The organism is Patulibacter sp. (assembly GCF_030655195.1).
Lineage (GTDB): Bacteria > Actinomycetota > Thermoleophilia > Solirubrobacterales > Solirubrobacteraceae > Patulibacter.
In genome coordinates this window covers 1-50068 of the sequence record NZ_JAURWA010000092.1, presented here as the reverse complement: position 1 = coordinate 50068, position 50068 = coordinate 1, and the positions used below count along the sequence as shown (strand labels likewise).

Here is a 50068-nt window from a genome sequence, read left to right as displayed (position 1 = left end):
CCCCGGTCATCGCGGGGTCCCGGCCCTGGGTGCGCCGGAGCGCGAGCAGCCCGAGCGTCTCGTCGCGCAGGGCGTCGAGACCGACGGCGGCCGCCAGGCCCAGCGCGGCGGGGGCGTCCGCCGGAAGCGCGTCCGGCGGCCCCTCCGGGGCGACGCCGCCGCGTGCGCGGAGCGGGTCCTCCAGCCAGGCGGTCAGCGCCCGCTCGAACGCGAGGTGCCGGAGCTCCCGCGCGCGGCTCTCGTCCGCGACCTCGGCGTCGGGGTCCACGCCCGCCGCCAGCGCGTAGCGGCGCAGCAGCCGCTGGGCGATGCCGTGGAAGGTGCCGATCCAGGCGTCCTCCAGGCGCCAGCGCTCCGGCAGCTCGACGTCGCCGCCCACGAGCGCCTCGAGTCGCAGCCGCACCCGCTCGCGCATCTCGGCGGCGGCCTTGTCCGTGAAGGTGATCGCGAGGACGGCGCCGGTCGACAGCGTGTCGTCCGCCTCCAGCAGCCGCAGGTAGCGCTCGACGAGGACGCTCGTCTTCCCCGCCCCGGCCCCGGCGGACACGAGGGTCTCTCCCTGGCGCTCGATCGCGGCGGCCTGGCGGGCGGAGAAGACGGCGCCCCCGCCGTCGGGGCCGGGCAGCTCGCGACGCAGGCGGCCCTCCGCGTCGACGAGGCGGTCGACGGCGATCGGCGAGCTCCGCAGCACGTCGTCGGCCGCGCTCATCCGAGCAGCCTCGCGACGGCGGGGTGGTCGCAGACGCCCGCGTCGGCGTGGACGGAGGTCCCCGGGAGGGGCGCCACGACGCCGGAGCGCAGCGCCGCGACGGCCTCCGCGGCACGGAGCCGGGCCTCCTCGACCGCGGCCTCGACGGCCGCCTGCTCCTTCAGGCCGCTCCGCCCGCCCAGGACCCCGCGCAGCTCGGCGCCGGCGGGCGGCCGCGCGCCCGGGTCGAATCCGCCCGCCGGGGCGGTGGGCTGGTAGAGCGCGTAGGCGACGGACCGCGCGGCGGTGCGGACGGCAGAGGCGTAGAGCGCCGCCTGGAGGGTGGCCGTCGACGCCCACCGCGATGCCCCGACCGCCCCGCCGGTCCCGAGCTTGTAGTCGACGACGCCGACCCCCTCCCCGCCGTCGGGCAGCGGGACGGTGTCGACCCGGTCGATGCGGCCGACGGCGTGCGCGCCGTCCCCCAGGTCCACCGCCGGCACGGGGCCGCCGTCGCCCACGACGACCTCGGTGTCCTGCAGCGAGGCGGGCCCGTACCTGCCCGGCAGGGCGACGAGCACCGCGCGCACGCCGACCTCGACGCGCCGGAGCAGGACCTCGGCCCGGTGCCGGGGCAGGCCGGCGACGGCGGCGGGCCCCTCGGCCCGGAGCGCCCGGAGACCGGCGCCGACCAGCTCGTCGGGGTCCAGCTCGCCGTACGGTCGGCCCACGGCGGCCTCGGAGAGCGCCCGGTCCAGCACGCGGTGGACGAGGTTGCCGTGGACCTGGGCCTCGGAGTCCGGGGCGTCGTCGCCGGCGCCGGCGAGGTGCTCGACGACCCAGCAGACGGGGCAGCGGGCCAGGCGCTCGACCTCGCGGACCGCGAACCGCTCGCGGTCCAGCAGGGCCCGGCGGACCGCCTCGCGCCCGGCGGCGTCGAGGGCCGAGCCGAACGGGGCGGGGTCCGCCAGCGCGCGGCGGCGCCCGGGCCGCACCGCCGACGCCCCGCGCCGGACGACGGTGGGAGCGGCGGGCGCGAGGGCGGCGAGCACGTCGGCGAGGAACGGCGCGGGGGGCACGGGCTCCCCCGCGTCCGAGGCCGTGGGGCGCGACAGCACCAGTCGGCGGGTCGGGCGGGCGACGAGCTCGAGGAACAGCATCCGCTCGGCCGCCAGGCGCGAGACCGGCAGGCCGAGGGTGGTGCCCCCGGCGCGCGAGAGCACCTCGCGGGCGTCGCGGTCGATCAGCGGGTCGACGGGCTCGGGCGCCGGGAAGGCCTGCTCGCGCAGGTCGGCGAGCGCGAGCACCGCGACCTGCCGGCCGCGCAGGGCGGGCGGGGCCGCGATCTCCAGCCGGCCGGGACCGGGGGGATCGCCGACCGGGACGGGCAGCTCGGCGAGCTCCTCGGCCAGCTCGGCGGGACCGGGCAGGAGCCCCGCGTCGGCGCCCGCCAGGGTCGCCAGCGCCGTCAGGTGCTCGCCGATCCGCCGGCCGGCCGCCCGCTCCGGGTCGCGGTCCGGGGCGCCGACCGGGGCCGCGGTCAGCTCGACGAACGACGGCAGCGCCGTCAGGAGCCCCGCGAGCAGGTGCTCCGCCCCCGGGTCGCGCCGGTCGGCGGGCACCGCGTTCAGGACGTCGAGCCCCTCGAGCGTCGGGGAGAACACCTGAGCCCGGCGCTCGGCCTCCCCGGCGTCGAGGACGCCCGCCCGCCGCAGGGCCAGGGCGAAGCCGTCGATCGCCTCGAGGTTCTCCAGCGACGCGCCGGCGCGCAGGACGCCCACGACGTCGTCGGCCGAGCCCGCGCCGGTGCGGATCCGGGCGAGCGCGGCGATCGCGCCCCCGACGGCCGTCCGGCGGGCGGGCACGTCGCGCCGTCGGGCGACGGGCACCCCGCGCGAGACCAGCTCGCGCTCCAGCCGCGCGCCGGCCGCGCCGCCCGCCTCGCGCACCGCGACCGCGACGTCGTGCCACTCCAGCGCCAGCTCGTCGACCGCCGTGAGCAGCTGGTCGGCGAGCGCCTCGGCCTCGGCCCGGGCGCTGCCGCCCTCGACGAGGACGACGTCCTCCAGCCGCGTCGGCTCCGCCGTGCCCGGAACGGCCGGGTCCTCCGGGGTGCGCAGCTCGAAGAGTCGGCGCTCCAGCAGGCCGCGGCCGCCCTCGCCCCCGGCCGCCGCGAGGGCGACCTCGTGGCGGTCCACCCGGGCGACGGCGGCGGTCCGCAGCTCGGGCGAGGCCCCGGTGAGCGGCAGCGCCCCCGTCGCCCCGACGGCGCGCCCGACCCCCTCCGCGGCCACCGCCCGGAGCTCGTCGACGACGTCGCGGCGCGCGCTCGTGGCGACCCGCTCGTCCTCGAACGGCAGCGACACGACGACGTCCGCCGACCGCGACAGCGTGCGGACGAGCGCGAGCTGGCCGAAGGTCAGGTCGTCGAAGCCGTAGAAGGCGACGGGGCGCCCGGCCCACAGCGCGGGGTCGGCCGCGACGCGCAGCCGGACGTCGCGGGCCTGCGCCGCGGGCGACGGCAGCGGGTGACCCTGACCGTCGACGAGCCCCGAGGCCGCGGTCACGACGTCGTGGAGGACGGCGCGGAGGTCGTCGACCAGCTGGCCGTCGACCCCGTGCTCCAGGGGATCGAGACCCTCGAGGTCCGCGTGCAGCGCCTCGGGTCCGAAGCCCCGCTCCGCGAGCTCCTCCAGCAGGCCGTCGAGGCGGCGCCGCACGCCGGGGCGGTCCGCGGTGCGGCCGAGGGGGCGACCGGGCGGAACCCGGGCCAACGCCGTGGCCAGCAGCCGCTCGCGCGCGAGAGGCCCGAGCGTCGCGGCCGGGACCCCGGCCGCCCGGCGGACGAGCTCGGTCAGTCGTCCGAAGGTGCCGACGGTGACGCCGACCGCCACGCCGCCGGACACGCGCAGGAGCTCGCGGCGGTAGCGGTCCGCGTCGGGCCCGGTCGGCACGACGAGCACCGGGCTGCGGTTCTCCGCCCCCCAGCGGCGGACGAGGCCGAGCACGACCCCCGCCTTGCTGGCGTTCGTCGGCCCGGTGACGAGCTGGAGCGTCACCCCACGACCGTCTCAGGACGACCGGACGGCCTGCACGACGCGTCCCAGCGGGGATTCCGGGGCGTGAGCTGCGCGGACCGCACCCGGAGCGCCCGACCCGCGAGGGTCAGGCCGCCTTGTCGGAGCCGTCCGCGGCGGGCGCCTCGGCGGCGACGGCCGCGACGACCTCGCCGGTCGCGGCGGCCGTCGCGGCCTCGGCCGCGGCGATCTCCTCCGGCGTCGGGTTCTTCAGGCCGTCCTGGGCCCAGGGCTCGTCGAACTCGACGCGCCACTTGCCCTCGTCGGTCTGGTGGAGCGCCAGGCGGGCCCGGAAGCTGCGGCCCGCACGGCTCTTGAAGCCGGTGATCGGCTTGACCGTCCGGCCCGTCTTGATGAGCTCCTTGGCCACCACGGGCGCGAGCGTCTTGCCGGCCTTGTTCTTCCAGATCACGAAGCCGCAGCCCGGGTCGTCCTTCGACCAGCAGGAGAAGCCCTTGCGGTTCTCGCTGATGTCCCGGCCGCAGACGGGGCAGGGCCCCAGGTTGGCCCGCGGGATGCGGACGTCCTTCAGCTTGGCGTCGAGCTCCTCGACCGTGGACTTGGCGAAGCCCGCGATCGCGTCCATGAACGCCTTGCGGGTCTCCTCGCCCGACTCGATCTTCGCGAGGCGGTGCTCCCAGTCGCCGGTGAGCGACGGCGACGTAAGCTGGTGGCCGTCGAGCAGCCGGATGACGTTGAGCCCCTTCTCGGTGACCATCAGGGCACGGCCGTCGCGCTCGGTGTACCCGACGTCGATGAGCCGCTCGATGATCGCCGCACGGGTGGCCGGCGTCCCGATGCCGGCGTCCTTCATCGCCTCGCGGGCCTCGTCGTCGTCGACGAGCTGCCCGGCGGTCTCCATGGCGCCCAGGAGCGACGCGTCGCTGTAGCGCCGCGGGGGCTTGGTGACCTTCTCGTCCGAGGAGACCTTCGTGACCGCGGCGTCCTCGCCCTTCTCGAGCTTGGGCAGCGTCTGGTTGGCGCCCTCGTCCTCGTTCTCCGAGCCCTCCTCGAGCTCGCCGTACACCCCGCGCCAGCCCGGGACGAGCAGGACGCGGCCACGGGTGCGGAACACGTGGGGACCCTTCGCGATCTCGGGCGCGTCGGGGGTCTGCACCGTCGTCTCGATGCGGGTGTTCTCGAACTCGGCCTCGGGGTGGAAGACCGCGAGGAACCGGCGGACGACCATGTCGTAGATGCGGCGGTCGTCGTCGCCCATCTTGTCGAGGACGTGCTGCGCGTTGGTCGGGATGATCGCGTGGTGGTCGGCGACCTTCTCGTCGTTGACGACCCGGCCCAGGGGCAGGGAGTCGAGGCCCTGCACGTAGCGGGCGGCCTCCCGGTACTCCGGCCGGATGCCGACCTGACCGGCCGTCGGCTTGATCTCGGGGATCATGTCGGTCGTCAGGAAGCGCGAGCTCGTACGCGGATAGGTCAGCGCCTTGTGCTCCTCGTAGCAGCGCTGGGCGGCGCCGAGGGTGCGCCGGGCGGTGAAGCCGAAGCGGCTGCCGGCCTCGCGCTGCAGCGACGTGAGGTCGTAGAGCATCGGGGCGCGCTCCTTGCGGCGCACCTTGTCGAGCTTGGTGATCGTTCCGGTGCGTCCCTCGACCGCCGCGGCGATCGCGTCGGACTCCTCGGCGGTCTTCAGCCGCGGCTCGGTGCCCTGGTACAGGCGGCCGAGGTAGGTGCGGGCCTTCTTCGAGTCCGCGCCGGGGCCGGCGTCGAACCGGGCGTCGACGAGCCAGTACGGCTCGGGGACGAAGGCGCGGATCTCCTCCTCGCGGCGGGCCAGGATCGCCAGCGTCGGCGTCTGCACGCGGCCGAGGGACACGGCGCCGTCGAAGCTGGAGCGCAGGCGGATCGTCGCCGCGCGGGTGGCGTTCATGCCGACGAGCCAGTCGGCCTCGGACCGCGACTGGGCGGCCTCGCCGAGCAGGACCAGCTCGTCGGGCGACCGCAGCTCGCCCAGCGCCCGTCGCATGGCGGCCTCGGTCATCGAGGAGAGCCAGAGGCGCTGCACGGGCTGGGTGCCGCCGCCGGCGGTGAACACCCACTTGAAGATGAGCTCGCCCTCGCGGCCCGCGTCGCAGGCGTTGATGACGTCGGAGACGTCGTCGCGGTGCAGCAGGTTCTTGATGACCGCCATCTGCTTCTTCGAGCTGTCGTCGCGCTCGACGAGCTGGAACTCCTCCGGGACGATCGGGAGGTCCTCCATCTTCCAGCGCTTGAACCGCTTGTCGTACGCGTCGGGCTCGGCCAGCTGGACCAGGTGGCCGATCGCCCAGGTGATGACGTGGTCGGGGCCCTCCATCCAGCGCGCGCTGCGCTCGCCCGTCGGCTTGCCGATGGCGAACGATCCCGGGAGGACCTTGGCGAGGTCCCGTCCGACGGACGGCTTCTCGGCGATGACCAGCGTTTTGCCCACGCGCCGCAGCGTAGCGGGACGACTGCTGCGGCCCTGTCACCCCGTGCGCCGGATCACGGACGATCGTGCGCCGAGGTCCCGCGGCCCGCGGGCCGGGGATCAGTGGCTGCAGGGTCCCGTCGAGACGCGGACCGCCGGGTCCGCGGAGCGCAGCGCCCGGCGCACGACGTCGTTGGGGACGGCGAACCCGCGCCGCTGCCCGCCGCCCGAGGACGAGGCGAAGACCGTGCCGACGACGCGCCCCCGGCGGTCCACGAGCGGGCCACCGCTGTTGCCCTGCTGCACCAGACCGCGGAACGGCAGGACCCGTCGCCGGATCGGGCCCTGGCCGTACGAGTCCTCGCCCGTCACCGTCTGGGCCTCGCCGATGCGCCCGGCGCGGGCCCGGAACGGTCCCGCCAGCGGGTAGCCGAGGATCGCCGCCGAGGCGCCCGTCCGCGGGTCCCGCACCGTCTCGAGCGCGTCCGTCGTCAGACCGGGGGCGGCGAGGATCGCGATGTCCTGTGCGCGGTCCGCGTAGATCGCCTGCGCGTCGACCTGCTGGCCCCCGACCTCGGCGGTGACGCGGGTGTCGCCCTCCCCCGCGATCACGTGCTGGTTGGTCACGACGATCCCCGGGGCCGCGACCCAGCCCGTCCCGACGACGCCGACGCCGCAGGCCGAGCCCTCGACCCGGACGACGCCGCGGCGACCACGGGCGACGCCCGGGACCCGCGTGATCGCGGGGTCCGGCGCGTCCACGACGGCCCGCGGCCCGGCGAAGCCCGGCAGCGGATCGAACCGCGACAGGAGCGCCAGGGCGTCGTCGGCCGGCGGCAGGGTGCGGCGCAGCTCCTTGAGCACGGCCGACTCGCGGACCTGGGAGCGCCAGGAGGACGGGGCGCCCGGCGACTGCAGGACCATCGCCGAGACGAACCAGGCGGCCAGGACGACCAGCGCCGCGCTGAAGACCGCGCCCAGCGCGCCGTCGAGGGCCCGGCCGAAGCGGCGGGTCCCGCCCCCCTCCAGCCCGCGCCGCAGGCGGTCCCCCAGCCGCTGGAGCCCGACGCCGAGGACGATCCCGAGCAGCATCGCCCCGACGATCGCCGCGATCGGGCCGTCCGGACCGGACTCCCCGCCCGGCACCACCAGCGGCCCGACGCGGGCGCCGACCAGCGCGCCGCCCACGAACCCCGCGAAGCCGAGCGCCGAGGCCAGGAACCCCTGGGTCGTGCCGCCCGCCGCGGCGAGGAGGAGGACCGCCACCAATACCCAGTCGAGGCCCGTCACAGGCGATGGAGCGTACCCGGTCGGAGCGGCGGCCGAACCCGTACACGCCGGTAGTATGCGGGGTCGAATGCCCGCCCCCGGACGCCGACGTCCTCCCCAGCGACGGACCTCCGGCGGGTCCCTCGGCCCGCGCTCCCCCGTCACCCGCGCCGCTCCCCCGCGCGGCCGCTCCGGTCGGCCGGCCTCCCGCGGTGCCGGGCCACGGCGCCTCGCCCCCGTGATCGCCGTCGTCGTCCTGCTGGTGGCCGGCGTCGCGACCTACCTGCTGCTCGACGCCCGGTCCAGCCGCGCCGCCGAGCGCGACCTCGCGGCGTCGTACCTGAAGGCGTGGTCCTCGAAGGACTACTCGACGATGCACCGCGAGCTCGGCGACGACGTCGCCGGCCGCCTCGACGAGGCCCGCTTCACGGAGATCATGCGCGGCGCGCTCACCACGGCGACGGCGACGTCGCTGACCACGGGCGAGCTCCGGCGCACGGACGGCGGGTTCTCCGCGCCCGTCTCGGTCCGCACCCGGCTCTTCGGCACCCTGCGCGGGACCGTGGCGATCCCGCTCGACGGCTCCGGCGACCAGGCCGGGATCCGCTGGAGCCGTCGCATGGCGTTCCCGGGCCTGCGGGCGGGCGAGACGGTCTCGCGGACCACCGAGATGCCGGCCCGGGCGGACATCCTCGCGCGCGACGGCTCGACGGTCCTGGCCGGCGGGACCGACCGCACGTCCGACGTCCCCAACATCGCCGGTCAGGTCGTCGGCGCCCTGGGCACCGCCACCGACGCGGACAAGGCATCGCTGCGGGCGCTCGGCGTGCCCGACGGCGCGAAGGTCGGCGTCTCGGGCCTCGAGCGCATCCTCAACCCGCAGCTCGTCGGCACCCCCGGAGGCACCCTGAAGGCCGGGGACCGCGTGCTCGCCGAGGTCGCCCCGAAGAAGGCCCGCGCGGTCCGCAGCTCGATCTCGATCGCCGTGGTCAAGGCTGCGGCCGCCGCCCAGGCCAACGCGCCCGACGCCAGCGGCACGATGGTCATCGACTCCCGCACCGGTGAGGTCCTCGGGTTCCAGGGCTCCGCGTGGACGGCGCTGCAGCCGCCCGGCTCGACGATGAAGATCGTCACGGCCGCCGCCGCGCTCGAGGACGGCGTCGCGAAGACCACGACGACCTACCCGCGACAGACCGAGGCCGAGGGCTTCGGCATCCAGAACGCCGACGGGGAGTCCTGCGGCGGCACCCTGGTCGAGTCCTTCGCCCACTCGTGCAACTCGGTGTTCGTCCCGATGGGCGCGAAGCTCGGATCGAAGCGCCTCGTCGAGATGGCGGAGAAGTTCGGCTTCAACGAGAAGACGCCCGGCATCCCCGGGGCGGAGATCTCGACGATCGCGAAGGCCTCGACGATGGACGACCGCCAGGCCGCGGTCTCGGCCATCGGCCAGGGCACCGTCCAGGCCACGAGCCTGCAGATCGCCCTCATGACCGCGACGATCGCCAACGGCGGCCGGCAGCCCGAGCTGACGTTCCTGCGCACGAGCAGGACCGCGAAGACCAAGCGCGTCATCAGCGCCAAGACCGCCTCCGGGATGCGGCAGCTCATGGCCGCGGTGATCGCCGACGGCACCGGCGAGAGCGCCCGGGTCGCCCTGCCGGGGATCACCACCGCCGGCAAGACCGGCACCGCCGAGCTCGCGACGACCCAGGGCGCCCAGTGCGACGCCGAGGCCGCCGCCCGCGCCGAGCAGCAGGTGCCCGACAAGGTCACCGAGGCGCCCGAGCCCGTGTCGGCCTGCGGCAACGTGGACGGCAAGTCGACCACCGCCTGGATGTCGGCCTTCGCCCCCATCACCCGCCGCGGGGACGTCGACCCCGTCGCGATCGGCGTGCTGCGCGCCCGGAACTTCCAGGGCGGCGGCACGGCCGCCCCCGTCGCCCGTCAGGTCCTGACGGCCGCCCTCGGCGGCTGAGGGCCGGGACCGGCGGCGTCCGGCGGCCGACCGGCGGCGGCCCCGGGGGCGGGAGGCGGGACGCGACGTCGACGGGCCCCGTCGACGGCCCGGGCGGAGCATCCCGGTCCGCGCCGTCGCGGGCTGCGGTCGGACGGCGGCCCGCGGCGACGCAGGCGCTGCACGGGACGGACCCTCGCGCGGCACGGGAGGGGCCCTCGGGACCGGCGTCGACCCCTCGGGACCGGCGGCCACCCCTGGCCCCCGGAACGACGACGGGGCGCCGGTGGGCGCCCCGTCGGGGTCCTGCTGGGGTGCTGGCCCGCGGGGGCCGGCCGCGACGCTCAGACGTCGAGGTCGACCTCGGCCTCGCCGCCGGTCGGCCCCTTGATCTTGAGGACGAGCGGGCGGTTCTCCAGCTTGGACTGCGGGATCTTGAAGACGAGCAGCTCGGCCGCCGTGGTGCTCGAGCCGGCCGGGCTGTTGGGCAGGGGCTGGTAGCCGCTGCCGGTGCCCACGGCGCCCGGGACGATCGCCTGGCGGTAGAGGAACGGGTTGCCGGGGTTCTTCGGATCGAACGCGGCGATCGGCGTGAAGACGTGCTCCTCGGCGGTCGAGGAGCCCGCGACGAACTGCGAGTCCTCGATCTCGAAGCCCGACAGGGCGGCCGAGCGGAGCGGCTGCTTGTTGTCGTTGGCGACCTGGATGAAGACGCCGAAGTAGATCTCGTCGTCGATCGGCTTCTGTGGGTTCTTCGTCAGCTCGAGCTCGGACGACGGGATGCCGCGCAGGTACTCGGAGTCCTCCGGGTCGATCTTCTCCTGATCGCCGCGCGCGGTCAGGTTCTCGAAGTCGCCGGGGTTCAGCTGCCGGGAGACCTGCACCTGGTACTTCAGGTATGGGCCGTTCTCGGGGCCGACGGAGACGTAGACCGCCTCGGTCTCCGCGTGGGTCGGGTTGGCCTCCTTGGAGCCGCACGCCGTGAGGGTCGTGGACACCAAGGCGACCGCAAGCAGAGGGAGGAGCCGCTGACGCATGAGCGGGGAGTCTAGTCGAGCGCTCACGACGAGGCGTGCGCGCGCGACCCGTCGACGGGGTGGGCCTGGTCGGCGAGCTCCTGCGGGAGCCGGAACCCGGTCGCCGGCTTGCGTGCGCCGCCCGCGATCGTGACCGGCGCGGAGCCCTCGGCGCCGTCCTCCAGGATCGCCCGGAGCCGCTCGAGGCCCTTCTTCAGCCCGCGCCTGGCGAGCGTCTTCTGCAGGCCGACGGTCTCCATGATGCCGTCCGAGGGCATCGACGTCTCGGTCTCGATCGTCCACGCGACCGTCGACCCGTGCGGGCCGTCGTCGCGGATCGTGATCTCGCCCAGCACGAGCGTGCGGTCGTACTTGCCGCCCCGGCCGACCATCGCGATGCGGTACGGCGGCTCGACCTCCGTGAACGTGACGTCGAAGTACGAGAAGCGGTTCAGCGGCAGCTTCGCCTTGACGCGGACGCCGGCGCCCAAGCCGATCGAGTCCTCGCGGGTGAGGTGCCAGGACGTCAGGCGCCCGTCGAGGAACCGCCGGTGGTTCGCGATGTCCGAGAGGTACGCGAACACCTCCTCACGGGGGCGACTGATGCTGACCGTGCTCGTGACCGGATCCACGACTCGAAGTGTAGCCCCGGCCCCGTCCGTCCGACCCCATGGGCCGTCGGGGCGGGTCCTCGCCGACGGAGGACCGCCGGCGTGCGCCTCAGGCGGTGGGGTCGGCGACCGGCGGGGTCAGCCGCTGGGCGCGGATCTCCTCGCCGTGGCGGACCGGGATCGACGCGAGCGGCCGGTCGCGCCGGTACGGCACGCAGAGGGCGCAGATCGTGCGCTCCCGGGGGTAGCGGTAGACGACCTCGCCGACCAGCGGGGTGCGTCCGCAGCGGTGGCAGTTCAGCCGCTCGGCGTGCAGGGACGACACGGACCTCCGCAGCAGCTGGCGCTCGAGATCGGCTTCGGAGATCGGCTGGCGGCGCATGTCTCGAGGCTGTTCGCCGCCGCGGGGGCAGCTCCTCCCCCGGGCTCCGCGCCGCGACCGTCCATAGACTGCGCCCATGGCCCACCGGATCGCCGTGCTGTCCCAGAAGGGCGGCACCGGGAAGACGACCACCGTCCGCACGCTCGCCGACGCGTTCCGGCGCGGAGGGCTGCGGGTCCTGGCGATCGACCTGGACCCGCAGGGCAACCTCTCGGACTACTTCGACGTGCCGGCCGACGCCACGCCGACGATCGCCGAGGTCCTCACCGGCAGGGCCCAGGCCGGGGACGCCGTGCACGACGGGGTGATCCCGGCCAACCTGCAGCTCGCCGAGGCCGAGCTGGCCCTCGCGGGCCGGATGGGCCGCGAGCTGACGCTGCGCAAGGTGCTCCGGGGGGTCGACGACGACGTCGACGTGGTGCTCCTGGACTGCCCGCCGAACCTCGGCCTGCTGACCGTCAACGCGCTGGTCGCCGCGAGCCACGCACTGATCGCGTGCGAGGCCCAGTACTTCGCGCTGCAGGGCGTCGAGCAGGCGCTGCAGGTCATCGAGCTGGCCAAGGACGGGCTGAACCCCGACCTCGAGCTCCTCGGCGCCGTCGTCACGAAGGCGGACCTGCGGACGGTTCACTCCCGGGAGGCCGTCGTGGCCCTGCGGGAGGCCCATCCCGGCAAGATCCTCGACGCCGTCATCCGCTCGTCGATCGCCTACGCCGAGTCCGCGGAGCGCGGCGTGTCGATCCTCGACCACCGCCCGGAGCTGGGCGTGGACTACCTCGACCTCGCCCGCGAGCTGGCCGGCGCCCTCGGCGAGAGCGCGGCGAAGCGCAAGCTGACCGCGCTGGCCAAGGCCGCGCGGGCCTAGCGCTCCCGCCGGGCGCGGCCGGCCGGCGCTGCGCCGCCTCCGTCCCCCGGCGCCCTGCCGGCGGGCGGGTCCCGGATCAGTCGGGGACGACGACGGCGACGCGCGCGCCGTCGCCGACGAACGGCGCGTGCAGCACCGTCGCCCAGCTCCCGGCCCGCTCGCGGGCGGCCTCCAGGACCGCGGGCGCGGCGTCCGAGCTCGTCCAGAGCATCACGGTCGGTCCGGCACCGCTGACGGTCGCACCGATCGCGCCGAGGCTCGTCGCGTCGTCCACCAGCTCGGACGAGCGCGGGAAGAGGGCCGCGCGGTGGGGCTGGTGGAGGACGTCCTGCAGGCTGTGGGCGACGATGTCGAGGTCGCCGCGCTCCAGGCCGATCGCCAGGGACGCGCCCCAGGCGACGTTGGCGGTGGCGTCCTCGAGCGGCACGGTCTGCGGCAGCACGGCGCGGGCCGCCGCCGTGCGGACGGCCTCGTGGGGCACGACGAAGACGGCCTCGAGACCGTCGGGCGGGGCGATCCGCACGCACCAGCTGCCGTCGGTCAGGACGATGCCCCCGAACAGCGCGGCGCTGACGTTGTCGGGATGCCCCTCCAGGTCGACCGCGAGCGGCAGCAGCGCCTCGGGCTCCGTGCTGCCGCCGTCGAGCGCCGCCGCGGCGGCGAGGCCGGCGACGATCGCCGTCGCGCTCGAGCCGAGGCCCCCGGCCAGCGGGATGTCCGTCCGGACGCGGAACGTGACGCCGTCGGCGGACCGCAGGCGCTCGAACGCCTGGACGATCGCGTTGCCCCGGTCGGTGGGCAGCGGCAGGTCGTGCTCGACGGCGAACGTGCCGGTCTCCTCGACCTCGACGTGCAGCCAGAGCCCGAGGGCGGCGGCCATGCAGTCGAAGCCCGGCCCGAGGTTGGCGCTCGAGGCGGGGACGGAGACGGAGACGGTGCGACCCATGCGACGCCTACCGTACCCCACGGACCGTCCCGCGAACGCTCGCCCGGGAGCACCCGCGGGGCCGCCCGTCAGCCGACGAGGATCTTCTCCAGCGCCGACAGCGACGGCTCGCACGGGACGACCGGCGGCGACTCGTCCAGCGCGGTCTGCGGGTCCTTCAGGCCGTGGCCGGTGAGCACGCAGACGACCCGGCGGGCGTCGCCCACCCCGTGCTTGAGCAGGCCGGCGACCGACGTGGCCGACGACGGCTCGCAGAACACGCCCTCCTCGCGGGCGAGGAAGCGGTAGGCGTCGAGGATCTCCTCGTCCGTGCAGTCGGCGACGGTGCCGCCGGACCCGGTCATCGCGGCCATCGCCTCCTCCCAGCGCGCGGGCGCGCCGATGCGGATGGCCGAGGCGATCGTCTCGGGCTCGGGCACCATCTCGCCGCGGACGAGCGGGTTGGCGCCGCGGGCCTGGAAGCCGTGCATGGCGGGCAGGCTGACCGACGGGTCCTCGGCGTGCAGCTCCTGGAAGCCCTTCCAGTAGGCCGTGATGTTGCCCGCGTTGCCGACGGGGATGCAGAGCGCGTCGAGGCGACCGTCGAGGTCCTCCATGACCTCGAACGCCGCACACTTCTGCCCGGCGATGCGGTAGTCGTTGACCGAGTTGACCAGCGCGATGGGGTGGATCTGCGTGATCTCGCGGACGAGCCGCAGCGCCTCGTCGAAGTTGCCGCGCAGGGCGACGACCTGCGCCCCGTGCATCAGCGCCTGGGCGAGCTTGCCCGCGGCGATCTTGCCGTCCGGGACGAGCACGACGCCGCGGATGCCGGCCCGGGCGGCGTAGGCCGCCAGGGAGGCGGCGGTGTTGCCCGTCGACGCGCAGATGACCGCGTCGGCGCCGTCGCGGACGGCGGCGGAGACCGCGCACGTCATCCCGCGGTCCTTGAACGAGCCCGTGGGGTTCAGGCCCTCGTACTTCAGGAAGACCTCGGCGTCGACGCGCTCGGACAGGCGCGGGGCGAAGATCAACGGCGTCGAGCCCTCGTTGAGGGACACGATCGGGTCGCCGGCCTCGAACGGCAGCCGGTCGAGGTAGCGCTCGATCAGGCCCATCCGGCGGATCGAGTCGGGCCCCTGCAGGCGGTGCGCCACGCGGTCGCCGCGCGCGCCCCCGGGCGGGGTGATGAGGCCGTCGGTGCTCACGAGGCGAACTCCTCGTCGATCACGCGGATCGCGCGCGGGGGTGCGGTCACGAAGTCCTTGGAGGCGATGAGCTGCACCGCGCCGAAGAAGCGGGACTCCAGGACGGGGTGGACGACCAGGACGAGACGGGCGCCGGTGCCGGTGCCCTTCTGGACGACGCTCTTGACCGAGACGCCCTGCAGCCCGAGGACCTGGGCGATCTGGGCGAGCACGCCGGGCTTGTCGGCGACCTCGACGTGGAGGTAGAAGCTCGACGCGACGTCGTCGACGAAGCCGAGCTTGTTCTGCGTCGGCGGCGTCTGGGCGGGCGGGATCATCGCGGAGATCACGTCGCCGATGACCGCCGTGGCCGTCTGGGGGCCACCGGCGCCCGGACCCGAGAGCGTGATCTCCGTGATCGACGGCGACTCGATCGTCACGGCGTTGAACGGCCCGTCCACGGACGACAGCGGGTGCCCGGCGTAGAGGAACGCGGGGTGCACGCGGACGGCCAGCTCGTCGCCGATGCGCTCGGCGGTGCCGATCAGCCGCAGCGACAGGCCGAGCTCCCGGGCGTACTCGATGTCCTCCGTCGTCAGCTGCTCGATGCCCTCGTACGGGACGTCGGAGAGGTGCACCGGCGTGTCGAACGCCAAGCGGGCCAGGATCGCCATCTTCGCGGCGGCGTCCTTGCCCGAGACGTCGTCGGTCGGGTCGGACTCGGCGTACCCGAGCTCCTGCGCCTCCTCCAGCGCCTCGGCGTACGAGGCGCCCGTGGCGGCCATCCGGCTGAGGATGAAGTTCGTCGTGCCGTTGACGATCCCGTGCAGGCGGTCGATGTGCTGGCCGGTCAGCGACTCCTGCAGCACGCGGATGATCGGCACGACGCCGGCGACGGCGGCCTCGAACCGGAGCTGCACCCCGTGCTCGCGGGCCAGGCCCCAGAGCTCCTCGCCGTGCTCGGCCAGGAGCTGCTTGTTCGCCGTCACGACGTGCTTGCCCGCGCGGATGGCCCGGGTGACGTACTCGTGGGCGGGATCGATGCCCCCCATGACCTCGACGATCAGATCGGAGCCCGCGAGGATCTCCTCGAAGTCGCCGCGCGAGGTCGTGAGCACCCCCGAGACCTCCGGCCGCAGGCCGGTGACGTGGGCGATGGCGTCCGCGCGCTCGGGCAGCAGCAGGTCGACGGCCGAGCCGACGGTGCCGTGACCGAGCAGGCCGACGCGGAACGGGGCGGGAGCGTCCGGCATCGCGCCTGATCATCGCACGGGTTCCCGGGCGACCGGCCCGCGGTGGACCGTCCGTCCTCCGCGGCCGCGTGGGACCCTGTCGGCGATGCGCGCGATCCTCTCCGACCTCGACGGCACGCTCGTGGACTCCACCCCGGCGGTCCTCCGGGTCTGGCAGGGCTGGATGCGCGACCGGGACCTCCCGGTGCTCCCCGCCGAGAAGCATCCTCACGGCATCCCGGCGCGGTCGATCGTCGCGACCCTCGCCCCGCACCTCGACGCCGATGCGGAGGCCGACGAGCTCGAGCGCCGGGAGATCGCCGACCTCGAGGGCGTCCGTGCGCTGCCGGGCGCGGACGTGCTCCTGCGCGTCGCCGCGGCGGAGGACGCGGGGGCCGCCACCGCCGGATGGCCCCTCGTCGCGGTCGTCACGTCGTGCACCCGGCCGCTCGCCCTGGCCCGGATCCGCGCCGCCGGCCTCCCGGTCCCGGCCGTGCTGATCACCGCGGAGCGGACGGCCCGCGTCAAGCCGGATCCCGATCCCTACCTGCTGGGCGCGCGGGAGCTCGGCGTCGACCCGGCCGACTGCCTGGTGCTCGAGGACGCGCCGGCCGGCATCGCCGCCGGCCGGGCCGCGGGGATGCGCGTGGTGGCGGTGCGCTGCTCCCACGACGGCGACGCGCTGCGGGACGCGGACGAGGTCGTCGACGACGTCTCTGCGTTCCTCCGCGGGGCCGACCTGCCCTGAGCCGCCGCGCCGGGGATCAGCCGACGTCGCGGCCCCAGAGCTCGTCGACCCGCTCGCGCCGGACCACGACGCGCGACCGGCCGCCCGAGACGAAGACCACGGGCGGGCGCGGCACGCCGTTGTAGGTGTTCGACATCGCGAAGCCGTAGGCGCCCGTCACCGGGGTGACGAGGACGTCGCCCGGCCGGGGGTCGTCCAGCCGCGCGTCCCGGACGAGCACGTCGCTGGACTCGCAGTGCTTGCCGACCACGCGGCACGCGGTGGGTTCGTCGGCCCGCGCGTGCGACGTGCCGGCGAAGCGGTCGACGACCTGGACCTCGTACTGCGCGTCGTAGAGCATCGGCCGCAGGTTGTCCGCCATGCCGCCGTCGACCCCGACCCACGTCGAGACGTTCCGCTTGACCGTCTCGACGCGGTAGAGCGTGACGCCGCTGCGGCCGACGAGCGACCGTCCGGGCTCGTCGGCGATCCGGACGCGGTCGCCGATCAGCTCCCGCGCGGCGTCGACCTTCACCCGCACGTAGTCGTCGACCGAGGGCAGGAGGTCCGCCTGGTCGGCGGTGTAGGCCACACCGAGGCCACCGCCCAGGTTCACCTCCTCGACCGCGCCGGCCAGCGGGGCGATCGCGGCCACCGCGCGACGGAAGACGTCGAGCTCGAGGAGCTGCGAGCCGACGTGGAAGTGCAGGCCGTCGAGGCGCAGCGACCCCAGCGCGCCGATCCGATCGATCGTCTCGCGCGTCTCGTCGAGCCCGAGGCCGAACTTCGAGTCCGCCTGCCCGGTCGAGATCCCGTCGTGGGTGTCGCCGCGCACGTCGGGCGTCACGCGGATGGCGACGGCCTGGACCACGCCGCGCTCCCGCGCGATCCGGGCGAGCCGCTCGACGTCCCCCGCGTTGTCGATCACGACCTGCCGGACGCCGTGGTCGACGGCGGCCTGCAGCTCGGCCTCGGACTTGGCGTTGCCGTGCAGGTGGATCCGGTCGGGCGCGAAGCCGGCGTTCAGGGCCAGCGCCAGCTCGCCGCCGGAGGCCACGTCGCAGCCCAGCCCCTCCTCCTCGAACGCCCGCAGGACCGCGGTGCACGGGAACGCCTTGGACGCGAACGACACGTGGGCGCCGGGCGCGCGGCGCTCGAAGGCCTCGAGGTAGGCGCGCGCCTGGGCGCGCAGGTCGTCCTCGGCCACGACGTAGGCGGGCGTCCCGTGCTCGGCCGCGAGCTCGAGCGCGTCGCAGCCGCCGAGCTGCAGCCGGCCGCGGTCGTCGAGCGTGCTGCCCAGGGGGTAGACGGCGAGGGGGTCGGCGGTCATCGCCGCCGGATGATGCCAGCGCGGTGGCCGGGACCGCGGGGTGCGACGCGGCGCGGGCTAGTTGCCCAGCGCGGAGCCGAGGCCGTTGCCCAGGCCGCGCACCGTGTCGTCGACCGCGGTGCCGAGGCCGTCGACGAGGTAGCCGAGGACCGACCGCGCGCCGCCGACGGCGTCCGTGATGCCGTCCGTCAGGGACTTCGTGACGTCGGCCAGGTCGTCGGTGGTGTCGTCGAGGCCCTTGCCGACGGCGGGCAGCGCCCCGCGGACGGGAGCGGCGGCCGGGGTCGTCGGCGTGGTCGGCGTCGTGTCGGCCGGGGCGGCGACGGTCGGCGTCTCCTTCGACGGGGCCGTCGTCGCGGTGCCGCGGTCCAGCGGCTCCGGCTGCGCGGCCGTCGTCGTGACCGGTGCGGCGGCGCTCGAGGCGGTCGTCGTGGTCGCGGCGGTCGGGGCGGCCGCGGCAGTCGCGGTGGTCGGCGCCTCGGGGAGGGCCACGGCGGCGTCGCTGCTGGCCGAGGCCACGAGCGGCAGGTCGCGGTTGCCGGCGGCGCTGACGACGAGCGGCGCGTCCGTCGAACCGCCGGGCACGCTCACGACGCCGGTGCCGCCGAGCACGCCGGCGGCACCGGCGGCGAGGACGACGGCGGCGACCACGGGGACCGCCCCCAGGCTGATCCCCGGCGCGACGGAGCGGATGAGGCGCAGACGCGACACGTTCGGTGGATCGGCAGGGGTGCCGCGCGACTTGAGACCGGATCCGACGGCCTGGACGGACGTCGTAGGGCCGGCGCTCAGGACGCCGCCGCCCGGGGGCCCTGCGGGCGGTGCACGCGCAGGCGCCACACGACGAGCGCGGTCCCGACGACGAGCATCCCCAGGCTCGTGACCTGGGCGGTCGTCAGCCCCAGGTCCACGTCCGGGTTGCGCCGCCAGAACTCGACGACGAACCGCTCGACCCCGGCGAAGACGAGGTACAGGCCGAACAGCGCCCCGGCGGGGAGCCGGTCGCGCAGCTGCCAGAGCACGAGGGCGGCGAGCCCCATGGAGAGCGTCTCGTAGATCGGCGTGGGCTGGACGACCTCGTCCGTGGGCACGACGCCGTCGGGGTAGGCCATCGCCCAGGGCAGATCGGACGCCCGGCCGTAGTCGCCGTCGCCGGAGACCTGGCAGCCGACGCGCCCGATCGCGTAGCCGAGCGCCAGCGCCGGGGCGGCGGCGTCGAGCAGCCGGGCGTTGAGGTGGTCGCGCCAGCGGGCCCAGGCCAGGACGGCGAGCGCACCGCCCAGCGCCCCGCCGTACCACGTGAGGCCCGAGCCGCCGAAGAGCGACCCGACCAGATCGCCCTGGGCCTCGGACCAGTTGTCGATCAGCCAGTACGCCCGGGCCCCGACGAGTCCGCCGACGAGGGCGGCCAGCAGGGCCTCCGTCGCCTGGTCGCCCGGCCAGCGCAGCTCGCGGAAGCGGCGCGTCAGCACGGCGCCGGCGGCCAGGAAGGCGATGGCGAAGCAGAGCCCGAAGGTCTTGACCGGGAGGCCCAGCAGATCGATCTCGGGCTGCACGCCGGGAAGGCTAGCCGTCTCGGCCTACAGGTAGCCCATCGGGTCCTTCTGGACCCCGCCCACGCGCGTCTCGAAGTGGATGTGCGGACCGGTCGAGTTGCCGGTGTTGCCGCTGGCGGCGATGACCTGGCCCTTGGTGACCTTCTGCCCGACGCTCACGCCCAGACGGGAGTTGTGGCCGTAGCACGTGGACAGCCCCCCGCCGTGGTCGATGCAGACGTAGTTGCCGTAGCCGCCGACCCAGCCGGCGATCCGCACGGTGCCCGACGCGGCGGCGTGGACGGGCGTGCCGACCGGCACGGCGATGTCGATGCCGCCGTGCAGGCGGCCCCAGCGGTACCCGAAGGGCGACGTGAACGTGCCGTTGGCCGGGTAGTCCAGGGCGCCGCTGCCCTTCTTGACGGTGCCGCCCCCGCTGGGCATCCCGGAGAGCTTGGCCTGGATCTTGCTCTCCTCCTTCTCGATGCCGTCGAGGTGCGACTCGAGGTCCTGGCGGTCGCCGCGGACGCTCTTGAGCAGGGTCTTGCGGCTCGAGCGGGCCTCGCTGATCGTGCTGCGCGCGCCGACGAGCTGCCCCTTGACCTGGACGACCTCGTCCTTGCGGGCCTCGATGCGGTCGTTCGTCGCGCGCTGGCCCCGCTCGAGCACCGCCAGGCGCTTCTCGGTCGCGACGGCGTCGGTCTTCGCGGTCCGGACGGCCTCGACGACGCGCCGGTCCTGGGCGCCGATGCGGGCGAGGAACTCCCCCCGCTCGACGAGGTCCGAGAACCCGTTGGCGGAGACGACCACGGAGACCAGGTCGGGCTTGTCCGCCTGGTAGAGCTCGACGAGGCGGGCGGCGAGGACGCGCCGCGACTCCTCGAGGCGCGCGCGGAGCCGGACGAGGCGGGCCCGCTCGGCGCGCAGGCCGGTCTGGGTCCGGGTCAGCGCCGCCTGACTCACGTCGAGGTCGGCCTGCACGGACGCCTGCTGCCGCTGCAGCACGTCGATCCGTCCCTGGAGCCCGTCGATGCGCTCGCTGTAGCGGCGGACGTCCGAGACGAGGACGCGCTCGCGGCGCTTCTTCGTCTCGACCTTGCCGCGCGTGGCGTCGATCTCGTTGCGCAGCTTCTCGAGCTGCTGCTGGGTCGCGGCATCGGCGGGCGCGGGGTCGCCCACCACGCCGACCCCGGTCGCGAGGCCGGCGGTGACGAGCAGTGCGACACCCGCGGACGGCAGCAGGCGTGAAGGGCGACGGGGCGAGGACCTGGGCACAGGCCATCGACGGTACGGCCGCGACCGCCGGCGACCTAGCGGTGCAACCGGGTTTGCGGGGGTGGATGCGGACCCGCGCCGTCCCGCGGCCCGTGGCGCCCCGCCGCTCGGGCGGGCCTGGCGCACCGGCGCGGACCTGGCACGAGGCCGCTGGCGGACGTGCCCGCTTCGCGCGCGCTGAGGGAGGGGTAAATCTTCGGTCCCGAGGGCGTTCTCGGGCGAGATCGGGGCCCCCGGTGTGGGACGATGGAGCCATGCCTCGAGGCGCATCGTTCGGAAAGGACCCCGGCCTGCAGACCCGGATGGTCGCCACCCTCTTCGCGCTGGGGCTGCTGTACGTCGTCTTCGCGGCCGTCCTGTTCGCCGCCCTGCGCAACGCGGGCCCCGTGATCATCATCTGCCTCGGCCTGCTGCTGTTCCAGTTCTTCACCTCGGACAAGCTCGCGCTGCGGTCCATGCACGCCCACGAGGTCGGCCCGGAGCAGGCGCCCGAGCTCCACGCGCTGGTGGACCGGCTCTGCCTGCAGGCCGACCTGCCGAAGCCGAAGGTCGCGATCGCGGACGACCCGATGCCCAACGCGTTCGCGATCGGCCGCTCCCGCAAGACCGCCACCGTGGCGGTCACGACGGGCCTGCTCGAGCTCCTCAGCCCCGCCGAGCTCGAAGGCGTCCTGGCCCACGAGCTGGCGCACATCGCCCACCGCGACGTCGCGGTCATGACCCTCGCGAGCTTCTTCGCCTCGCTCGCCGCCCTGATCGTCCAGAACGCGATCTGGTTCGGCGGCGGCAGCAACAACGACGACGACGACGGCCCCGGCCTGCTCGCCGTCATCGCCGTCTCGGCGCTCGTCTACGCGATCAGCTTCTTCCTGCTCCGCGCCCTGTCGCGCTACCGCGAGTACGCGGCCGACCGCGGCGCGGCCATCGTCACGGGCCGGCCGAGCGCCCTGTCCTCCGCGCTGCTGAAGATCAGCGAGGGCATCCGCCACACCCCGCAGCAGGACCTCCGCGAGGTCGGCGCGGCGTCGGCCTTCTACATCCTGCCCCCGCGCGCGAAGAGCGCGATGGGCGAGCTGTTCTCCACGCACCCGTCGATGGAGAAGCGGATCGCGGCCCTGCAGGAGATCGAGGGCCAGCTCCAGCTCGGCCGGACGGTCTGATCGCCGTGGGCTTCCTCGACACGCTGTTCGGCCGGACCAAGACGGTCAAACAGGTCCGCCCGGACCGGCTGTTCGCGCTGACCACCGCGGCCCTGGACCTGGAGACCGCCCACGGCATCGTGACCACGGGCGAGGCGGCGATCGTCTTCCAGCCGCTCGCCACCGGCGACTTCAACGAGATCGCGGACGACGCCGAGGCGATCCTCCGCAGCTCGGGCGAGGACACCGGCACGACGGTCGTCCGTCGTGACGACGACTACGGCTACCGCTGGATGGTGCTTCAGGACCCCGACGTCGACGACCAGGTCATCGGCGTCAACGCGGTCATGGAGTCGCTGCAGGCCGGTGGCTACGCCGACCGCGTGCTGTGCGCGGTGTTCGCCTTCAAGCAGGAGCGCGACGGCAGCCCGCTGCACCTGGTCTACCTCGCCAAGCGGGGCACCTGGTACCCGTTCGTCCCGGTGCCGGGCCAGACGAAGGAGCGCGGCCGCGAGCGCGAGCTGCAGATGCGCGCGATCCTCGATCCGCTCATGGGCCTCGAGCCCGAGATGGACCGCTGGTACCCCCTCTGGGGCGCGCCGATCGGCGGCTGAGCCGCCGGAGACGGCGGAGCGGCCCCGGGACCCGACCTGCCGGGGGCGTCCGCCGCGCCCCGGAGGACGACGAAGGCCCGCCGATCGGCGGGCCTTCGTCGTCCCTGCGTCCCGCCCCGGCGACGGGGCGGGTCGGCGTCAGGCGTCCTTGGGGTCCGGGACGAGGCCCTCGCCCGTGAACTCCTGGCCGGCCTCGGCGAACGAGAAGTCGTCCGCCGGGATCAGCACGTCGGACCCGATCAGCTCGTCGTCGTCCAGCGGGGTCCCCTTCTCCCGCACGAACGCCAGCAGCTTGGAGAACTCGCGGGCGTACCCGTCCTCGTCGCCGGCGTCGACCGCGGCCACGACCGCGTCGTCGATGTCGTTGAGCGCGGCGTGGGTGTCGTCGGCCATCCGGTACTGCTGATCCATGAAGATCCGGACGATCACGCCTCCTTCTCCTGGTTCTGCGGCACCGCGGTGCTCTCGGGGGTCGGGGCCGCCTCGGGGGCCGCGGTCTCGCCGGCGCCGAGCGCCGCGGCGGGCGCGGAGCCCTGGCCCAGCTCGGCCTTCATGCGCTCGAGCTCGGAGTCGACCTGGGACCCGGAGGACAGCTGCTCGAGCTGCCGGTCGATGTCGTCCTTGCCCGAGCCGAGCTCCATCATGTCGCCGAAGGTGCCGGCCTCCTCGAGCTCGGCGACCGCGTCGGCGCGGGCCTTCATGTCCTCGGTCTTGTCGACCGCGCGCTGCATCGCCATGCCGACCTCGGCCATGGACTCGCCGACGCCCGTGGCCGCCTCGGAGATGCGGACCTGGGCCTCCGCGGCGCTGTACTGCGCCTTGATGGTCTCCTTCTTGGTCCGGAACTGCTCGACCTTCGTGCGGAGCTTCTGCTCCGACGTGATCAGCGCCTGCTGCTGGTTCTCGAGATCCTGGATCTGGCCCGAGAGCCCCTGCAGCTCCTGCTGGATCAGCGTCTTGCGCTCCAGCGCCGTGCGGGCCAGGTCCTCCTGGCCGGCTGCGAGCGCCTGACGGGCCTGGGTGTCGAGCTTGACGATCGACTGCTGCTGCTTGTCGGTCTGCAGCTGCAGGCGCTTCTTCGCCGTGACGACGTCGGCGATGCCCTTCTTGACGTTCTGCAGGTTCTCCAGCTGCTTCTGGTAGCTGTAGTCGAGCGTCTCACCGGGATCTTCGGCCTTGTCCAGAACCCGGGACAGCTTCGCTTTGATCGTGGTGGACATGCGGGCGCCGAGACCCATGTGGTGCTCCCTTTGGCGTGTCAGAGGACGGTCGAAGGCAGCCTATCGGTCCTGCCTCAACGCGCCGTGAAGCCCTCCCGCCGGCCCGCCGCGCGACGGGTCCGGCGGATCGCCGACGCACGCCCCTGGAACGAGAAGAGGCGCCGCGATGCGGCGCCTCTCAAAACTCGTCCCACCGTCACGGCTGGGGTGCGTGCCCCAGCCGTGACGGCCTACAGGCCGTCGGGGTGCGTGACGACGAAGTCGTCTGCGTCGACGCGGTTGTCCGGGCGCCACTGCGGGCCGCGGAGGCCGCTGGAGTCGCGGGCGGAGGAGGTGTCGAGGCGCAGGCCCGCGACGATCGCGTAGACGTGACCGGAGTTGCCGTAGACCGAGATCCACTGGCCCTCGCCCGCGACGCCGGCCTTCCAGGCGTCGTCGAACTCGTAGGACGACAGCGGCGTCTTCAGCAGGCCCGCGCCGATCAGCGCGTAGGAGACGGTGCCGGAGCAGTCGTAGGCGGAGTCCTCGACCTTGGCGTGCCCGCCGCCGAGGCGGTACGGCTTGCCGACGATCTTGTTGGCCGCGATGATCGCGCTCTGGACCTGGGCCGGTGCCTTGAGCGGCACGCGGGCGAAGTACGCCGTGCGGCCGTCGAGGGTCTTGCCCTTGTAGCGCTTGGCGCGGACGCCGTTGGTGGTGCGCATCCCCGCGGGGACGGCGACCGCGCCCGGCGTGGCCGGATCGGTCGGGGTGGCCGCGGGGGCGGCCGGGGCCGTCGGGGTGACGCCGCCCGTGGCGGGTGCCGCGGTCTGGGCTGACGCCGTGCCGGCGACGCCCGTGAAGCCGGCGAACACGACCGCCGTCAACGCTATGGCCCGTGAAGTCAAACGCACTGCTGCTCTCTTTCGTCGGCCTACGGGGTTAGCTGACGGGCTAGCGCAGAAAGAGTCGCGCTTCCGCCGGAATCCGGCGAACAAGCCCCAAGAACACGTGGTTCCCCCGCCCACCGGAATAGATCCCGGCGATTCGGCTGCGCGGACAGTAGCAGGGCCCGCGCAAGATCTCACCCGCGGATGCACGGGTTCCTGCAGCAGCTCGACGGGGCGTCGACGGCGAGGGCGACGCCCTCGGTCGGGCACGGGGGGAGAGCAGCTGCGGGCCACGTACCCCCGGAGGCCCCTCCCACACACGAGATCGGGCGCCGAGCCCCACCGCCGTCCGCTGCCGTTCCCGCGGGCGCACCTCCGGCACCGGGAGGCGGCCGCGCGGCGTGTGCGGTCGCGCACGCACGGGCATCGTCCGGATACGGTGCGGCCGATGCGTCCGGTCCTCCCCCGCCCCCGCCGCGCCACCACGGTCCTCCTCGCGGCCGCGACCGTGTCCGCCGCCCTCGCCGGCTGCGGGGGCGGCGACGACACCGGCTCGCCGTTCAAGACCCCGAAGGGCGAGTCGAAGGCCGCGGCCAGCCTGGGCATCCCGGTGGTCGCGACGCGCAACACCACCCGCACGGCGACGGGCGACCCGGTCGACGCCGCCGCGGCGGTCGCCCGCGCGGCGTTCCCGGGCGGCTCGGACGCCAGCCGCGCCAAGGCGGTCGCGATCGTCGACGAGGACGACTGGCGCGTCGCGCTCGCGGCCTCGGCGCTCGTCGCCCCGCCGGTCAGCGCGCCGCTCCTCTTCAGCGACGGCACCTCGCTCCCCGACCCCACGGAGGAGGCCATCCGGGCGCTGAAGCCCTCCGGCGGGACCGGCGGCGACGGCGTCCAGGCGCTGCGTGTCGGTGACGTCGGGCGCCCGTCGGGCACGCGCACGGAGAACATCGCCGGGAAGGACCCCTACGAGCTCGCCCGCGCGATCGACCGCTACACGACCCGGGCCCGGGGCCGCACCGCCGACCGCGTGCTCGTCGTCAGCGCCGATCGGCCCGAGTTCGCCGTCCCGGCCGCCGCCTGGCTCGCCAAGAGCGGCGACCCCGTCGCGTTCGTCACGTCGAAGGGCATCCCGGCGGCCACCGCCCGGCAGCTCGCGGCCCACCCGAAGGCCACGCTCTACGTCCTGGGCCCGAGCGCCGTGATCCGGCCCGCGGTGACCAAGCAGCTGCGTCGCTACGGCACGGTGAAGCGCATGGGCGGCGTCGATCCCGTCTCGAACGCCGTCGGCTTCGCGCGCTACAAGGACGGCGCCTTCGGCTGGAACGTCAACCGCCCCGGCCACGGCTTCACCCTCGCGCGGTCCACCGACACCCTCGGGGCGATCACCCTCGCGCCGCTCGCGGCCTCGGGGCTGCACGGTCCGCTGCTCCTGACGGACTCCGCCACCGCCCTGCCCGAGGCCGTCGCCGGCTACCTCCTGGACGTCAAGCCCGGGTACTACCCCGACGACCCGGCGCTCGACGCCACGCAGGCCGGCGGCTACAACCGCGCCTGGATCACCGGGGACGTGTCCGCCATCGACGAGGGGCAGCAGGCCCAGCTCGACGCGTTGCTCGAGATCGCCCCCGTCGACACGGCGCCGGACGCCGGGGAGACCGCGGACAGCGCCACGCGGTCGGACCGCGAGTCGCGCGGCGGCCCCGGCCCGACGACGACCTCCCAGGGCGGCGCGACGTCCCCCGGGACCACGACGGCCGCGCCGACGCCCCGCCCGTGACGCCGGCCGGGCACGGCGCCGCGGCACCCGTGGTCCCGCGCGCCACGCCCGGGCCCGGTACAACAGACGCATGAGCGAAGCGCAGCGCCCCGACCACCGCGACCTCGGCGCGGCCGTCACGGTCGACGACGTGCGTGCGCTGACCGGCGCCGCCACCCCGCACTTCGCGCAGCAGATCCGCAACCGGGTCGCCCGCCTGATCGCCCCCCTCCCCGCCGACCACCCCGCCCGCCTCGTCGGCGAGGCCGAGGTCCGGCGCCTCACCGCCCTCAGCCGCTCCGGCGAGGTCCGCGGCGCCCTGGCGCAGCCCGGGATGCCGGGCCTGCCGTCCACGGCCCTCCCCCGCGGCTGAGCCCCGGTCCCGGCCGCCGGGACCGCCCACCGTCGTCCCACCCCGAGGTCCCGATGCCCGCGCCCGTCCCGCCCCCCGTGCCCGGTCCGCCGCTCTGGGAGGCCGTCGCCGGCCTGCCGCTGCGGGTCGACGAGCTCGCCCTGGAGATCCTCGAACGGCCGACGAAGATGGGCGTCCGGCTGACGACCGTGGTGCGCCTGCGCGGCGACGGCCACGAGGGCGTCGGCGAGGACGTCACCTACGACCCGTTCTCCCACTCCGCGCTGCAGGGCTGGGACGGCCTGCCGGAGGTCCGCGGGTCGTGGACCGTCGAGTCGTTCAGCGCGGTCTTCGAGGGCGTCTCGCTCTTCCCCACCACGCCGGAGCACGCGGTCGACGAGCGCTACCGCCGCTGGGCGTTCGAGTCGGCGGCGCTCGACCTGGCGCTCCGACAGGCCGGGACGGACTGGGCCACCGCCGTCGGCCGGCCCGTCCGCCCGCTGACGTTCGTCTCCTCCCGCGGCGTGGGCGACCCGCCGGACCCCGCGACGATCGCCGACCTGCGGGACCGCTCGCCGGGGCTCGGCATGAAGCTCGACCTCGGTCGCGCGTGGGACGCCGACTCGATCGCCGCCCTCGCCGGCACGGGTGCCGCGACCACGGTCGACCTCAAGGGGCTCTACCGCGGCACGCCCGTCGACGCCCCGATCGACGCCGCGCTGTACGGCCTGATCGTCGACGGGCTCCCCGACGCGTGGTTCGAGGACCCGTTCGTCGACGACGACACGCGCCCGGTCCTGGCCCCGCACGCGGCACGACTGACCTGGGACGTGCCGATCCACGACGTCGCGGACCTCGACGCGCTGCCGTTCGCGCCGAAGGCCGTGAACCTCAAGCCGTCGCGGATCGGCAGCCTGCGCGAGCTCTCCGCGTTCTACGAGGCCTGCCGCGAGCGCGGCATCGGCACGTACTCCGGCGGGCAGACCGAGCTGGGCCCCGGCCGCGGCCAGGCGCAGCTGCTCGCCGCCACGTACCACCCGGACGGCCCGAACGACCTGGCACCGATGCCGTTCAACGACGTCGACCTGCCGGCGGAGCTCCCGTCGTCGCCGCTCTCGCTGGACGTCACCACCGCGGGATTCCGGCTCGCGCAGGACGACTGAGGGCACCGCGTCGACGGGGACGGCCCTGATTTCCGACGGTCGGTAGGATGCCGCGCCTCCCCGTCTTCGTTCAGCGAACCTGGAACCCCATGTCTGAGACAGTCGCCGTCGCCGGATCCGGCACCATCGCCACCGGCATCGCGGTCACCGCCGCCAAGACCTCGAAGGTCCTGCTCTGGGCCCGCTCGGCCGAGAGCGCCGCGCGTGCACAGAAGGCCATCGACAAGCAGGCCGCCAAGCTGGAGATCGACGTCTCCGGCGTCACGGTCACCACGACCATCGAGGACCTCGCCGCGGCGACGTACCTGATCGAGGCCGTCTCGGAGGACCACGCCACCAAGAGCGAGGTCTTCGCGAAGCTCGAGTCGATCATCCACGAGGGTGCGATCCTGGCGACCACGACCTCGTCGCTCTCGATCGAGAAGCTCGCCGAGTCCTCCGGGATCCACGAGCGCTTCGTCGGCCTCCACGTCTTCAACCCCGTCACGAAGATGGAGCTCATCGAGCTGATCTTCCCGGCGGCCGCCTCCGACGACACGAAGGACCGCTCGCGCGCCCTGGCGACGGCGTGGGAGAAGACCGCCGTCGAGATGCCCGACATGCCCGGGTTCGTCGTCAACAAGCTGCTGTTCCCGTTCCTCTTCTCCGCCGTGGAGCTCAAGGAGCAGAGCGGCCTGTCCGCCAAGGACATCGACGCCTGCATGCAGCTCGGCGCCGGACAGCCCATGGGCCCCTTCGCCCTGCTGGACTTCGTGGGCCTCGACGTCTCGAAGGCCATCGGCCAGACCATCGGCACCCCGATCCCGGCCGAGGTCGACCGGCTGATCGCCGAGGGCAAGCTCGGCCGCAAGAGCGGCGAGGGCTTCCTCGACTGGCGCCGCTGAGCAGACGGGCTCCGGCCGGACGACAAATGACCCCGAGGAGCGAGCTCCTCGGGGTCATCCGTGCGTGTGTGTGGTGGTCGGGGCGACGAATCGCCCGTCCCTATGTGGTGCAGCGCCGTCCCGGGCACTGCACCGTGTTGTCCCGTCCAGCCGCACCAGGATCGGCTCGGACAGGGACATAGTGACGGATGCCGCCGGGCAGGTCCGCCGGCGTTCCGGCGAATGGCCGAAATCGGCCGAAGTCCTTAGCTTTCGGACACCACGTTGACCGAAACGGGCCAACACGAAAGCGAGACGCGACGCCTCGGATCGCCCGGCTGGACGTTCGTCACTGCAGCTCGTCGACCCGCTCGGCCAGCTCGAGGTCGTTCTCGGTCACCCCGCCCGCGCTGTGGGTGGACAGCCGCAGGCGCACCTGGTTGAAGTCGTGGAGCGTGATGTCCGGGTGATGACCCTGGGCCTCCGCCAGTCCGCCGACGGCGTTGACGAACGCCAGGGCGCCGGCGAAGTCGGCGAACGACCACTCCCGCTCCAGGGCCTCGCCGCTCCGGGACCACGCCCGCGCCTCCAGCCACGTGTCGAGTCGTGCGTCACCGATCAGATCTGCCATAACCAGGCATAGTGGAGCACCTGCCGCCCGCCCGCCTCAAGACCCGTGGTCCGCGCCGCATCGTGTCGCTCGTCCCCCACGCGACGGAGCTCCTGTTCGCCCTCGGGCTGGGCGATCGCGTCGTCGGCGTGTCCCACGAGTGCGACCACCCCGCGGCCGCGCGGGACCTGCCGCAGGTGACCTCGAGCGCCCTGCCCGCGGGACTGGACGCCGCCGGGATCGACGCCGCCGTCCGGCAGCTCGCGGCCGCGGGCGGCGGGTCGAACCGGCTGGACGTCGACCTGCTCGAGCGGCTGCGCCCCGACCTCGTGGTCACCCAGGCGCTCTGCACCGTCTGCGCCGTGTCCCACGACGAGGTCGTCGCGCTCTGCCGCGAGATGCCGGGGACGCCCGAGGTCCTGGCGCTCGACCCCCACACGTTCGGCGAGACGCTCGAGGACGTCGCCGCGGTCGCGGCCGTCTGCCACGTCCCGGACGCCGGCGCGGCGCTCCGTCGCGCCATCGGCACCCGCGTGGACCGCGTCCGCGTGGCCGTCCGGGGGGCGGATCGGCCGCGCGTCGCAGCGGTGGAGTGGTTCGACCCGGTGTACGTCGCCGGTCACTGGACCCCGCAGCTGATCGAGCTGGCGGGCGGGACCGACCTGCTCGGTCTCCCGGGGGAGCGCAGCGCCCGCACCACCTTCGAGGAGCTCGCGCTGCTGCGGCCGGAGGTCGTCGTCTGCATGCCCTGCGGCTACGACGCCGAGCGCTCGCTGGCCGAGGCCGTCCCCCGCGCGGAACGGCTGTGGGAGGGCGGACCGCGGCGCGTGGTCGCGGTCGACGCCTCCGGCCTCTTCGCCCGGCCGGGTCCGCGCCTCGTCGACGGTCTCGAGCTCCTGGCGCACGTCCTGCACCCCGACCGGGTGCCCGCACCCGCGGCGGACGTCCTCGACGTGCCCCGGGCGGCGACGTCCCGACGACGGGCCGCGCGAGCGTGAGCCGCGCGCGTCGCGTCCTGTACCTGCACAGCTCGGCCGGCCGCTACGGGGCCGACCGGCAGCTCGTGGCGATGGCCGGTGGCCTGGACCCCGACCGGTGGCGCGCGACGGCGGTGCTCGCCGAGGACGGCCCGCTCGTCGACGACCTGCGCTCCGTCGGCTGCGAGGTGCTGGTCCGGCCGCTCTCCGTCCTCCGTCGCGAGCTGCTGTCGCCGCGGGGGCTCCTGCAGGTGGGCCGCGAGTGGACCGCCGACGTGCTGGGGCTCGGGCGCGTGGCGCGCGCACGGGGGGTCGCGGTCGTCCACACGAACACCTCGGTCACCCTGGGCGGGGCGCCCGTCGCCGCCGCGCTGGGCATCCCCCACGTCTGGCACGTCCGCGAGATCTACACGGGCTTCGAGCGCCCGTGGCCGGCCTACGGGCGGATGCTGCTGAGCGCCGCAGCCGTCCCGTGCGTCAGCCAGGCGGTGCGCGCGCAGTTCGACGGTCTCCCCCGCCGCGGCCGCGCCCGGGTCCTCCACGACGGCCTGGCCCTCGCGCCCGATCCCGTCGACCGAGCGACCGCACGGGCCGAGCTCGGCCTCCCGGAGGACGCGTTCGTCGTCGCGCTGCTCGGGCGCCTCTCGGCCTGGAAGGGCCAGGAGCTGCTCGTGGAGGCGCTCGGCGGGCCCCCGCTGCGGGACGATCCCGGCGCCGTGGTCCTCCTGGCGGGCTCCGCCTGGCGCGACGACCCCGCCCTCGCCGACGCCCTGCGCTCGCGGGCCGCGACCCTCGGCGTCGCCGACCGCGTCCGGCTGCCCGGCTTCGTCGACCGCGTCGGCCTCGTCTACGCCGCGGCGGACGTCGTCGCGGTGCCCTCGGTGCACCCGGACCCGCTGCCCAACGCCGCGCTCGAGGCGGCCGCGGCCGGGTGCTGCGTCGTCGCCGCGGACCACGGCGGTCTGCGCGAGATCCTCGACGGCGGCCGCACCGGCGTCCTCGTCCCGCCCGGGGACCCCGTCGCGCTGGCGGAGGCCCTCGCCGCGCTCCGCGACGACCCGGAGCGCCGCTCGCGGCTCGGGGCGCTCGCCTCCGCCGACGCGGCGGCCCGCTTCGGCGCCGACCGCCTCGCGGACGGGATCCAGCGCCTCTACGCGGAGGTCACCGACCCGCCGCGGGGCAGCGCCCTCAGCTGATCGCGCCGCACTCCCGGAAGCCCAGGGCCATCAGGGCGTCCAGCGCGCTCTGCTGCGCCAGGTCGAGATCGGCGGCGGTCGCGTCGCTCGGGCCACCGCCCTCGGTGGTCTGCGTCGCCAGGCGGTCGGCCAGGACCGCGACCAGGGCGCCGGAGCGCACCGCGTCGGTCTGCACGGGCTGCAGGCTGCGGGTGGCGGAGAGGTCGATCGCACCGATGCGACGGCTGATCTGCCGCCACGCGCCGGCCAGCGTCCGGAAGCCGTCGGCCGCGACGGCCGAGGTCTCGGACCGGCCGATGACGCGGTAGCCCGTGTCGACGGACTGCCGGTAGGCCGCGCAGACCGCGTTTCCGGCATCGACCGCGCCGGGCGAGCTGGGGCCCCCGAGGCACGGGGCGCCGAGCTCGCGGAGCGACGCGAACGCCTCCAGCAGCTGCAGCACGGACGGGAGCTGGGCGCTGTCGGGGGCGTTGCGCGCGAGCGCGGCGTCCCCGGACTCCGAGGCCTGCAGCGCACGGCGCAGGCCGTCGCGCAGCTCGGTGAGGCCGTTGCGGGGCTCGCTCACACGGCCGTCGAGGGCACCGGGCAGCCGGTCGCCCTGCAGCATGTCGAGCACGTCGACGACCCCGCGCAGCCGCACCGTGACCGCGCGCCGGTAGCCGGTGGGATCCGGGGTCAGCGGGGCCATGCGACTCGTGGTCAGCGCACGGGAGCACCGCCGTGCGGTCTCCAGGCGCCAGGCGCCGAGCCCGCCGACGCCGGGGTCCGCGCGCCAGCCGTCGGCCGTCCGCGTCGCCCGGGAGACCTCCGGTCCGTCCACGAGGCTCACGGTCGCCACGTCCCCGTCGACCTCGGCCTCCAGCGGCCGGCCGGCGACGCCGGGCAGCGGCTCCAGCGCCGCGCGGAGCAGGCGGTTGGGGAGGTTCCGGCACTCCGTGCGCGGGGCGGGGAGGTAGCGGGCCAGGGCGGCGAGCTCGCCGCGGGTGCGGGGGCCCACGGCGGCGCAGAGGCGACGCGACGTCGGGGTCGGGCGGGCGGTGACCGACGACGTGAGGCGCTCGGAGGCGGCGATCGCGTCGCGGCGCTCCTCGGGCGAGCCGCCCCCGCCCGTGGTCAGGAGGACGACCCCGACGACCACGAGCGCGACGACGGCCAGCCCGACGAGCAGGACGCGGCGGGATGGGCGTGCGCCGGCCGGCCGGCGCCCGGAGGGCAGCCTCACGCGAACGCCCCGAACGGCTCGGCGACCGACACGGCGGCGACGGCGGCGACCACGCAGAGAGCCCCGCAGAGCGCCGGTCCGAGCCAGCGCGGCCCGCGACGCGCGCCCTCCTGCAGCGCCAGCGCCGCGAGGGCCCCGAAGACGAGGCCGCCGAGGTGGCCGCCCCAGCTGACGCCGGGCCGGAAGGACAGCACGAGGTTGATGACGATCAGGAAGCCGAGCTGGCTCTGGAACGGGTTGACGCCCTGGCGGCGCATCTCGACGAGCAGGTAGCCGGCGAGCCCGAAGACCGCACCGGACGCCCCGACCGTGACGCCCTGGGTCTGGATCAGCGCGCCGAGCGAGCCGCCCAGGAGACCCGTCAGGTAGACGAGACCGAAGCGGGCGGTGCCGAGCTTGGCCTCGATCTGGCTGCCCAGGAACCACAGCAGCACCATGTTCAGGGCGATGTGGAGCAGGTCGGCGTGCAGGAAGCCGCCGGTGACCAGCCGCCACCACTCGCCGTCGGCGACCTGCGGGCCGTAGAGCCAGCCCTGACGATCGATCCACGACGCCTCGGGCCCGCCACCGACGCCGAAGTTGCCCCCGGCGATGAACGCCACGACGCAGATCGCGATGATCGCCTGCGTCAGCTGCGGCGCGTGGGTGCCGGCGATCGAGCCGATCGTGTGGACGCGCGTCTTCTCCTTCGCGCACTCCGGGCACCGCATCCCGACCGGGGTCGGGGTCATGCAGTCCGGGCAGATCGGACGGTCGCAGTTGGAGCAGGCCACGCCCGTCTCGCGCGACGGGTGGCGGTAACAGGTGGCCATCGGTCCGGGAGCGTACCGGTCGTGGCTGAGGCCGCGATCAACGACCGCCAAGGCGCCGGAGCCCGTGGCGCACGGCACCTGCGACGTCCTCCGCGGCCCGGTCCAGGGTCGCTCCGGCCTGCCCGCGGCGGGAGCGGCTGACCTGTCGCCAGCGGACGACCGCCAGGCCGGTGCCGGCCACGCCGCCGACGGCGACGGCGACGGCCGGGCGGACCCAGTTGCGGGGGTCGCGCATCGCGGCGAGCTCCCACGACTCGAGCTCGTCGGCGGCCAGCTCCGACAGGTTCCGCAGCGTGGTCTCGACCCGGGTCCCGAGCCGCTCGGGCGGCTCGACGGGCGCCATCGCCTCGCGGAGCAGCGTCTCGATGTTCAGGGCGGACTTGCTCACGAGGGGAGCCCCTGGGTCGGCGTCTCGGCCACGATGCCCTCGAGCTGCTTGATCGACCGGTGGATCAGCACCTTCGTCGCCCCGTCGGAGCGTCCCATCGCGCGAGCGATCTCGCGGTTGTCCATTCCCAGGGCGAAGCGCATGATCAGGGCCTCACGGCGGTCGTCCGGCAGGTGCTGCACGGCGGCGAGGATGCGTCCCAGCTCGTCGCGGCCCTCCACGAGGTCCTCGGTCGTGTGGGTCGCCCGCAGGATCGTCGTCGAGTCGTCGTCGTCGATCGAGGTCTGCGGGCGGCGCGACCGGTCCCGGAAGAGGTTGGCGGCGAGGTTGTGGGCGATGCGGATCAGCCAGGGCCGCAGGGGCCGCCCGTCCGATTCGCGGAGCGCACGCTCGAAGTGCCGGTAGGCCTGCAGGAACGTCTGCTCGGTCAGGTCCTCCGCGTCGTGGTGGTTGCCGACCCGGTAGTAGGCGAACGAGTAGACGTCGCGGAGGTGGTCCCGGTAGAGCTCGGAGAACCGGTCGTCGAGCTCGGCCTTTTCCACGTCGAGCACTGTACCGCCATGCGGCGGGGTGCCCGTCGTCCGCGACGCGCCCGCCTAGACGGCGTCGGCCTTCCGGTCGGGACGGTCGTCGGCCGCGGGGGCCAGGGTCCGCTGGGGGGCCAGGCCGTCCGGGGCCAGCTCGGGACGCAGCAGCGCGGGATCCACGCCGATGCCGCGCTCGGTGGTGTGCCCGCCAAGGCTGTTCCAGCCGAGCTCGACGCACGGCCAGATGCGCGAGGTCACGGCGGTGGCCAGCTCGCTCGTCGGGTCCTCGACCTGCGGGAAGGTCAGCGGCCGGCCCGCCCGGACGCTCACCTTGTGCGGGCGGATCCGCCACGTCGTGCGGATGTGGCTCGTCCCGTGGACGGTGACCGGGACGACGGGCGCGCCGGTCTCCAGCGCGAGGCGGCCGACGCCGCGCTTGGGACGGCCGATGCCGCCCGGGCGGGTGCGCGTGCCCTCGGGGAAGATGACGACGCAGTCGCCGCGCTCGAGCACCGCGCGGGCGGTGCTCATGGCGTCGCCGTCGGCGTTGCCGCGATCGATCGGGAACGCGCCGAGGCTGTTGAGGAACCAGCGCTGCAGCGGCTTGCGGAAGAGCTCCTTCTTCGCGACGAAGTAGAGCGGGCGGCGCGACATCGCACCGATCACGAAGGGGTCGAGGAAGCTGCGGTGGTTGGCCGCGAAGATGACCGGGCCCGTCGCGGGGATGTGCTCGCGGCCGATGCGCGACAGCCGGAAGTACACGTGGAAGAAGGGCTGGAAGAACGCCCGCACGGTCCAGTAGACGAGCGGGTTGACGCCCTTGCCGACCCGGGCGTGCAGGGCGAGCCGCTGGTCGCGGTCGAGGTCCGGGCGCTCCGCCTTCCCGGCGGCCTCCGGGACGGCGCCTCGCGCGAGCACCGGCACGGTCTCGGGGCGGACTTCGGGGGCAGGTGACTCGCGATCCATCTGCAAGAAGGACCCCGCACGAGGGCCGGGGTTACAGCACCTCTCCGTGCGGCGTCACGTGCCCCGCGGGGCGAAGTCGTCGGCCGCCTCCCGCAGGGCCGTGAGGACGTGGCGGGCGTGCGGGTGGCGCTCCCCGGGCGGCAGCATCGCGTAGATCTGCCGGCGGGGAAGGGGACCGGCGACGGGGCGCATGACGATGTCGGGGTGCTCGTGGACGAGCAGGCTGGGCACGAAGCCGATCCCGAGACCGCGTCGGATCATGCCGTGGGTGCCGACGGGTTCGTGACACAGGGCGACGATGTGCGGCTCGAAGCCCGCCTCGCGGCAGGCGTCGGAGAGGAAGCCCCGCGGGGAGGCCATGATCCAGTCCTCGCCGGCGAGCTCGGCCAGCTCGAGCGTCCCGGTCCGCTCGGCCAGGGGATGCTCGACGGGCAGGCCGACGAGGAACGTCTCCTCGACGAGGTCGACGCGCTCGGCACCCTCGATCTCGCGGCGGGGACGCGCGCGGTCCTGGTACCCGAGAGCGATGTCGAAGTCGCCGCCGAGGAGCCGTGGCTCGAGCGTCTCCGACGTGACCTCGTCGACGAGCACGCGGATGTCGCCGCCGGCGGCGCGCAGCCGCGCGATGCCGGACGCGACGAGCCCGGCCATCGCGGTCGGGAACGACCCCAGACGGACCTGCCCGCGATGGGCGCCGGCGAGGGCGGCGAGCTGCTCGTCGGCCAGGGCCAGGCGCCAGGCGACGTGGTCGGCGTGCTCGAGCAGGACGTCGCCGGCGGGCGTCAGGCGCAGCCCGCGACGGGCCCGGTCGAAGAGCCGCACGCCGATCTCCGTCTCCAGCAACGCGATCTGGCTGGAGACCGACGGCTGCGACCGCGACAGCTGCTCCGCGGCGCGGGAGAACGAGCGCTCGTGGGCGACGACCCGGAAGGTCAGGAGACGGCGCGGATCCATAGGAGAATCCGATGCTAGGGCACATCCTCGTATTGGGAATCTATGTGACCGCACCGCACCATGGAGGCATGAGGACCGCACCGCTCGTCCTGCCCGTGCTGGCAGCCGTCTCACTCGCCGCATGCGGCGGCTCGGAGACCGCCGGCGACCGTGGCGACGCACCGCCTCGCACGACGTCTGCGGCGACCGACGCGTCGCCGATCTCCGGGAGCGACGGCGGGGCGACGGCAGAGGGTCGCCTCGGCGACACGACGCGGAACATCGGGATCACCGTGGACGGGTCCGAGTTCGTGGGTCGGCTGGACGACAACGCGACCGCACGCGGGCTCGCCGCGCTGCTGCCGCAGACCGTGACGATGAGCGACCACGACGGTGCGGAGAAGACGGGCGGGTTGTCCCGGCCGCTCTCCACCGAGGGCGCCCCCGACGGTCACGACCCCCGCGCCGGCGACATCGGCTACTACGCTCCCGGCGGCGACCTCGTCCTCTACTACGACGACGCGGCGCCGTACTTCGACGGCATCGTGCGGATCGGCCGGTTCTCGGGCGACCTCGGGGCGCTCCGTCGCGCCCCGGACGTCCGCGTCCGGGTCGAGCGGCAGCGGGGCGGGCGGTAGACCGATGGGCACGCACGACCACGTCGCACCGACGCCGGGCCCCTCCGCCCCGGACCTCGGGGTCGCACAGGACACGCCGGTCCCGGCCTCCGGGGTCGGGACCCCCGGGGATCGCCTCCCCCTGGCGGCCGTCCTCGTGATGGCCCTCACGGGGTTCCTCCTCATCGCCACCGAGACGATGCCCGCAGGCCTGCTGCCGCAGATCGCCGCGGGGATGGGCACGTCCGAGGGCGTCGCCGGACAGTTCGTCAGCGTCTACGCGCTCGGGACCGTGGTCGCCGCGATCCCCGCCGTGGCCCTGACGCGCGGCATGCGCCGCAAGCCGGTGTTCCTGGTGGCCGTCCTCGGGTTCCTCGTCGCCAACGTCGTGACGGCGGTCTCCGGGGTGCTCGTCCTGTCGCTCGTCGCGCGCTTCGTGGCCGGCGCGTTCTCCGGACTCCTCTGGGGGATGACGGCCGGCTACGCACGGCGCATCACCCCGCCGCGGTTCGCGGGCCGGGCGCTCGCGATCGCCTCGGTGGGCACCCCGGTCGGCCTGGCGATCGGGACGCCGTTCGGCTCGTGGCTGGGCACGACCTTCGACTGGCGCTGGTCCTTCGGGACGCTCGCGGTGCTGACGCTGGCCACCGTGGTGCTCGCGGCCACCCTCGTCCCGGACGCCCCGGGCCAGGAGGCCGGCTCGCAGACCCCGTCCTCCCGGATCGTGCGCATCCCCGGCGTCGCCGTCGTGCTCGCCGTGATCGTCGCGTGGATGCTCGCCCACAACGTCCTCTACACCTACGTCTCCTCGTACCTGGACTCGGGGAGCGTGGACCTGTCGGTCGACCTGGCCCTCGTCGTCTTCGGGGTCGCCGCGCTCGCCGGGATCGCGGTCACGGGGGCGCTGATCGATCGCACCCTGCGTCCGCTCGTGCTCGCGAGCATCCTCGGGTTCGTCGTGGCCGGCGTCGTCTTCGGCCTGGGACGGGGGTCCACGGTCGCCGTCGTCGGCGCCGTCGTCCTCTGGGGGCTCGCGTTCGGGGGTGCCGCGGCGCAGCTGCAGACCGCCATCGGCATCGCCGCCGGGGACGACGCCGACGTCGCCAACTCGATGCTCGGCGTCGCGTTCAACCTCGCCATCTTCGGCGCGGGCGTCCTGGGCGCGGTCGTCGTCGGCGACCTCGGCGGCTCGGCGCTGCCGGTCGCGATGGTCGCCCTCGCCCTCGTGGCGCTGACGGTGGCGGTCCTGGGACGGCGCCGCGCGTTCCCGATGCGCCCCGTGGTCGGGGCATAGGTTGCCCCTGCCGGACGTCCTCGACGGCACGAACCGGCCCGGCCGGAGCCACGCCCTTCCCGCATCACATCCCGACCCCAGGAGACGCACCATGATCATCACCCGCACCACCGTCGACACCCAGAAGGGCCCCGCCGACTGGTTCACCGGCGACGTCTACATCGACGCCGTCGCCGCCCCCGAGGCCACGTCGACCTTCGCCGCCGCGCTCGTGCACTTCACGCCCGGTGCTCGGACCGCATGGCACACCCACCCGCACGGCCAGACGATCTTCGTCACCGAGGGCGTCGGGCTCTGCCGGCGCGAGGGCGGGCCGGTCGAGACGCTCCGCGCCGGCGACCGCGTCTTCTTCGAGCCCGGGGAGAACCACTGGCACGGCGCAGCACCGGGCCGGTTCATGGCGCACGTCGCGCTGCAGCAGAACGACGAGTCCGGCAGCCCGGTCACCTGGGGCCGGCACGTCACCGACGACGAGTACGACGCCACGGGCGAGGGGGCCTGACGCCGGAGCCCGACGCGGTCGCTCCCGGGAGCGGCACGCCCGCCGGAGCCGGGTCGACGGGGGAGCACCCCGTCGCCGTCCGTCCCCGGCGGAAGCCCACGGTCAGATTCGAACTGACGACCTTCGCTTTACAAGAGCGCTGCTCTGGCCAACTGAGCTACGCGGGCGGAGACGCCGCATCGTACTAGCGGGGCGGCGGCCCGCGGGACGGTCGTCGAGGCCCGTGGGCCCGGGCGGACCGGCGCCGCCCCGACCGCCCCGCCCGTGGGGCCGACCTCAGATCGGCGTGCCCCGCGCCGCCCCGGCGCCGTCCCCGACCAGGCACCGCACACCGAGCTGGCGGAGCCCCAGATCGATCGCCACGCCGGTGAGCTCGACCCGTTCCGCCAGGGCCCTCGACGGGAGGCCTCCCGCCCGGAGCGCGGCGGCGAAGCCCGTCGCGTCCCGCGACATCGTGCGGATGCGCGCGAGCACCGCCTCCCGCACCGGCTCCTGGCCCCGCGGGAGGAGCACCCGGTTGAGGCCGCCGGGCAGCGGCCGGAGCGCCGCCCGGACGGCGGAGGCGTAGGCCCGGAGGTCGGCGAGCGATCGGATGGGACCCAGCTCGGCGAGCGGGCGGGCGGCCCGTGCGCAGATGCGGTCGAGCCGGGCCGCGCCCTTCGGGTCCGCGATCACCGCGGTGTCCGTGAAGCAGAACCCGACCGCCCGCCGGAAGCGCAGGCTGACCGTCGCGGGCAGCTGGGCGACGAGGTCGTAGCCGTCCGGGGACACCCGACGCAGGACGGAGGTGAGCCGGTCCGGGTCCGCGCTGACCCGCGCCGCCGCGGTCCGGAAGCGCCGGGCGGCCACGGTCGTCGCCTCCACGAGCCGCCGGTCGGTGGCGGCGAGCCCGCGGGGCGGCGTCTCGCGCCCGACGCGGCGGGCGAGGATCTCGAGGATCCGGGCGTTCCGTGCGAAGTACGCCCGGAGGCTCGAGACGGTCCCCCGCGGTGGGACGACGCCGGCGGCCGACCGGCCCGCGCGCGTGCACGCCTCGGCGACGACGAGCCGGTGGGCCCATGCAGGATCGGCCTCGAGGTCGGCCTGCCAGCGCCCGGCGATGCGCGCGAGGCGCAGGACCCCCTCGCCCCCGCGGTCCACCACGGCGCGATCCCCGTCGATGCGGACGTCCCACGTGTCGGCGTCCGTCCGGTCGCGGTCGGCCGTGATCGGCCGCAGCCGCCAGGGCACCTCGGCGACCGCCACGGAGCAGCCCCGCCGCGCCTCGCTCGTGCTCGAGAGCTCGAGGAGGGCGTCGAGGCGCTCGCGCGTCCCGGCGGTGAGGCGGTCGCAGAGCCTGGGCCCGCGGAGGTCGGGGACGACCGCCGCCGCGGTCACGAGCTCCCGGACCGACGCGACCACCTCGTCGCGGGCCCGGTCGTCGGAGGTGTCGCGGGTCGCGACGTACGCGACGGCCGCGAGGGCGACGACGAGCACCACCACCCCGAGGGCGGCGCGGAGGCGTCGGGACGATGACCGGTCGGACGTTCGGGACCACAGCACCGCGACAGCGTCGCGGACGCGGGCGGGGCGCACAACCGTCCGGACGTTCCGGCTCCTACCCTCCGGACATGGCCGGCGACGCGACCCTCGAACCACGGGCGGACGACGAGCACCCGCTCCAGCGTCTCTGGGGCCGCTCGTCGTCGTTCCGCCCACGGATCGTCCTCGCGGTCGTCTCGACGGTCCTCAACAAGCTCTTCGACATCGCCCCCGAGCTCCTCATCGGCGTGGCGATCGACGTGGTCGTCCGGACGGACGGGTCGTTCGTCGGGCAGGTCTTCGACGTCGCCGACCGCGAGGACCAGCTGCTGATCCTCGGCGGCCTGACCGCGATCGCCTGGGCGCTGGAGAGCGCGAGCGACTACGTGGCCGCCCGGCTCTGGCGCGGGCTCTCGCAGGACCTCCAGCACGACCTGCGCGTCGACGCCTACCGGCACGTCCAGGAGCTGGACACCGCGTGGTTCGAGGACCGCGAGTCCGGTCGCGTGCTGACCGTCCTCAACGACGACGTGAACCAGCTCGAGCGGTTCCTCGACGTCGGGGCCGCCCAGATCATCCTCACGGTCACCAACGTCATCGCCGTCGGCGCGGTCTTCTTCACGATCTCCCCGTCGCTCGCGCTGACGGCGTTCGTCCCGATCCCGGTGATCATCGCCGGCTCGCTGCTGTTCCAGCGACGCCTGGGTCCGCGGTACGAGGCCGTCCGCGAGCGTGCCGGCCGCCTCGGCGGTCTGATCGGCGGCAACCTCGGGGGCATCGCCACGATCAAGGCGTTCGGCGCGGAGGATCGCGAGGCCGCGCGCGTCCGTGCAGCCTCGCTGGACTACGCCGTGGCGAACCGCCGGGCGATCGCCTACAGCTCCGCCTTCGTCCCGCTGATCCGGATGGCGATCCTCGTCGGCTTCATCCTCACGCTCGTCCTGGGCGGGCGGGCCGCGCTGGACGGCACCCTCGAGATCGGCCTGTACTCCGTCCTCGTGTTCATGACCCAGCGCCTCCTCTGGCCGCTGACGCAGCTCGGCGAGACGCTCGACCTCTACCAGCGCGGCGTCGCGTCGATCCGGCGGATCCTCGACCTGCTGGACGTCCCGGTGACCATCCGGCCCGGGACCCGTGAGCTGCACCACCGCGCCGCCGACGGGGTCGCCGTCCCCCTGCCGGTGCGCTTCGCCGACGTGCGGTTCTCCTACGGCGCCCGCCCCGACGCCGCGGTCGACGACGCCGACCGGATCCCGGTCCTCCACGGGCTGCAGCTCGACGTCCCCGCCGGCGAGACCCACGCGATCGTCGGCGCCACCGGCGCGGGCAAGTCGACGGTGGTCAAGCTGCTGCTGCGCCTGTACGACCCGGACTCGGGCGCGCTGACGGTCGGCGGCGTCCCCGCCGCCGAGCTGTCCTTCACCGCGCTCCGCGGGGCCGTCGGGTACGTCGGCCAGGACACGTTCCTCTTCGACGGGACCGTCGCCGAGAACCTGCGCTACGGGGCGCCGGACGCCGACGACGACGCGCTGCGGCGGGCGGCGGAGCTCGCGGAGGCCCACGAGTTCGTCGAGGCCCTCCCCCACGGCTACGACACGCCGGTCGGCGAGCGCGGCGTCAAGCTCTCCGGTGGCCAGCGCCAGCGACTGACGATCGCGCGCGCCCTGGTCCGCGACCCGGCGATCCTCGTCCTCGACGAGGCCACCAGCGCCGTGGACAACGAGACGGAGGCCGCGATCCAGCGATCCCTGCTGCGCGTCGCCCACGACCGGACGACCATCGTGATCGCCCACCGGCTCTCGACGATCCGCCACGCCGACCGCATCCACGTGATGGACGCGGGCGTGGTCGCGGAGGCCGGCACGCACGACGAGCTCGTCGCCCGCGGCGGCCGCTACGCGGCGCTGTGGTCGGTGCAGACCGGCGAGGTCTCCGACGCCCTGCTGGGCCGCCCCTCGCCGGAGCGGTAGTCCGCGGGGCCGCGGGGTCAGACGGGGAGCCAGGCCCCGTCGGCGCTGCGGCCGAGGACGATCTCGTGGGTCCGCTCGCCGTCCGCGACGACGAAGGTGGCCCGGTCGTCGTCGACGCCGGGCTGGTCGTCGACGGAGACGAGGCTGAGGCCGACCGCGGACGGGGCCGCGATCCCGCGGCTCCGCGCGGCTTCGAGCGCCGCGGCACGCATCACGACGGGGTCCCAGCCCTCGTCGGCCGCGTGGGCGGCCGCGAGCGCGGAGTTGGCGGCGCGGATGCGCTCGTCGGTCCCTGCGCGCTGCGACTCGTCGCGGCGGCGGGCGGCCAGGAAGCCGGTGAGGGCGAGCAGCGCGACGACCGCGATGATCACCAGGAGGACCACCCCCACCACCGACACGGCCAGTGGCACGTGGCCGGTCGGGTCGGTGAGGGCGGTGGGCGGCGCGACCGTCATGGCGCGCACTGTAGTGCGCGGGACGCGCCGACGTGGCGCGTCGCCGCTCGCCCCGCGCGGGGCGGGTCCTACGAGACGATGCGGAGCGGCACGCGCTCCCGCTCGCGGAGGAAGTCGCCGATCTTGCGCTTGACGCGCTGGAGGGCGTTGTCCACCCGCTTGGTGTCCGAGCCCAGGCGCTCCGCGATCTCCTCGTACGAGCGGCCGCGCAGGTAGAGCGCGAGCACCCGGGACTCGAGGTCCGAGAGCAGCTCCGGGACGGACGAGACGAGGGCGCGCAGCTCGTCGCGGTCCACCGCGAGGCGGGCCGGGTCGTGCTTCTGCGGGCCGGCGATGACGTCGTGCATCGTGCTCTCGCCCTCCGACGCCCCGGGGGGCGGCGAGGACAGCGACACGGCGTCGTTGAGCAGCTTGGCCTTGTGCCGGTTGTCGGCCTTGATGGCCGTGATCATCCGGCGCGTGATGCAGAGCTCGGCGAAGTTGCGGAAGCTCGACTCCCGGTCCGTGCGGAAATCGCGGATCGCCTCGTACAGGCCCATCAGGCCGTACTGGATGAGGTCGTCGCGATCTCCGCCGGACAGGAAGAAGGAACTGGCCTTCATCCGGACGAATCCCTGGTACCGCTGGATCAAGCGGGTTGTCGATGCTTCATCTCCGCGCTTCGCACGGGCGATGAGAAACCCATCCTCAACCTGACGTTGAGCGTTAGGGCTGGTCTTGAGTTGTGCCACGAGATGCCTTTCCGACCGCCTCCACGCGGTCTTGAAGCCTCGTAACGCGCGCCTCCCACGGCGCTAAGAGCTGACTTGGTGCTGCGATGTTCGTCGTTGACGCCGACCCCGAGGGCCCGGTCTAGACCTGAGGTCGACGGTCACGACGCGGTGAATCTGACAGGGTTATGTCCCGTTGTCAACACGATCTCGCTGATGCAAGATCGCGTACAGGAGCGCGGCGCTCGCAGCCCCCACGTTGAGGCTGTCCAGACGCCCCCGCAGGGGCAGCGCCACGAGTGCGTCGCAGGTCGCCGCGACGCGGGGCCGCAGGCCCGTTCCCTCCGCCCCCATCACGAGCACCATGCCCCCCGTGTAGTCCGGCTGGGTGTAGGGCACGGCGCCCTCCTCGCGGCCGGCCGCGCCGTAGACCCAGGCGTCCGCGGCCTTGGCCTCGGCCAGGGCGTCGGCCAGGTTGCGCGCCTGGACGATCGGCAGGTGCTCCGTGGCGCCCGCGGACGCCTTCACGGCTGCGGGGGTCACCTCGGCGGCGCGGTGGCGGCAGATGATCATCCCCGTCGCGCCCACGCACTCGGCGGTGCGGGCGATCGCTCCGAGGTTCTGGGGGTCCTGCACCTCGTCGAGCGCCACGATCAGCGGCGACGGGACGGCGAGGAGCTCGGCGAGCTCGACGTAGGGGTACGGGTCGACGGCCGCGACGACGCCCTGGTGGTCGGGCGAGCCGCAGAGGGTGGTCAGCGCATCGGTCTCCGCCGTGCGGACGTCCTCGCCCTCGAGCCAGTCCTCGGCCGCGGCGGTGGCCGCCGTCGCCCAGATCGCGCGGACGGGACGCCGGTCGGCGCGCAGGGTCTCGTGGACGGCGTTGCGGCCGTAGAGCAGCTGCCCCTCGAGCGGCATGTCGCGCGGGAGCGGCGGCGCCTCGGCACGGGGCCGGTCGTCGCGGCGCGGGCCGCGGTCGTCGCGGCCGGCGGGACCGCCCTTCGGCGGACGCCCGCCCGGCTTGCCGCCGCGGCCCCGACGGGGCGCCTCGGCTTCACCACGGGCCACCGCGGCGGGCGACGGGATCTTGCCGGCCTTGCGGGCCTTCCAGTAGTCGGGGCCGCGCTGGTCGCCCCACCAGCCGTCGCCCCGCGGATCGGGGGCCCCGGACTCGGGGGGCTTGTTGCCCTTCCGCCCGCCCTCGGCGCGCCGCGCGTCGCGCGCGGCCTTGCCGCCCTTGATGTTCGCCGCGCGGCGGGCGTCGCGCGACTCGGCGCCCGACCCCTTGCCGCCCGGCCGGTCGCCGCGGGATCCCCCGCCGCCCTTCGGCTTTCCAGGTGCCATGGTGGTGCCTACGTTTCGGTTCGTACGAGTTCGGCGCCCGAGGCGCCGTCGCGGACGGTCCAGCCGTCCGCCGCGAGCGCGTCGCGGAGGTCGTCCGCCCGCGCCCAGTCCTTCGCCGCCCGTGCCGCGTCGCGTTCGCGCAGGAGCGCGAGCGCGGCATCGTCCGGGCCACCGTCGTCGGGGCCGTCCAGCACCCCGTCGAGGGCGAGCACGGCCAGCATGGTGCGGAGGTCGGCGTCGCCGACCCGCTCGCCCGCCGCGGTGCGGCGGTTCGCCTCGCGCACCCACGACCACAGGTGGCCGAGCGCGCGGGCGGTGTTGAAGTCGTCGGCCAGGGCGGCGAAGAACGCCTCGAGCTCCCCGGCCAGGTCCTCGGGCGACGGCCCGTCGACGAGCAGCCGGCCCGCCTCGCGGATCCGCCGGACCCCGGCGCGGGCCTGCTCGATCGAGTCGTCGGCCCAGTTCAGCGGCTGCCGGTAGTGCGACGACGCGAAGAGCAGCACGAGCGCGTCGCGTCCGATGTCGTCGAGCGCCTCGACGAGCGGCGTGATGTTGCCGACCGACTTGGACATCTTCGCGCCGCGCAGCTCGATCATGCCCGTGTGCATCCAGAGCTGCGCGAGCTCGTGGTCGCGGGCGCAGCGGGTCTGCGCGGCCTCGTTCTCGTGGTGCGGGAAGACCAGGTCGTTGCCGCCGCCGTGGATCTCGAAGCCGACCCCGAGGGCCTCCTCCGCCATCGCGGAGCACTCGATGTGCCAGCCGGGCCGGCCGCGTCCCCACGGGCTGTCCCAGGCGACGTCCTCGCCGGGCTTGGTCGCCTTCCAGAGGGCGAAGTCCAGGGCGTCCTGCTTGAGGGCCAGACCGACCGGGTCGTCCCCCTCCCCCTGGTCCATCATGTCGACGTCCCTGCGGGACAGCGAGCCGTAGCGCGCGTCGGCGCGGACGCGGAAGTAGACGTCGCCCTCCGCCTCGTAGGCGGCGTCGCGCTCGACGAGGTCGGCGATCAGGGCGATGATGCCGGGCATCGAGGTCGTCGCCAGCGGCTCGGCGTCCGGCCGGCCCAGACCGAGCCGGTCGGTGTCGGCCCGGTAGTGGGCCCCCATCTCCTCGGCCAGCGTCGTCGAGGGGACCCCCGTCCGCACGGCGGCGGCGTAGATCTTGTCGTTGACGTCCGTCAGGTTCGAGACGAGCGTGACGTCGTACCCCTCGTGCTGCAGGAACCGCTTGAGGAGCGCGAAGGTGACGAACGGCCGGGCGTTGCCGACGTGGATCCGGTTGTAGACCGTCGGGCCGCACGCGTAGATCCCGACCTCGCCGGGCACGCGCGGCGTCAGCTCACGGAGCTCCCCCGCTGCGGTGTCGTGGATCCGGATCGTGCGCACGACGGATCAGGGTATCGCGGCCCGGGGGCCGCACCCGGGGCCCCTCTCGCGCGGCCACGGGTTCGATCCCCGCGTCACCCGTCCGTCCGGCCGGCTCCGCCCGCCACGGGAGGGCCCGGGCGAGCGGCGGGCGGTCCGCCGGCCGGGCGGGGCCGCCGTCCGTGCCGTCGATGCCGCGGCCACGGAACGACGACGGCCGCCCCGGAGGGCGGCCGTCGAGGACGCGGTGCGCGCCGGCCGACGGCCGGCGCGCGCGGGGCAGGCTAGGAGCCGGAGACGCCCTCGCCGGTCTTGATGGCGACGTCGTCGTGCAGGCCGACCTCGCCCGACGGGGTCTTGCCCGCCTGGTACGGGTAGGGCGACTGCTTCGTCTCGCCCTCCTCGAGGTACTCGTCCTCGGCGTTGACCTCCCAGAGGTCGTGCTGCTCGCCGTAGAGGTTGTCCACCGCGCGCATCGAGGTGAGCATGGAGTGGTCCGAGTTGTTGTAGCGGTGCAGCCCGTTGCGGCCGACCTGCTGCAGGTTCTCGATCGAGGAGACCCAGCGCTTGATGGTCTGCACGTTCTCGGCGTAGCCGTCCACGTAGTCCGGGTAGGCCTTCGGGACGCGCACGACGTAGCCCTTGACGACCTGCCCGGGCTTCGAGAGCCCGATCTCCTGGAGCTCCTTCGTCGCGAGCGCGACGAGGTCCTCGTCGGACGACGTCCAGAGGTCGTCCCCCTCGAAGCAGAAGTACTCCATGCCGACGCAGGCCTTGGTCTCGTCCGGGACCATCCAGGGGCTCCACGAGCGGAAGTTCTGGACGCGACCGACGATGACGCCCGGCTCGTGGATGTAGATCCAGTTGTCCGGGAACGGATCCTCGCCCTCGAGGATCAGCGACACCGTGAGGAAGTCGCGGTAGCGCAGGCCCTCGGCCGCGGCGCGGACATCGTCGGGTGCGCCCTCGGTCATCCGCAGCAGGTTGCGCAGCGGCAGGGACGAGACGACGTTGCCGAAGTCGGTGATGGTCTCGCCGTTCACCGTGATCTCGGTGATGCGGCCGTCCTGCACCTTCATCCGCTCGATCGGGGACTCCATCTCGATGGAGCCACCGCGCTCCTCGATGGCGTTGGTCATCTTCTCCCACATCTGCCCCGGGCCGTAGCGGGGGTAGTCGAACTCCGTGATCAGCGTCTTGATGTCGCCGGTCTTGGAGGGGAAGAAGGCGTCCTTGGCCGCCGTCATGAAGGACAGGCCCTTGATGCGCTGGGCGGCCCAGTCGGCGGTCATCTCGCTCGCGGGACGACCCCAGACCTTCTCGGTGTAGGTCTTGAAGAAGTGCTCGTAGAGCCGCTTGCCGAAGCGGGCGGAGACCCACTCCTCGAGCGAGGCCTCGGGCTTGCGGCGGAACGGCTTCTTGGCCAGCGCCCACATGTACGACAGGCCCGAGCGCGTCAGCTCGACCGGGCCGAGCTTCTTGATGACGTCCATGCCGTTGAGCGGGTAGTCCAGGAACTTGCCGTTCCAGAAGATGCGCGACATGCGAGGACGACGGAGGAACTCGTCGCCCATGATCTCGTACCAGAGGTCCTCGACCTCGCGGACCTTGGTGAAGAAGCGGTGGCCGCCGAGGTCGAAGCGGTAGCCGTCGCGCACGACGGTCATCGCGATGCCACCGACCTGGTCGGCCGCCTCGTAGACGACGACGTCCGCATCGCGCTTCGCGAGCAGGTAGCCGGCCGTGAGGCCTGCGGGCCCGCCGCCGATCACCATGGTGCGCCCCTCGGGCGCGGTGTGGGTGCTCGAAGGCGTTGTGGGGCCGTCGTTCATCCTGACTCCTACGGTCGTGCTGCGTGCAGCATGGTCAAGGACCAGTACCCGCGACCTGGGAAAAGGTCACGGCCGAACCTCGAAGAGTACGCCAAAGACGCCCTGCGCCGGACCGATCACGGGTCGGCGCCCCACCATGCGCAGTCGCGGGTCCGCCTGCAGCAGGGCGCGCCAGGCCTTCGTGTTGTCCGCGACGAGCTTCGTCCAGGGACCCGACCAGTTGCCGCGGGAGATCACCGGCAGCACCAGCAGGATCGACGAGCCGGGCCGCTGCGCGCGGATCAGCCGATCGGCCACGACCCACGGCTCGGCGGCCTTCATGCGGTCCAGGCCGCGGCGCCAGTCGAAGATCCGGACGTCCTGCTGTCGGCCGAGCGCGGTGGCGTAGCGGACGCCGTCGGCGACGCCGCGGTGGTCGAGCCCGTAGGCGATCACCGGCAGCTGCTCGGGGTGGACCGAGACGACGAGGTCGCCCCGGCGCAGCTCCGGCGCCGTCGCCTTGACCATGGCCTCCGGCGTGGCCTTGTCGCGCAGCCGGGCGCCCTGGGTGCTCGTGCCCCACAGGGCGACCAGCAGCAGCAGCACGACGAGCGGCGCACGCCCGGTGCGGGTCAGCAGGATGCCGCCCAGCAGCACGACCGGGCCGACCGCGACGCCCATGTAGCGGTTGGCCCAGGCGGGACTGACCAGCGACGCGAACCACGCGAAGAGCATCGTCGAGACGAGCATCACGACGAGGACCAGCGCGTGCTGGCGCAGGACGCGGGCCTCGGCCTGCGGGGCGATGTTCGGTCCGGCGACGCGCCCCTTCGCGGAGCCGGCGATGACCGTCGCGCCGAAGACGGCGGAGCAGAGGATCACGACGGCCGGGATCTGCGGCTGGACGACGGAGCCCACGGCCTCCAGGAGCATCGTGAAGGTCGGCTTGAGCGACCACGGCGCCCCGGTCTCGCTGGCCTGCTTGGCCAGGATCGGGATCCACGGCGCCCACGCGACGGCCGCCGCGAGGTGCACGACGAAGCCGATCTTCACGACCCGCAGGCGCCCGGCGCGGTCGGGCTGCATCAGGGCCCGGGCGCCGACGGCGAGGACGCTGCCGCCGACGAGGAAGACGCCCCAGGTGTGGGTGTAGAGCAGGACGATCAGGACGGCGGCGAGCGCGACCTGGACCCGACGCGCCCCGACGTCGAAGAGGCGCAGGTGCAGGCCCGCCACGACGACGGACAGGAACGCCACCATCGAGTACATCCGGGTCTCCTGCCCGAAGTACGTCAGGTACGGCAGGGTCGCGGCCAGCGCGGTGGCCCCGAGCGCCACACCGGTCCCCAGCGGTCGCCGCGCCAGCAGGAAGACGCCGGGGACCGCGGCGAGCGCGAACACCGTCGAGAGCGAGTGGGCGGCCGCGACGGAGTCCCCGAAGAGCCGGAGCCAGCCGTGCAGCAGCAGGTAGTAGACGGGCGGGTTGCCGTCGAGGCGCAGGGCGGCGGGGATATCGGCGAAGGGGAAGTGCGCGACGCCGACGCTGATGCCCTCGTCGATCCAGAACGGGGCGTCGATGTTGCGCGTGCGCAGGTACGCCGACCACAGGAGCAGCAGGAGGACGGTGAACGGCGCGCCCCGGCCCACGAACCACGCGGCGCTGCGACGCAGCCCGGTGACCGCGGGGGCCGCGCCGGGCAGACCGGCCGGGCGCCCGGGGGCGGGCGTGGTGTCCGTGGTGCTCATCGGGTCCTTCCGGGCGTCGCGGGACAGTCCGCCGCCTCGATCTGCCAGTACGGGGTGCGGGCGAGGACGGGCAGCGACGGCACGCGGCCGACGCTCGGACGCAGGATGTCGCCCTCCTGCAGGCGCAGGCGCAGCACCACGGGGGTGCGGGCGAACTTCGCGTCCTTGACGTCGACGGCGTGCTCGTCGAGCGCCCAGGCCACCTGCGGCACCATGAGGTTCAGGGTGCTGACCGCGCCGCAGCCCTTCAGGCGCTCGGCGCCACCGGCGGACGCGATCGCGTCGTCGAGGCCGTGGACGAGGCGGCCCTCGTAGAGCACGCTGTCGACCTGCTCGGGCAGCTCGCTGACGGCGGCGAAGCCGATGCCGCCGACGGCGACGACGAGGAGGCCCGTCCGCGCCGGGGCCGGGAGCCGGCGCAGCACGAGTCCGGCGGCCGTGCCGGCGGCGACGATCAGGAGCGCGGCCGGCTGGATGAGGTACCGCTCGTTCCCGGAGTACCCGCGCTCGGTCATGATCGCGACGAGGACGAGCCAGGCGACGCCGAAGAGCAGCAGACCGGCGACCACGGCCCAGGGGTCGCGGACCGCCGCCGGGCGCGCCTCGACCGACCCGGCGCCGGGCGCGGTCGCCCCGGCGCGGACGGGCCT

At 74.6% G+C, this 50068-nt stretch carries 47 protein-coding genes, 1 tRNA gene and 1 riboswitch; of the genes, 15 read left to right on the top strand and 33 right to left on the bottom strand.

Annotated features, from left to right (window positions below; all coding sequences use genetic code 11):
- The 4 genes from Q7T67_RS09785 to Q7T67_RS09770 form a co-directional block, all read right to left on the bottom strand.
- A partial coding sequence (locus Q7T67_RS09785) for a UvrD-helicase domain-containing protein (RefSeq protein WP_304788533.1) occupies positions 1–709 on the bottom strand: 709 nt, incomplete at its 3' end.
- Positions 706–3747 (bottom strand): PD-(D/E)XK nuclease family protein, encoded by a 3042-nt coding sequence (locus tag Q7T67_RS09780; RefSeq protein WP_304788531.1) that lies wholly within the window; start codon positions 3745–3747, stop codon positions 706–708. The genes Q7T67_RS09785 and Q7T67_RS09780, both read right to left, overlap by 4 nt.
- A 106-nt stretch (positions 3748–3853) precedes the next feature.
- Positions 3854–6190, bottom strand: a complete 2337-nt coding sequence (locus Q7T67_RS09775; protein WP_304788529.1) for a type IA DNA topoisomerase — start codon at positions 6188–6190, stop codon at positions 3854–3856.
- Between the two features lie 99 nt (positions 6191–6289).
- Complete coding sequence (locus Q7T67_RS09770; protein ID WP_304788527.1) at positions 6290–7459, bottom strand: MarP family serine protease; 1170 nt, start codon at positions 7457–7459, stop codon at positions 6290–6292.
- A gap of 217 nt (positions 7460–7676) precedes the next feature.
- Between Q7T67_RS09770 and Q7T67_RS09765 the strand changes: the two genes are divergently transcribed.
- Positions 7677–9413, top strand: coding sequence for a penicillin-binding transpeptidase domain-containing protein (locus tag Q7T67_RS09765; protein WP_304788525.1), 1737 nt, complete (start codon positions 7677–7679; stop codon positions 9411–9413).
- Between the two features lie 323 nt (positions 9414–9736).
- Here the strand turns inward: Q7T67_RS09765 and Q7T67_RS09760 are convergent, their stop codons facing one another.
- The 3 genes from Q7T67_RS09760 to Q7T67_RS09750 form a co-directional block, all read right to left on the bottom strand.
- Positions 9737–10390 (bottom strand): hypothetical protein, encoded by a 654-nt coding sequence (locus tag Q7T67_RS09760; protein ID WP_304788523.1) that lies wholly within the window; start codon positions 10388–10390, stop codon positions 9737–9739.
- A gap of 62 nt (positions 10391–10452) precedes the next feature.
- Positions 10453–11040, bottom strand: a complete 588-nt coding sequence (locus Q7T67_RS09755; RefSeq protein ID WP_304788521.1) for an SRPBCC family protein — start codon at positions 11038–11040, stop codon at positions 10453–10455.
- Positions 11041–11128: 88 nt separating this feature from the next.
- The gene (locus Q7T67_RS09750) at positions 11129–11401 is read right to left on the bottom strand and encodes a hypothetical protein (protein WP_304788519.1); all 273 of its coding nucleotides are present in this window, start codon (positions 11399–11401) and stop codon (positions 11129–11131) included.
- 76 nt (positions 11402–11477) lie between these two features.
- Here Q7T67_RS09750 and Q7T67_RS09745 point away from each other — a divergent pair, with 76 nt between their 5' ends.
- Entirely contained in the window at positions 11478–12266 is a 789-nt protein-coding gene (locus Q7T67_RS09745) for a ParA family protein (RefSeq protein ID WP_304788516.1), read from the top strand.
- Between the two features lie 76 nt (positions 12267–12342).
- Here the strand turns inward: Q7T67_RS09745 and thrB are convergent, their stop codons facing one another.
- The 3 genes from thrB to Q7T67_RS09730 all read right to left on the bottom strand — a co-directional run bounded on the left by thrB (position 12343) and on the right by Q7T67_RS09730 (position 15631).
- The gene (gene thrB, locus Q7T67_RS09740) at positions 12343–13212 is read right to left on the bottom strand and encodes a homoserine kinase (RefSeq protein ID WP_304788514.1); all 870 of its coding nucleotides are present in this window, start codon (positions 13210–13212) and stop codon (positions 12343–12345) included.
- 68 nt (positions 13213–13280) lie between these two features.
- Positions 13281–14309, bottom strand: a complete 1029-nt coding sequence (gene thrC, locus Q7T67_RS09735) for a threonine synthase (protein WP_370695383.1) — start codon at positions 14307–14309, stop codon at positions 13281–13283.
- 86 nt (positions 14310–14395) lie between these two features.
- Positions 14396–15631, bottom strand: coding sequence for a homoserine dehydrogenase (locus Q7T67_RS09730; RefSeq protein WP_304788511.1), 1236 nt, complete (start codon positions 15629–15631; stop codon positions 14396–14398).
- Between the two features lie 85 nt (positions 15632–15716).
- Here Q7T67_RS09730 and Q7T67_RS09725 point away from each other — a divergent pair, with 85 nt between their 5' ends.
- Entirely contained in the window at positions 15717–16358 is a 642-nt protein-coding gene (locus Q7T67_RS09725) for an HAD-IA family hydrolase (RefSeq protein WP_304788510.1), read from the top strand.
- Positions 16359–16374: 16 nt separating this feature from the next.
- Here the strand turns inward: Q7T67_RS09725 and lysA are convergent, their stop codons facing one another.
- The 4 genes from lysA to Q7T67_RS09705 form a co-directional block, all read right to left on the bottom strand.
- Entirely contained in the window at positions 16375–17667 is a 1293-nt protein-coding gene (lysA, locus tag Q7T67_RS09720; protein ID WP_304788508.1) for a diaminopimelate decarboxylase, read from the bottom strand.
- A 57-nt stretch (positions 17668–17724) separates the two neighbouring features.
- Complete coding sequence (locus Q7T67_RS09715; protein WP_304788506.1) at positions 17725–18378, bottom strand: hypothetical protein; 654 nt, start codon at positions 18376–18378, stop codon at positions 17725–17727.
- Positions 18379–18455: 77 nt separating this feature from the next.
- Positions 18456–19223: a prolipoprotein diacylglyceryl transferase gene (locus Q7T67_RS09710; protein ID WP_304788504.1), complete on the bottom strand. Its 768-nt coding sequence runs from the start codon at positions 19221–19223 to the stop codon at positions 18456–18458.
- A 24-nt stretch (positions 19224–19247) separates the two neighbouring features.
- Complete coding sequence (locus Q7T67_RS09705) at positions 19248–20477, bottom strand: murein hydrolase activator EnvC (protein ID WP_304788502.1); 1230 nt, start codon at positions 20475–20477, stop codon at positions 19248–19250.
- A 254-nt stretch (positions 20478–20731) separates the two neighbouring features.
- Between Q7T67_RS09705 and htpX the strand changes: the two genes are divergently transcribed.
- A complete protein-coding gene (gene htpX, locus Q7T67_RS09700; protein WP_304788500.1) occupies positions 20732–21637 on the top strand; it encodes a zinc metalloprotease HtpX in 906 nt (301 codons plus the stop codon).
- A 5-nt stretch (positions 21638–21642) separates the two neighbouring features.
- Positions 21643–22230 carry a hypothetical protein gene (locus tag Q7T67_RS09695; protein ID WP_304788498.1) on the top strand — a complete coding sequence of 196 codons (588 nt, stop codon included), beginning with the start codon at positions 21643–21645 and terminating at the stop codon, positions 22228–22230.
- A gap of 138 nt (positions 22231–22368) precedes the next feature.
- Here Q7T67_RS09695 and Q7T67_RS09690 read toward each other — a convergent pair whose 3' ends face one another.
- The 3 genes from Q7T67_RS09690 to Q7T67_RS09680 form a co-directional block, all read right to left on the bottom strand.
- Entirely contained in the window at positions 22369–22659 is a 291-nt protein-coding gene (locus Q7T67_RS09690; protein WP_304788496.1) for a hypothetical protein, read from the bottom strand.
- A complete protein-coding gene (locus Q7T67_RS09685; protein ID WP_304788494.1) occupies positions 22656–23468 on the bottom strand; it encodes a PspA/IM30 family protein in 813 nt (270 codons plus the stop codon). The genes Q7T67_RS09690 and Q7T67_RS09685 overlap by 4 nt, the downstream gene beginning before the upstream one ends.
- Before the next feature lie 212 nt (positions 23469–23680).
- Positions 23681–24304: a hypothetical protein gene (locus Q7T67_RS09680; RefSeq protein WP_304788492.1), complete on the bottom strand. Its 624-nt coding sequence runs from the start codon at positions 24302–24304 to the stop codon at positions 23681–23683.
- 41 nt (positions 24305–24345) lie between these two features.
- A riboswitch (cyclic di-AMP (ydaO/yuaA leader) is annotated at positions 24346–24492 on the bottom strand.
- Between the two features lie 275 nt (positions 24493–24767).
- Here Q7T67_RS09680 and Q7T67_RS09675 point away from each other — a divergent pair.
- The 4 genes from Q7T67_RS09675 to Q7T67_RS09660 all read left to right on the top strand — a co-directional run bounded on the left by Q7T67_RS09675 (position 24768) and on the right by Q7T67_RS09660 (position 28477).
- A complete protein-coding gene (locus tag Q7T67_RS09675; protein WP_304788490.1) occupies positions 24768–26099 on the top strand; it encodes a hypothetical protein in 1332 nt (443 codons plus the stop codon).
- Between the two features lie 70 nt (positions 26100–26169).
- Positions 26170–26451, top strand: coding sequence for a hypothetical protein (locus tag Q7T67_RS09670; RefSeq protein ID WP_304788488.1), 282 nt, complete (start codon positions 26170–26172; stop codon positions 26449–26451).
- A 53-nt stretch (positions 26452–26504) separates the two neighbouring features.
- Positions 26505–27593 (top strand): hypothetical protein, encoded by a 1089-nt coding sequence (locus tag Q7T67_RS09665; RefSeq protein ID WP_304788486.1) that lies wholly within the window; start codon positions 26505–26507, stop codon positions 27591–27593.
- 89 nt (positions 27594–27682) lie between these two features.
- A complete protein-coding gene (locus Q7T67_RS09660) occupies positions 27683–28477 on the top strand; it encodes a 3-hydroxyacyl-CoA dehydrogenase family protein (RefSeq protein WP_304788484.1) in 795 nt (264 codons plus the stop codon).
- A 328-nt stretch (positions 28478–28805) separates the two neighbouring features.
- Here the strand turns inward: Q7T67_RS09660 and Q7T67_RS09655 are convergent, their stop codons facing one another.
- Positions 28806–29087: a 4a-hydroxytetrahydrobiopterin dehydratase gene (locus tag Q7T67_RS09655; protein ID WP_304788483.1), complete on the bottom strand. Its 282-nt coding sequence runs from the start codon at positions 29085–29087 to the stop codon at positions 28806–28808.
- Between the two features lie 11 nt (positions 29088–29098).
- Between Q7T67_RS09655 and Q7T67_RS09650 the strand changes: the two genes are divergently transcribed.
- Together Q7T67_RS09650 and Q7T67_RS09645 are read left to right on the top strand one after the other, a co-directional pair.
- Positions 29099–30064 carry an ABC transporter substrate-binding protein gene (locus tag Q7T67_RS09650; RefSeq protein ID WP_304788481.1) on the top strand — a complete coding sequence of 322 codons (966 nt, stop codon included), beginning with the start codon at positions 29099–29101 and terminating at the stop codon, positions 30062–30064.
- Positions 30061–31239, top strand: coding sequence for a glycosyltransferase (locus Q7T67_RS09645; RefSeq protein WP_304788479.1), 1179 nt, complete (start codon positions 30061–30063; stop codon positions 31237–31239). Before Q7T67_RS09650 ends, Q7T67_RS09645 begins: the two co-directional genes overlap by 4 nt.
- Here Q7T67_RS09645 and Q7T67_RS09640 read toward each other — a convergent pair.
- The 6 genes from Q7T67_RS09640 to Q7T67_RS09615 form a co-directional block, all read right to left on the bottom strand.
- A complete protein-coding gene (locus Q7T67_RS09640) occupies positions 31232–32461 on the bottom strand; it encodes a hypothetical protein (RefSeq protein ID WP_304788477.1) in 1230 nt (409 codons plus the stop codon). The two genes, Q7T67_RS09645 and Q7T67_RS09640, sit on opposite strands and share 8 nt — an antisense overlap.
- On the bottom strand, positions 32458–33273 hold the full coding sequence (locus tag Q7T67_RS09635) for a rhomboid family intramembrane serine protease (RefSeq protein ID WP_304788475.1): 816 nt from the start codon (positions 33271–33273) through the stop codon (positions 32458–32460). Before Q7T67_RS09635 ends, Q7T67_RS09640 begins: the two co-directional genes overlap by 4 nt.
- Positions 33274–33310: 37 nt before the next feature.
- Entirely contained in the window at positions 33311–33661 is a 351-nt protein-coding gene (locus Q7T67_RS09630; protein WP_304788473.1) for a hypothetical protein, read from the bottom strand.
- Positions 33658–34203 (bottom strand): RNA polymerase sigma factor, encoded by a 546-nt coding sequence (locus tag Q7T67_RS09625; protein WP_304788471.1) that lies wholly within the window; start codon positions 34201–34203, stop codon positions 33658–33660. The genes Q7T67_RS09630 and Q7T67_RS09625 overlap by 4 nt, the downstream gene beginning before the upstream one ends.
- A gap of 54 nt (positions 34204–34257) precedes the next feature.
- Positions 34258–35106, bottom strand: a complete 849-nt coding sequence (locus Q7T67_RS09620) for a 1-acyl-sn-glycerol-3-phosphate acyltransferase (RefSeq protein WP_304788469.1) — start codon at positions 35104–35106, stop codon at positions 34258–34260.
- A 102-nt stretch (positions 35107–35208) separates the two neighbouring features.
- Positions 35209–36108 (bottom strand): LysR family transcriptional regulator, encoded by a 900-nt coding sequence (locus tag Q7T67_RS09615; protein ID WP_304788467.1) that lies wholly within the window; start codon positions 36106–36108, stop codon positions 35209–35211.
- 68 nt (positions 36109–36176) lie between these two features.
- Between Q7T67_RS09615 and Q7T67_RS09610 the strand changes: the two genes are divergently transcribed.
- From Q7T67_RS09610 to Q7T67_RS09600, 3 genes are all read left to right on the top strand, one after another.
- Positions 36177–36725 (top strand): cyclophilin-like fold protein, encoded by a 549-nt coding sequence (locus Q7T67_RS09610; protein WP_304788465.1) that lies wholly within the window; start codon positions 36177–36179, stop codon positions 36723–36725.
- A gap of 4 nt (positions 36726–36729) precedes the next feature.
- Positions 36730–37998 carry an MFS transporter gene (locus Q7T67_RS09605; protein ID WP_304788463.1) on the top strand — a complete coding sequence of 423 codons (1269 nt, stop codon included), beginning with the start codon at positions 36730–36732 and terminating at the stop codon, positions 37996–37998.
- 91 nt (positions 37999–38089) lie between these two features.
- Complete coding sequence (locus tag Q7T67_RS09600) at positions 38090–38500, top strand: cupin domain-containing protein (RefSeq protein ID WP_304788461.1); 411 nt, start codon at positions 38090–38092, stop codon at positions 38498–38500.
- A 93-nt stretch (positions 38501–38593) separates the two neighbouring features.
- Here Q7T67_RS09600 and Q7T67_RS09595 read toward each other — a convergent pair.
- Together Q7T67_RS09595 and Q7T67_RS09590 are read right to left on the bottom strand one after the other, a co-directional pair.
- Positions 38594–38667: transfer RNA gene (locus Q7T67_RS09595), tRNA-Thr, on the bottom strand.
- A 109-nt stretch (positions 38668–38776) separates the two neighbouring features.
- Positions 38777–39979, bottom strand: a complete 1203-nt coding sequence (locus tag Q7T67_RS09590) for a hypothetical protein (RefSeq protein ID WP_304788459.1) — start codon at positions 39977–39979, stop codon at positions 38777–38779.
- A gap of 131 nt (positions 39980–40110) precedes the next feature.
- Here Q7T67_RS09590 and Q7T67_RS09585 point away from each other — a divergent pair, with 131 nt between their 5' ends.
- The gene (locus tag Q7T67_RS09585) at positions 40111–41991 is read left to right on the top strand and encodes an ABC transporter ATP-binding protein (RefSeq protein ID WP_304788457.1); all 1881 of its coding nucleotides are present in this window, start codon (positions 40111–40113) and stop codon (positions 41989–41991) included.
- Positions 41992–42008: 17 nt separating this feature from the next.
- Here Q7T67_RS09585 and Q7T67_RS09580 read toward each other — a convergent pair whose 3' ends face one another.
- The 7 genes from Q7T67_RS09580 to Q7T67_RS09550 form a co-directional block, all read right to left on the bottom strand.
- Positions 42009–42446 (bottom strand): hypothetical protein, encoded by a 438-nt coding sequence (locus Q7T67_RS09580; RefSeq protein WP_304788455.1) that lies wholly within the window; start codon positions 42444–42446, stop codon positions 42009–42011.
- A gap of 68 nt (positions 42447–42514) precedes the next feature.
- Positions 42515–43177 carry an RNA polymerase sporulation sigma factor SigH gene (sigH, locus tag Q7T67_RS09575; RefSeq protein WP_304788453.1) on the bottom strand — a complete coding sequence of 221 codons (663 nt, stop codon included), beginning with the start codon at positions 43175–43177 and terminating at the stop codon, positions 42515–42517.
- A 165-nt stretch (positions 43178–43342) separates the two neighbouring features.
- On the bottom strand, positions 43343–44500 hold the full coding sequence (gene rlmB, locus Q7T67_RS09570; protein WP_304788450.1) for a 23S rRNA (guanosine(2251)-2'-O)-methyltransferase RlmB: 1158 nt from the start codon (positions 44498–44500) through the stop codon (positions 43343–43345).
- Positions 44501–44508: 8 nt separating this feature from the next.
- Positions 44509–45882, bottom strand: coding sequence for a cysteine--tRNA ligase (cysS, locus tag Q7T67_RS09565; RefSeq protein ID WP_304788448.1), 1374 nt, complete (start codon positions 45880–45882; stop codon positions 44509–44511).
- Positions 45883–46145: 263 nt separating this feature from the next.
- Positions 46146–47693, bottom strand: coding sequence for an NAD(P)/FAD-dependent oxidoreductase (locus Q7T67_RS09560; RefSeq protein WP_304788446.1), 1548 nt, complete (start codon positions 47691–47693; stop codon positions 46146–46148).
- Positions 47694–47759: 66 nt separating this feature from the next.
- A complete protein-coding gene (locus Q7T67_RS09555; RefSeq protein ID WP_304788444.1) occupies positions 47760–49418 on the bottom strand; it encodes a glycosyltransferase family 39 protein in 1659 nt (552 codons plus the stop codon).
- A partial coding sequence (locus Q7T67_RS09550) for a hypothetical protein (protein WP_304788442.1) occupies positions 49415–50068 on the bottom strand: 654 nt, incomplete at its 5' end. The genes Q7T67_RS09555 and Q7T67_RS09550, both read right to left, overlap by 4 nt.

What these genes read in the sequence shown, in the direction of transcription:
- Q7T67_RS09750 (WP_304788519.1), bottom strand. Translation starts at nt 11,401, where the DNA reads ATGCGCCGCCAGCCGATCTCCGAAGCCGATCTCGAGCGCCAGCTGCTG.
- Q7T67_RS09745 (WP_304788516.1), top strand. Translation starts at nt 11,478, where the DNA reads ATGGCCCACCGGATCGCCGTGCTGTCCCAGAAGGGCGGCACCGGGAAG.
- thrB (WP_304788514.1), bottom strand. Translation starts at nt 13,212, where the DNA reads ATGGGTCGCACCGTCTCCGTCTCCGTCCCCGCCTCGAGCGCCAACCTC.
- thrC (WP_370695383.1), bottom strand. Translation starts at nt 14,309, where the DNA reads ATGGGCCTGATCGAGCGCTACCTCGACCGGCTGCCGTTCGAGGCCGGC.
- Q7T67_RS09730 (WP_304788511.1), bottom strand. Translation starts at nt 15,631, where the DNA reads ATGCCGGACGCTCCCGCCCCGTTCCGCGTCGGCCTGCTCGGTCACGGC.
- Q7T67_RS09725 (WP_304788510.1), top strand. Translation starts at nt 15,717, where the DNA reads ATGCGCGCGATCCTCTCCGACCTCGACGGCACGCTCGTGGACTCCACC.
- lysA (WP_304788508.1), bottom strand. Translation starts at nt 17,667, where the DNA reads ATGACCGCCGACCCCCTCGCCGTCTACCCCCTGGGCAGCACGCTCGAC.
- htpX (WP_304788500.1), top strand. Translation starts at nt 20,732, where the DNA reads ATGCCTCGAGGCGCATCGTTCGGAAAGGACCCCGGCCTGCAGACCCGG.
- Q7T67_RS09685 (WP_304788494.1), bottom strand. Translation starts at nt 23,468, where the DNA reads ATGGGTCTCGGCGCCCGCATGTCCACCACGATCAAAGCGAAGCTGTCC.
- Q7T67_RS09675 (WP_304788490.1), top strand. Translation starts at nt 24,768, where the DNA reads ATGCGTCCGGTCCTCCCCCGCCCCCGCCGCGCCACCACGGTCCTCCTC.
- Q7T67_RS09670 (WP_304788488.1), top strand. Translation starts at nt 26,170, where the DNA reads ATGAGCGAAGCGCAGCGCCCCGACCACCGCGACCTCGGCGCGGCCGTC.
- Q7T67_RS09665 (WP_304788486.1), top strand. Translation starts at nt 26,505, where the DNA reads ATGCCCGCGCCCGTCCCGCCCCCCGTGCCCGGTCCGCCGCTCTGGGAG.
- Q7T67_RS09660 (WP_304788484.1), top strand. Translation starts at nt 27,683, where the DNA reads ATGTCTGAGACAGTCGCCGTCGCCGGATCCGGCACCATCGCCACCGGC.
- Q7T67_RS09655 (WP_304788483.1), bottom strand. Translation starts at nt 29,087, where the DNA reads ATGGCAGATCTGATCGGTGACGCACGACTCGACACGTGGCTGGAGGCG.
- Q7T67_RS09635 (WP_304788475.1), bottom strand. Translation starts at nt 33,273, where the DNA reads ATGGCCACCTGTTACCGCCACCCGTCGCGCGAGACGGGCGTGGCCTGC.
- Q7T67_RS09615 (WP_304788467.1), bottom strand. Translation starts at nt 36,108, where the DNA reads ATGGATCCGCGCCGTCTCCTGACCTTCCGGGTCGTCGCCCACGAGCGC.
- Q7T67_RS09610 (WP_304788465.1), top strand. Translation starts at nt 36,177, where the DNA reads ATGAGGACCGCACCGCTCGTCCTGCCCGTGCTGGCAGCCGTCTCACTC.
- Q7T67_RS09605 (WP_304788463.1), top strand. Translation starts at nt 36,730, where the DNA reads ATGGGCACGCACGACCACGTCGCACCGACGCCGGGCCCCTCCGCCCCG.
- Q7T67_RS09600 (WP_304788461.1), top strand. Translation starts at nt 38,090, where the DNA reads ATGATCATCACCCGCACCACCGTCGACACCCAGAAGGGCCCCGCCGAC.
- Q7T67_RS09585 (WP_304788457.1), top strand. Translation starts at nt 40,111, where the DNA reads ATGGCCGGCGACGCGACCCTCGAACCACGGGCGGACGACGAGCACCCG.
- Q7T67_RS09580 (WP_304788455.1), bottom strand. Translation starts at nt 42,446, where the DNA reads ATGACGGTCGCGCCGCCCACCGCCCTCACCGACCCGACCGGCCACGTG.
- rlmB (WP_304788450.1), bottom strand. Translation starts at nt 44,500, where the DNA reads ATGGCACCTGGAAAGCCGAAGGGCGGCGGGGGATCCCGCGGCGACCGG.
- Q7T67_RS09560 (WP_304788446.1), bottom strand. Translation starts at nt 47,693, where the DNA reads ATGAACGACGGCCCCACAACGCCTTCGAGCACCCACACCGCGCCCGAG.
- Q7T67_RS09555 (WP_304788444.1), bottom strand. Translation starts at nt 49,418, where the DNA reads ATGAGCACCACGGACACCACGCCCGCCCCCGGGCGCCCGGCCGGTCTG.